Source organism: Rhodobacter sp. SGA-6-6 (assembly GCF_011043545.1).
GTDB lineage: Bacteria > Pseudomonadota > Alphaproteobacteria > Rhodobacterales > Rhodobacteraceae > Pseudogemmobacter.
The window spans coordinates 220,247-275,946 of the sequence record NZ_JAAKGP010000004.1 but is presented as its reverse complement, the minus strand read 5'-3'; the positions used below and the strand labels follow the sequence as shown (position 1 = coordinate 275,946).

The following is a 55,700-nucleotide window of genomic DNA, read 5'->3' as shown; positions in this document are numbered from 1 at the left end:
CGCTGGCGCCAGGGCACCACGCCGTCGGGCGCTGCGGCATAGGCGCGGATCATCTCCAGCAGGTCGGGCAGGTGGCGGTCGGGGTCCAGCGCGCCCTGGACATAGGTCCAGCGGCCGGGGCCGCGGAAGACCACGGCGCAGCCGTTGTCGCAGGCCGAGAGGCATTCCTGCCGGCGGTGGGGGATGCCGGCCGCGGCCAGCGCGGCGGAGAGCCGCGCGCCGTCGCGGGGCGCTGCCGGGTCGGCGCCGGGCAGGCGGCAGGTGGTGCAGACCACCAGTTCCATCACATCGCGCATCGGCCCCTCCGGCCAGACGATCGGGGGCGGACGGGGTCGCGAAGACTCGGGGATGCCGCGCGGGCAACTCCGGTCTGCGGCACACCCCGGCCGCGGCTACGGACAGCCCCCTGGACAGGGGCCGGCGCTGGCAGGTCTCCCGGCTTGCGGATGTCGGGGGCGGAACCCCCGGCGGGCGCCCTGCCTTCCCGGGGTATTCCCCAGTGGCGGTCGGGCGACCTCTCCGGTCACGGTCGCGGGGGCGGCTGCGCTTCACCCCGGCCTTTCGGCGTCGGGCTGTCGCATTCCCTCTTCGCCTGCCATAAGCAGGAACCAGCGATGGCAGGAGCCAAGCCACTTTGCGGCGCGAAAGTCAAGGAGAGGGCAGATGACCGACGACAGCATGACCGCGGAAGAAGCCGCCCATGCCGCCAAGAAGGCCAGGATCAAGGCCGCGCGCGACCGGATGATGGAGGAAAAGACCGGCGAGAAGGGGCTGGTCATCGTCCATACCGGGCCGGGCAAGGGCAAGTCCTCCTCGGCCTTCGGCATGATCCTGCGCTGCGTCGCCCACGGGATGCCCTGCGCGGTGGTGCAGTTCATCAAGGGCGCCATGGCCACGGGCGAGCGCGAGCTGCTGACCGGCCATTTCGGCGATCTGTGCAAGTTCCACACCATGGGCGAGGGCTTCACCTGGGAGACCCAGGACCTGGCCCGCGACAAGGCGGCGGCGCGGGCGGGCTGGGAGAAGGCGAAGGAGCTGATCCGCGATCCCGCGAACCGCATGGTGCTGCTGGACGAGATCAACATCGCGCTGCGCTACGATTATCTCGACGCGGCCGAGGTGGCGGCCTTCCTGCGCGATGAAAAGCCGCCGATGACCCATGTGGTGCTGACCGGGCGCAACGCGAAGCCCGAACTGATCGAACTGGCCGACCTGGTGACCGAGATGCAGGTGGTGAAGCACCCGTTCCGCGCCGGAATCAAGGCGCAGCCGGGGGTGGAGTTCTGAGCCGTCGCAGGCGGGGGCCAGCCCCCGCACCCCCGGAGTATTTTTGCCAAGATGAAAGCCACGCCGGAGCGAAGAGGGGCGCCGCGCCTCGGGCCGCCTGCACAGGGGAGGCGCGGCGCTTTCACTCTGCACCGTGGGGTCAACCTGAAGCGATTCGGTTGTTTCATCTCGCCAAAAATCCCGGGAGTGGGGCGCGTAGCGGCGAGAGGGTAGCGCCCCCTTTCCTGCGCCGGGCACGCCCGCGGTGCCGCCGACGGGCCGGGTCCGGACTCGCCTCCCCGAACATTTCCCTTGCCCGGAGGGGCAGGGCGGGGTAGTCGGATCGCTGTCGGTTTCCGCAAGGAATTGAAAGGGAATCCGTCGCCGGACCTGTCCGGTGAACCGGAACTGCCCCCGCAACTGTAGGCGGTGAGGGTTTTTGCGAACACGCCACTGTGGTGCAAACCATGGGAAGGCCGCAAAGCCCGACGACCCGCCAGTCAGGAGACCTGCCGACGTAACTTCAACGCGGCCCGGGCGGGGTGTCCGGGGAGGTGTCGGATGATCTTTGCCCCAAGGTGCCCCACGGCACCGCAGACCGCCAGCGCGCGCAGCCTTGCGCGGGCCAGCTTCCGGGCCGGCGTCCCCTTCCCGTCTCCGGTCGCATCACACACCGGAGACGATCCATGTTCGCCCGTTCCCTGACGGCCGCCCTGCTGGGTGCGGCCTGTCTCGCGCTGCCCGCCGCGGCCGAGACCGCCTATCCGCTGAGCCTGAAGAACTGCGGCGTCGACCTGACCTTCGACAAGGCGCCCGAAAGCGCCGTGACCGTGGGCCAGGCCGCGACCGAGATCCTCTATTCGCTGGGCCTCGGCGACAAGGTGCTGGGCACCTCGGTCTGGTTCACCGAAGTTCTGCCCGAATTCGCCGAGGTCAACGCGCAGGTCGAACGGCTGGCCGACAACGACCCCAGCTTCGAATCCGTGTTGGCGAAGAAGCCCGGTCTCGTCGCCATCCAGTATGAATGGCACATCGGCCCGCAGGGCATCGTCGCCACCCGCGAGCAGTTCGCCGATGTCGGCATTCCGACCTACATCCTGCCGGCCGACTGCTGGAAGAAGGACAACACCGCCGGCTCGGACGGCACCCGGCTGGCGATGTTCGAGATGGACAGCATCTATGCCGGCGTGACCGAACTGAGCCAGATCTTCGATGTCCCCGAGAAGGGCGAGGAACTGGTCGCCGGCCTGAAGGCGCGCGAGGCCGCCGCCATCGAGAAGGCGCAGGCGCTGGACCTGACCGATGCCTCGGCGGTGTTCTGGTTCTCCTCGGCCGAGATGGACGTGGACCCCTATGTCGCCGGCCGCATGGGACCGCCCGGCTACATGATGGAGAAGCTGGGCCTGCGCAACGTGGTGGAAAGCGACGAGGAATGGCCGACCGTCAGCTGGGAGACCATCGCCCGCGCCAACCCTTCGGTGATCGTGGTGGCCCGGATGGAGCGCCGCCGCTTCGACGCGGATGACGTCGAGAAGAAGCTGGAGTTCCTGAAGACCGATCCGGTGGCCAGCCAGATGGATGCGGTGAAGAACGGCCGCATCGTCATTCTCGACGCCCATTCGATGGACCCCTCGATCCGCAACGTCGCGGCGCTGGAGGTGCTGGCCGAGGCGCTGCCGGCCTTCGGCCTGAAATGAGCATCGCGGCAACCCACGGCCTTCGCGCCCGGTCCCTCGTCGGGCGCGGGGCGGCCGGGGTTGCCGTGCTGCTGGTGGCGGTCCTTGCGGGCGTCGTCATCGGCGAGACGCCGCTGCCGTTTTCGACGGTGGCGGCGGTCTTCGCCAACAACCTGTGGAATGCCGGACATCCGGTCGACCCGATCGAGGCCGGGATCATCTGGAACTACCGCCTGCCGCGCACTTTGGTGGCGGCGGCCTGCGGCGCGGGGCTGGCGCTGTCGGGCGTGGTGCTGCAGGCGCTGATCCGCAACGCGCTGGCTGATCCCTACCTGCTGGGCGTCTCGGCCGGGGCCTCCACCGGCGCGGTGGCGGTGACGATCATGGGCGTCGGCGGCGGGCTGGTCGGCATCTCGGCCGGGGCCTTCGGCGGCGCGACGCTGGCCTTCCTGCTGGTGGTGGCGCTGGCGCGGGCGGCGGGGGGCGGGCCGGCGCAGCTGGTGCTGGCGGGCATCGCCGGGTCGCAGCTGTTCAACGCGCTGACCTCGTTCTTCATCGCCAAGACCGCCAATGCCGAACAGGCGCGCGGGATCATGTTCTGGCTTCTGGGCAACCTGTCCGGCGTGCGCTGGCCCGACGTGTCGCTGGCGGTGCCGGTGGCGCTGGCCGGGTTCATCGTCTGCCTCTGGCACATGCGGTCGATGGATGCCTTCTCCTTCGGCGCCGATTCCGCTGCCGCTTTGGGCATCCCGGTGCGGCGGGTGCAGGCGGTGCTGATCGGCGCCACCACGCTGATGACGGCCAGCATGGTCAGCCTCGTCGGCTCCATCGGCTTCGTCGGGCTGGTGATCCCGCACGCCACCCGCTTCCTGACCGGGCCGCGCCACGGGGCGCTGGTGCCCGCTGTCGCCCTGGCCGGGCCGGTGTTCCTGATCGCCGCCGATGTCGTCTCGCGCGTGTTGATCCCGGGGCAGGTGGTGCCGATCGGCGTCGTCACCGCGCTGGTCGGCGCGCCGGGCTTCGCCCTAATCCTGATCCGCAACCGGAGGCGGCTGTGAGGGTCTCCGCCGATGCCCTCGGCTGGACGGCCGGCCCCCGCGCCATCGTGCAGGGGGTAACGCTGGAGGTCGCCCCGGGCGAGACCCTGGGCGTGGTCGGCCCCAACGGCTCGGGCAAGTCCACGCTGTTGCGGCTGGTCGCCGGGCTGCTGCCGCGGGCGACGGGCGAGGTGCGGCTGGACGGGGTGCCGCTGGCCGCGCTGTCCCGGCGCGAGATCGCCCGCCGCATCGCGCTGGTGGAACAGCAGGCCGACACCGCCGAGGCGCTGAGCGTGCGCGACGCGGTGGAATTGGGGCGCACCCCCTGGCTGTCGGCGTTGGCGCCCTTCGGCGCGGCAGATGCCGCCATCGTCGAGGAGGCGATGGCCGCCATCGGCATTTCGGCCTTCGCCGGCCGTCCCTGGGCCACGCTTTCGGGCGGCGAGCGGCAGCGCACCCATATCGCCCGCGCGCTGGCGCAGCGGCCGCGGCTGCTGCTCTTGGACGAGCCGACCAACCATCTGGACATCCACCATCAGCTGTCGCTGCTGCGGCTGGTCAGCCGGCTGCCGGTGACGGTGATCGTGGCGCTGCACGACCTCAACCAGGCCATGGGCTGCGACCGGCTGGCGGTGATGGAGGGTGGCCGCCTTGCCGCCTGCGGCCCGCCGGCCGAGGTGCTGACCCCCGCCCGCCTTGCCGCGATCTTCCGCGTCGGCGCCACACCGCTGCGCGACCCCGCCGACGACGCCACCCAGTTCCGCTTCCACTGCCTTCAGGAGTGACCGATGAAATCCGCCGCCCTTGTCCTCATGCTGCTTGCCGCTCCCGCCCTTGCCGAGACGCATGAGGTGCAGATGTTCAACCGCAGCGACAACGGCCCGATGATCTACGAACCCTCGTTCCTGAGCATCGCCCCCGGCGATACCGTGCGCTTCGTGCCCACCCAGCCCAGCCACAACGCCGCCGCCATCGACGGCATGATCCCGGAGGGGGCGGAGCCGTTCAAGTCGAAGATCAACGAGGATTTCTTCGTCACCCTGACGGTGCCGGGCAGCTACGGCATCAAGTGTTCCCCCCATTTCGCCATGGGCATGGTGATGCTGATCGAGGTCGGCGATGCGCCTGCGCCGGCGCTGCCCGAGGACCTGCCGGCCCGCGCCCGCGAAAGGTTCGAGGCGATCCTGGCCGCCAACCCGCAATGACCGCCAACCACGATCTGGCCGAGGAAATCCGCGCCTATTGGTCGAAGCGGTCCGAAACCTTCGACCTCGCCTTCGGCCACCACATCGCCCCGGGGCCGGAGGCCGCCGCCTGGGCCGAACCCATGCGGCTCCTCGGCCCGGCGCCGCTCAAGGTGCTGGAACTGGCCTGCGGCACCGGCGAGGTGACGCGGCTGGTCCACGACCTCGGCCACGACGTCACCGCGCTGGACTTCGCCGAGCCGATGCTGGCGGTGGCCCGGGCCAAGCACGAAGGCAAGCCGCGGCTGCGCTTCCTCCACGCCGATGCGCAGCGCACGATGGAGCCGGACGCCAGCTACGACGCCATCCTCTGCCGCCATCTGGTCTGGACCCTGACCGAGCCGGAAGCCGCCTTCGCCGACTGGTTCCGCATCCTGCGCCCGGGCGGGCGGCTGCTGGTCTACGACGGCGACTGGACCAGGCCCGCGCCTTGGGGCCGTTGGGCGGCATGGGTGCTCGCCCGGTGGAAGCGGATCGCCCCGGACGCCTATTACGACGGCGCGCTGAGCGACCGCCACGCCGGGATCATGCGGCGGCTGCCCTTCTCGGAAGGGCTGACCTTCGACCGCCTCGCGCCGCTGCTGGCAGCCGCGGGCTTTACCGGCATCCGCGAACTGCCGCATGGCCCCATCGCCCGGGCGCAGCGGGCGACGCAAGGCTTGCGCAACCGGCTGCGCACCCGGGTCTACCGCCGCTTCATCCTGATCGCCTGGAAACCCGCCCGAAAGGACATGCCATGAGGCTTCGCCCGATCCTCGCCGCCCTGCTGCTTGCGCCGCTTCTGGCGCCCGCCGCCGGGGCGGTGGCCCGCGCGGCGAAGGCCCGCGACGTGCCGGTGCTGTTCTGGTTCACCAGCCCCGAGATGGAGATGGACGCCTCGGTCGCCGGCAGCAACGGCGCGCCCGCCTACATGCTGGCCAGCCTAGGCGCCCGCAACGTGATCGCCTCGGACGACGAATGGCCCTGGGTCGGCTGGGAGACCATCGCCCGGGCCGAGCCGGCGGTGATCGTGCTGGCCGGGATGGACCGCCGCTTCAACGAGGGCGACGATCCGGCCCGGAAGGTGGAGTTCCTGACCACCGACCCGGTCGCCAGCCGGATTCCGGCCGTGGCGGCGGGCCATTACTTCGTCATGCGCGCCGAGGCGATGAACCCCTCGATGCGCACCATCGACGGGATCGAGCAGCTGGCCGACAAGATGGTGGAATTCGGGCTGGCCGAGTAGCGGGGCCGCGCGGCCTCATCCGCCGCGCGGGAGTTCCAGCGCCCGGGCGCAGCTGGCCACGGCCTTTGCCATGTGCTTGGCCACGTTGCGTTCCGACATGCCGTAGCGGCTGGCGATCTCGCGGAAGCTCAGCCCCTGGACGCGGTTCATCAGGAACAGGCGCTGCGTCGTCTCGGGCAGGTCGCGGATCGCCTCGCGCACCGCCCGCCCGGATTGCCGGGCGGCCAGGGTGGCGAAGGCTGGGTCGGGCGCGGGATCGTTGGCGGCGAGGCCGGCGCTGTGGGTGTTGCGCACCCGCTCGCGCCGCAAATGGTCGATGGAGACGTTCTGCGCCGCCCGGGTGACGAAGGCCGCCGGATTGCCGTGCAGTTCGCCCGACCGCTCCCAGAGCCGCAGGAAGATGTCGTGGACCAGGTCGCGGGCGATGCTGCGGTTGCCGATGCGCCGGGCGATCTGCCGTTCGAGGCGGTCGCCTTCGTCATCGTAGAGACGGGCGAGTTCGGTGCGGGTGCATGGGGCCATGGCGCGCGCTGCAAATCCTGATTTTCGGGGGATTCGCGGGTCTGCCGATGCGGCGCGGGACTGGCTGGGAAAAAATTATTCCCGCGAGACAGAAGTGTCCACCGGCCCCGCGGTCGCTGTCGGCCGCTGTTGCATAATGGCGACGCCTCCGGGAAACGGCCCCGCCGGAGCAACGGAATTAAATCCGACAAAAAAATTCATGAATTCGGTTCAGTGAGGGCCGCCCTCGCGCGTGGAGCCTTGTGGAAATGCCGCGAACCCACCTCCGGTCAGGGTGATCCGCGCTTTTGACAAGGGGTGTCCATATGAAAGACATGAAGAATTCCGTCGCGGACATGCTGGCGTGCCTGCCGGTGCGGGCGGTGGCGCTGGGCTCGGTCCTGCCGCTGCTGGCCGCCGGCGCGGTCGCGGCGCAGGAGCTGACCGAGGAAGAGCAGAAGAAGGCGCAGAAGCTGGGCACCATCGTGCTGACCGCGACCGGCCAGGCGCAGGCGCTGCCGGATGCGCCCGCCACCATGACGGTGATCGACGGCGAGGAGATCGCCTCGAAGCCCTATGCCACCATCGCCGACGTGTTGAAGGACGTGCCCGGCGTCATCGTCTCCTCGCCCTCGTCGCGCTCGGGCTCGGAGACGATCTCGATCCGCGGCCTGGGCGAAAGCTATGTGCTGACGCTGGTGGACGGCAAGCCCATCGGCAATTCGCAGGAGGCGACCTACAACGGCTTCGGCTCGGGCCTCGCCATGTCCTACCTGCCGCCGCCCTCGGCCATCGAGCGGATCGAGGTGATCCGCGGCCCGATGTCCTCGCTCTACGGCACCGCCGCCTCGGGCGGGGTGATCAACATCATCACCAAGCCGGTGGCCGATGTCTGGTCGGGGTCGGTGACGCTGGGCTACACCAACTTCGAGGAAAGCGGTGCCGGCAACTCGCACGAGGGGCGGTTCTACCTGAGCGGCCCCATCGTCGAGGGCAAGCTGGGCCTGGCCTTCTTCGGATCGCTGCACGACCGCTCGAAGCCCGGGATGCTGGTGGCGGGCCGCGGCGGCGCGGTTTCCACGCAATCGCAGGACACCGAGCGCAAGACGCTGGGCGCCCGGCTCACCTGGTCGATCGACGCCAACCAGACGCTGGATTTCGAGACGGTGTTCAGCGACAGCGACACGGTGAACCTCAGCTCGGCCCCGGGCAGCACCCCGGGCGGCATCGAGGTGGAGCGGAAGAACTACGCGCTGAATCACAAGCTGACCTGGGGCCAGGACTACGAGACGAACACCTTCCTCACCTACGAGGACGTGTCCTTCGTCAACGGTTCCAACGTCTCGGGCTACGAACTGCTGAACCTGAACTCGAAGACCAGCCTCACCTTCGGCCGCCACGACCTGACGCTGGGCTTCGACTACCGCGACGAGACGACGAAGCATTCGCCCAACCGGGTGAACGTCGATCCGAAGATGACCCGCTGGAACTGGGCGGTCTTCGGCGAGGACAACTTCCACGTCACCGAGGACCTGACCCTGACCTTCGGCCTGCGCTACGACGAGAACGAGCGCTACGGTTCGCATGTCACCCCGCGGCTCTATGCGGTCTGGCACGCCACCGATGCGCTGACGGTGAAGGGCGGCATCAGCGGCGGCTACAAGACGCCGACGCTGAAACAGGCCGACAGCAACATCTTCGAGCCCTCGGGCGGCGACGGCCGGGCGCGCGACCAGGGCAACACCAACCTGAAGCCCGAGGAGAGCACCAACTTCGAGATTGGCATGATCTGGGAAAGCGAGGGCGGCGTGCAGGTCGGCCTGACCGCCTATCACACCCGGTTCAAGGACAAGATCACCACCGAGCAGATCTGCGCCCATGACACTCCAGTCCCGGGCCTGCCCACCGATTGCGGCATGAACACCCCCACCGATCCGATCAAGTGGATCAACCAGTATGTCAACCGCGACGCGGCCGAGCTGAACGGGGTCGAGGCCACGGTGGACTGGACGATGGGCGACGTCGATTTCGCCTTCAACTACACCTATGCCGACACCAAGATCACCAAGGGCGCCAATGTCGGCGGCCGGTTCAACAACAGCCCGCTGCATGTGGCCAACCTCGGCATCGACTGGCAGGCCACCGATGTGCTTTCGGTCTGGGGCAATGCGCAATACCGCAGCGCCACCTTCGATGCCGGCAACAGCCGCATCGGCGAACATGCGATCTTCGACATCGGTCTCGACTACGATTTCACCGAGAGCGTGATGGGGTCGGTCGGCATCTACAACATCGGCGACAAGACCTTCGGCACCACCAATTACAACGACGGCCGCCGTGTCTACATCGGCCTGACCTCGACCTTCTGATCCCTCCGGCCGCCCCACCGGCGGCCGGTCCTCCCTGACAACCGGACCCAGAAATGACCGTTTCCCTTCGCTTCTCCCGCCCCGCGCTGGCGCTGGCCGCGCTGCTGGCCTCGGCCGCCGCGCTTCCCGCCGAGACGCTGTTCGACGCCCCCGCGCCCTTTACCGGCCGGGTCGCCTTCTCCGGCCCCGACCGCAGCCCCGCCTATCCCGGCGGCGAGGTGGTGGCGACCGGCACCGGCTTCGCCCCCGGGCAGGAGGTGGTGCTCCGCCGCGGCGGCAGCCCGCTGTCGCCCGAGCCTCTGGTGGCCGATGCCGAGGGCGGCTTCAGCTTCGGCTTCGCCCTGCCGCAGGATGCGGTGGTCGGCCTGCATCCGGTGGTGGTCGAGGCCGCCGCGCCCGACAGCGCCGCGGTGGTGGACCTGAAGATCTCGCCCGAAGTGCCGCTTTCGGGGGCTGAGGGCTATGAGGTTGCCTCGGTGAAGGTGGCGCCCGGCGTCTATCAGGTCGCCTACAGCGCCAAGGCCGGCGCGGTCTTCACCGCCTCGGCCACCGGGCGGGGCGGCAAGGGCACGTCGACGATCATGAAGCTCGACGCCGCCACGCTGGAGGTGCTGGCCGAGGCCACCCCCTTCGCGGACGAGCCGAACGGCATCTACGGCGCCTTCGGCATCGCGGTGGACGATGAGAACGGCACGGTCTGGGTGACCAACACCCGCAGTTCGGCGGTGGCGGTCTACAAGCAGGACGACCTGTCGCTGGTCAAGCAGTTCGACCCGGGCTCGGTCGAGAAGCCGCGTGACGTGGTGATCGACGCCGCGCGCGGGCGGGCCTATGTCAGCACCCACCGCGCCCGGATCGAGGAATTCGATCTGAAGACTCTGGAAAAGCTGGAGGGCTTCACGCTGCAATCGGCCGAGCGCGGCGGCCAGTTCGCCGCCATGAGCCTGGCGCTGGATGCGGAGAAGGGCCAGCTCTACACCGTCTCGCTGTCCACGCCGGAACTGGCGCGGATCGACCTGGCCTCGCGCGAGGCCACGCTGGTCCCGCTGCCGGGGGCGAAGACCGCCTCGGGCGTCGCCATCGACCCGGCCGGCGGGCGGGTCTTCGTCGCCTCGCAGGGCAGCGACGACGTGTTGGCGATGGACGGCGCGACCGGCGAAGTGGTGTTCGACACCCCGGTCGGGGCGCAGACGCTGAACGTCGCCTTCGATCCGGTGTCGGGCAGGCTCTATGTCGCCAACCGCGCCTCGGACACCATCACCGTGGTCGATGCCGCCGGCGGCGGGATCGTGGCGAACCTGGACGGCGGGTCCTTCCCGAACCACCTGACCGTCACGCCCGAGGGCGTGGTCTTCGCCGTCAACAAGGCCCGCGGCGAGGAGGATGCCGAAGGCGACCGGCTGACCCGCATCGCGCCGAAAGGCTGAGGCGACACCCGCCCGCGGCCGCTGCTCCCCAGGCCGCAGGCGTCCCCCGTCCCGGGCATCCGGGGCGGGGAGATTTCTTCCCGGACCTTCGCAGCGGATCACCCCATGTCAGCCCCCGCCCGCCCCTCCTTCGCCCTTTCCGACCAGGCCCGGTCCCGGCTCGACGTGGCCTCGCGCAGCCTGGCCGCAGTGCCGGGCGGCTATCTGCTGGCCAACCTGTTCGTCCCGGCCTTCGCCCGGATCGTGCCGATGGCGCCGCGCGACGCCGAACAGCTTGCGCTGATGCTGTCCTTCGTGGTCTTCGCGCTGGCCGTGATCCTGGCCTTCGCGACGAAGACGGCGGCAAGGGCCTGGGCCTGGGTCCTCGGTCTTTCCGCCCTCTGCGCGCTGATCCTCTGCTTCGTCCCGGGAGCCATGGCATGAAGAACGGCTTCCGCCAGTCGATGGCCTGGCTGCACACCTGGACCGGGCTGCTGCTCGGCTGGCTGCTGTTCGCGATCTTCCTGACCGGCACCATCGCCTATTTCCGCAGCGAGGTGACCTACTGGATGAAGCCGGAGCTGCACGGATCGGCGGTCTCGGCCGACCCCACCGGCCTTGCGCTGGACCGGCTGGCGGAACTGGCCCCCGATGCCGCCGCCTGGAGCATCACCCTGCCCGACGAACGCAGCCCGGTGCTGTCGCTGTCCTGGAGCAAGCCGGGCGAGACGGCGCGGCGCGGCGGGCCGGCCACGGTGATCGACGCCACCACCGGCGAGGTGCTGCACCCGCGCGAGACGGCGGGCGGCGAATTCCTCTACCGCTTCCATTTCGAGTTGCACGGCCTGCCGCGCGAGCTGGCGCGCTGGATCGTCGGCATCGCCACCATGGCGATGTTCGTGGCGATCCTGTCCGGCGTGATCACCCACAAGAAAATCTTCAAGGAGTTCTTCACCTTCCGCCCCGGCAAGGGCCAGCGGTCCTGGCTGGACATGCACAACATGACCGCGGTGCTGGCGCTGCCCTATCATGTGATGATCACCTTCTCCGGGCTGGTCCTCTTCGTCGCCACGCTGATGCCCTTCGTGATCGACCGCCCCGCTGGCCGCGGCCTGGGCCAGCCGCCGGCGGCCGTGGTTGAGGTGGCGCCGCCCCACGACCTGCCGCAGCTGACCGCGCTTGCCCCGCTGATGGCGCAGGCCGAGGCCGCCTGGGCGATGCCGGTCGGGCGCATCCAGATCGAGAAGCTGGACACGGAGCGGCCGGAGATCCTGTTGGTGCCGTTGCGGCAATCGGTGGTGACGGTGCAAAGCGGCTCCGGCTCCAACGGGGTGGAGCGGATGCGCTTCGACGGGCTGACCGGCGCGCTGATCGAGGCGACGGGGCGGCCCGAGGCCTCGGCGGTGGCGAAGGTCAACATGGCGCTCGGCGCGCTGCACCGGGCGCGCTTCGCCGATACCGGGTTGCGCTGGCTGTTCTTCATCGCCGGGCTGGCGGGCACGGTGATGGTGGGCAGCGGGCTGGTGCTCTGGGTGTCGAAGCGGGCGGCGAAGCACGCGAAATCCGGGGCGCAGCCCTTCGGCTTGCGGCTGGTGGACCGGCTGAACGTCGGCGGGATTGCGGGCCTGACGCTGGCCACGGCGGGGTATTTCTGGGCCAACCGGCTGATCCCGGCAGAGGCGCCGGACCGGGCGGGGCTGGAGATCGCGGCCTTCTTCCTGCTCTGGGCCGCCGCGGCGCTGCACCCCTTCCTGCGCGGGCCGCAGCGGGCCTGGAGCGAACAGCTGGGGCTGGGGGCCGCCCTGCTGCTGGCGCTGCCGCTGCTGAATGCCGCCACCGGGCCGTCGAATCTGCTGCTGGCGCTGTGGCAGGGCAACATGGTGCTGGCCTCGGTGGACCTGGTGGCGCTGCTCTGCGGGATCGGCTGCGGCTATGCCGCCTGGAAGGCCCGCCCCGGCCGCCAGCCCGCGCCGAAGGCACCGCGGCGGGCCGCGGTCAGCCGCGTGCCGGGGGAATGACCATGCTGCCCTGGCTTTCGCTGGCGCTCTGCTACGCCGGTTTCGTCGCGCTGGCCCTCGCCATGCCGCGCCATCACGAGGAACTGCGGGGCCGCAAGCCCGATCCGGCACACCGCCGGCCGTGGCAGGCGGCGGGGGTGGGGCTGCTGGTGCTTTCGGTGTGGCCGGCGGCCCGGTGGTGGCCGAATGCCGCCATTGCGGTCTCGGCCTGGCTGGGCATCGCCACGGTGGCGGCCTTCGCCCTGGCGATGGTGCTGACCTGGGGCAGGCCGGGCAGCCGCGGCCGGCTTGCCGCCCTGCCGGCCGGAGCGGCGCTGCTCTGCGGCCTCCTCCTGGGATAGCCCCCGCGGATCGCGCGGGGGCGATGCCCGGTCACTTCCGCAGCGCTGCGGCCTCCTTTTCCAGCTCCAGCAGCAGCGGGGTCTTCACCCGCCATTCCGCATACCAGCTTTCCACCGCATCGCCGAAGACCTCGGGTCCCACGGTGACCACCGGCGCCCCGGACTCGACCAGTTTCGCCCGGTAGTCGGCGTCGATCGCCGGATAGGCGGCGCGGATCGCCGCGGTCTCGTCCCCGACCAGCCGGGAGATCAGGGCGCGGTCCTCCTCGGACAGCGCCTGCCACTTGCGGGCCGAGAACACCGCCACCATCGGGAAGATCATGTGCCGGCTGTCCAGCACCGCCGCCGAATAGTCGTGGAAGCGGTTGTTGAAGGTGCCTTCCAGATCGATCTGCATCCCGTCGATCTGGCCGTTGGTATAGGCGTCGAACAGTTCCGGCAGCGGCAGCGGCGTGGGCGCAGCGCCGGCGCGGGTCCAGAAGTCCAGCTCCTGCGCCAGCGGCACGGTGCGGATCTTGCGGCCCGCCACGGTGCCGCCCTCGGCCAGCGGCTGCGACAGGATGACGATCCGCATCCCGGCCATGCCGTAGCCCAGGCCCTTCAGCCCCAGGGCGCCCAGCTTCTCCTGCAGGGCGGCTGCGGTCGGCCCCTCCAGCAGCTTCGCCGCGGTTTCGGCGTCGGGCACCAGATAGGGCGCGACCAGGATGCCGAAATCGGCGTCGCGGTTGGCCAGTTCCCCGACCGTCAGGAAGGCCATGTCCAGCGCCCCGGCCTGCAACTGTTGCAGCATCTGCGCCTCGGACCCCAGCTGGCCCGAGGGGAAGACGTTCAACGTCAGCCGCCCGCCGCTTTCCTCGGCCAGCTTCCCGGCCAGGTCGTTGGCACCGATGGTCCAGCGGTGCGGCGGCGGCGTGATCAGGCCGATCCGCAAAGCCTCGGCCTGGGCCGTGCCGGACAGGGCCAGCACCGCCAGACCGGCGCAGGCCGCCGCGCGGCGCAGGGCCGCGGCGAAAGTGTTCCTCATCTCATCCTCCCATGGTTGCGCGCATGCCCTCGATCAGGGTCATGCCCGCCAGAACGGCGATCACCGCGGCGAAGAACGGCATCAGCAGGCGCGACAGCCGTCCCGCGCCCACCCCCGTCATCAGCGAGGCGGTGTAGAGCCCGGCGCCGACCGGAGGGGTCAGCAGACCGAGCGCGAGGTTCAGGCACAGGATCACGCCGAAGACCAGCGGGTCGATGCCGTAGACCCCCTCGGCCACCGGCAGCAGCACCGGCGCGGTCAGGATGATCGCCGGGATCGGCTCCAGCACCGTGCCGAGGGCCAGGAGCAGCAGGTTCAGCAGGATCAGGAACATCAGCGGCGACCCGGCCATGCCTTCGATCGCCTGCGCGACCTGCATGGGCAGGTTGCCGAAGGTCATCACCCAGCCCAGAAGCTGCGCCCCCGCCACCAGATAGAGCACCGCGCCCGAGGTCAGCGCCGTCCGCGCCAGCGCGGCGGGCAGGTCGGCCAGCGTCAGTTCGCGGTAGCAGAACCGCCCGACCAGGATCGCCGCCAAGGAGGCCATCGCCGCGGCCTCGGTCGGCGTGGCGATGCCGCCGAGGATGGTGCCCACGGCGACCAGCGGCACCAGCAGCGCGGGCAGGGCGTCGATCATGGCGGCAAGCCGCGCCTGCCGGTCCTGCCGGGCGACCACCGGCAGGTTGTGCCGCCAGCCCAGCCAGCCGATCACGCCGGCGAAGGCAAGCGTAAGCGCCAGCCCGGGCAGCACCGCGGCCTTGAAGATGTCGGCCACCGGCAGCTGCGCCACCGCGGCGAAGACGATCAGGTTCATCGACGGCGGCAGCACCGGCGCCAAGAGCCCGCCCGCCGCCGTCACCGCGGTGGAGAGGTCGCGGGGATAGCCGGCGCGCTCCATCTCCGGCACCGCCAGCCGCGACATCACCGTCAGCTGCGCCACGGTGGAGCCGAGGATCGAGGCCATCATCAGGTTGGCGGTCAGGTTGACATAGGCCAGCCCCGCCCGCACCGGCAGCATCACCGCCATGGCGAGGCCGAGAAGCCGCCGCCCGATGCCGCCCGCGCCCATCAGCTCTCCCAGCAGGATGAACAGCGGCAGCGCCAGCAGGCTGTAGCTCTCGATCCCGGCAAAAAGCTGCTGCGGCAGGCCCTGCAACAGCACGGTGTCGCCGCTTTCGACGATCAGGATCAGCGCGCAGGCGATCAGGATGAAGCTGATCGGCGCCCCCACCGCCAACAGGGTGCCGAAGGACAGGCCGGCGATCATGGCGCATCCCCCCGCAGGCGGGTCAGGTCCTCGGCGATGGCGGCCAGCGCATGGATCATGGCGGTCAGCAGGGTCACCGGCATCACCAGCCAGAACCAGATCTTGCGCAGGCCCAGCGTCAGAGTCGGGTCAGTGTAGATGAAGTTGAAGCTCTCCTGCGCCAGCGCCACGCCCGATCCGGCGCGGATCAGGCCGGGCAGGTCCAGCCAGCGCCAGACCACCGCCGCCATGGCGATCAGGAACAGCAGCACCAGGAGGTCGGTCCCGAGCGCCAGCCGGGCGGCGGCGCGGGGCGACAGGGTCTCGGGCAGCAGGCCCATGACCATGTGGCCCTTGACGGCGACTGCGGCCGAGCCGCCGATGAAGGCCAGCCAGACCATCAGATGCACCGCCAGCTCGTCGGTCCAGACCAGCGGCCGGCCGAAGCCGCGCGAAGCGGCATTGGCCAGCATCAACGCGAAGATCGCCGCGACCAACGCGGCGCCGACGGCGATTTCCACCCGCGCCAGCCCGCGGCTCAGCCGGGCGAGGCGGCCCTGCCCGGCGGGAAGCCGCAGCACCATGCCGTCCTGCATGGCTGCGGTCTCCGGGGCACCCTCAGCGCGCATCGGCGGTCTCCCCGTCGATCTGGATCATCAGGTCCCCGCGCGAGCCGCGCTCGACCCGGGCGTCGACGCCATAGACCTCGGCCAGCATCGCGGGGGTCAGCACCTCGGAAGGTGCGCCGAAGCTGTGCAGCCGCCGGCCGTGCAGCACGGCGATGCGGTCGGCCCAGCGGGCGGCCAGCGTCAGGTCGTGCAGCACCGCCAGCACCACCCGCCCCTCGGCCGCGATCCGCCGCAACTCGGCCAGCAGCCGGACCTGCCGGGCAAGGTCCAGCGCGCTGGTCGGCTCGTCCAGGAGCAGCAGCCGCGGGTCGCGGACGATGGCCTGCGCCAGCCCCACCATCTGCCGCTGCCCGCCCGATAGCTGGTCCAGCGGCTCCAGCGCCAGCGCGCCGATCCCCAGCCGCTCCAGCACGGCCATGGCGGTGGTCTCCACCCCGGAGGGGGAGGCCCCGCCGCCGGCGCGCAGGGCGGCGATCACGGTTTCCAGCACGATCAGCCCGGCCCCGCCCGGCAGGCTTTGCGGCATGAAGCCGACCAGCCGCGACCGTTGCGCCGCGCCGATGGCGGCCAGATCGGTGCCCCCCAGCCGGATCAGGCCGCAATAGGGCGCCAGCTGGGCGATGGCGCGCAGCAGGGTGGACTTGCCGGCGGCGTTCGGCCCGGCGATCACCGTCACCTCGCCGGGGGAAAGGTCGGGCAGGCTCAGCCCGGACAGCACCTGCCGCGCGCCGTAGGCGACCGTGACGGAGGCGACGGAAAGCCCGCTCATCCCCGCCGCCTTCCGCGCAGGATCAGCCAGAAGAACACCGGCAGCCCGATCAGCGAGGTGACAAGGCCCACCGGCAGCAGCACCCCCGGCACCAGGAGCTTGGAGGCGACCGAGGCCAGCGACATCAGCACCGCCCCCATCAGCAGGCTGGCGGGCAGGAAGAAGCGGTGCTCCTCGCCGACGACCATCCGCGCCATGTGCGGCCCGGCCAGCCCGACGAAGCCGATCACGCCAACCATCGACACCGCCGCCGCCGCCAGCAGGCTGACCCGCACCAGCGCCCAGCGGCGCAGCCGCTCGACATCGACGCCGAAGCTGCGCGCCTGTTCCTCGCCCAGCCGCAGCGCGGTCAGCCGCCAGGAGGCACGGAAGGCGAAGGGCGCCACCGCCGCCAGCACCAGCGCCATCATCAGAAGCCCGCCCCAGCGGACGGCGGCAAGGCTGCCCATGGTCCAGAACACCAGTTGCTGCAACGCATCGGCCGAGGCGATGAATTGCAGCAGCGAGACGAAGGCCCCCGCGGTGAAGTTCAGCGCGATGCCGAACAGGATCACCACCTCGGACCCGCCGCCGCGGAGGCCCGACATCAGCTGCAACAGGCCAAGCGCCCCCAGTGCGAAGGCGAAGGCATTGACCGAGACGCTCCATTCCGGCGGCAGGAAGGGCAGCTTCAGCCCCAGGATGATCGCGGTCGCCGCCCCCAGCGCGGCGGCGGCGGAGACGCCCAGGGTGAAGGGCTCGGCTAGCGGGTTTTCCAGCACGGTCTGCATCTCGGCCCCGGCCAGCGCCAGCGCCGCGCCGACCAGCAGCGCCATCAGCGCCACCGGCAGCCGCACCTCCCAGACGATGACCGCGGTCCCGCGCGCGACCTCGCCGCCCGCCAGCGCCCGCAGCGTCTCGGCCAGCGGCAGGCCCGAGGGGCCGGTGACCAGATCGACCAGCGCCGCCAGCAGCGCCGCCACGGCCAGCGCCGCGACCAGAAGGGCGCGGCGGCGGTTGCGGCTGCGATAGCGCGTCAGGGTGGCTTCGGCGGAGGTCATCGGCTCAGCGCTCTGCCCCGATCCACCAGGTTCCGGGCACCGGGACCGGCAGGAAGCGGCGGTCGATCTCGTCCAGCGTCGCCTGCGGGTCGAGGTCGGCGAAGAGGTCGGGGTGGAAGGTCTTCGCCAGATGCTCGATCAGCGCGATATGGGCCGGGGTGTCGTTGAAGAGATGCCAGACCCCGCCGGCCTGGCCGCTTTCCACCGCCCGCAGCGAGGCGAAGCCGGGGGCGGCGACCAGCGCGTCGAAGCTGGCCTGCGCCTCCTCGGGGCCGATGCCGGTGCCGAGGACCAGCCCGCCGCGCGCGGCCATGTGGCGGCCGCCGGTGGCGATGTAGAAATCGGGGTCGGCGGCGATCAGGAATTCCAGGCTGACGTTGCCCAGCACCGCATCCACCGCCTCGGCGCCGATGTTGGTGCCGCCCGCCGTCTCGATGAAATCGGCGAAGACGCCGCCGCCCACGGTGGAGCAGCAGCCGGTGGGGGCGGCATGGACGTGGAAGAACACCCGCGGCCGCGGGATCGCCGGATCGGCCAGCCGGTCGCGGATGCGCTGCAGCCGGGCGTCGTAGAAGGCGGCGAAGTCCTCGGCCCTGTCCCCGGTCCCGGTCAGCGCGCCGAGGAGGCGCAGGCTGGGGATCGAGTTCTCCAGCGGATGGGAGAAGAAATCGACATAGGCCACCGGAATCCCCGCCGCCTCGATCTGTTCCCGCGCGCGCTCCATCCCGGCGTCGCCGCGGTCCATCAGCGACAGCACCACCAGGTCGGGTTGCAAGGCGATCACGGTCTCGGCCGAGATGTCGCGGTTGCCGGCGCCCACCGGGGCGATGGCGTCGATGGCGGGGAAGCGGGCGCGCCAGGCTTCCAGCGTCGGCGGGTCCAGCGCCTTGTCCTGCCGCCAGCCCGCCACCAGCGCCACCGGATCGTCGGTCAGGAGGCCGAGCACCGCCATGTGCCGCGCCTCGCCCAGGATGATGCGCTGCGCCGGGGCCTCCAGCACCACCTCGCGGCCGGTGATGTCGGTCACCCGGATCTCGGCCTGCGCGGGCAGCGCCGGCAGGGCCAGCGCCAGCGCGAGGAGAAGGGAACGGAGGGGAAAGGACATGGCAGGGGCCTGCAAAGGGGGCAGGGGGCGGCAACCGCCCCCTGCGGCAGCGGATCAGTTGCCGGCGGCGGCGGGCGCGATCTTCCAGATGCGGTCGCCATCGGGATCGTCCTCGCCCCGCGACTTGTTCACCGCCCAGACATTGCCCTTGCCGTCGGCGCGCAGCTGGTTGGGCAGGCTGCCGGAGTCGAGGTTGGCGACGATCTTGCCCGAGGTGTCCACCACGGTGATGGTGCCCGAGCCGCGGTTGGCGACGAAGGCGGTGCGGCTGACCGGCTCGAAGGCCACGTTCAGCGCGCCGGCGCCGGTTTCCACGTCATGCAGCACGGTGCCGTCCTCGGCCTTGACGATCAGCAGGTTGTCGGTCGCCTGCGAGGTGACGAAGATCAGCCCCTCCACCGGGTCGTAGGCCACGCCCGAGGCCGCCCTGGCGCCCGGCAGCGGCACCACCTTGACCTCGCCGGTGGCAAGGTCGACCAGCGCCGCCTCGTCGGTGGCGATGCTGACGGTCACCAGCTTGCCGCCCTTGGGGTCGAGGTCCAGCGACATCGCCGAGAACTCGCCGCCGCGCTTGCCCGACTTGATCACGATCGGCTCAAGCTGCTCCAGCGTCTTGGTGTCGAAGACCTCGATGTTGCCGGTGCCGGTGGCGCTGGCATAGGCGCGGCCGTTGGCCTCGTCCACCACCACGTCGCGGGAATGCTGCACCGCGCCCGGCTCGAACTGCTTGACCAGCGCAAGGTCGGCCTGGGCATAGACCGCGATGGTGTTCTGCCGGGTGTTGGTCACCCAGACGTTGCCGTTCGTATCGTCCACCGCCACGCCATAGGCGGCGAAGACGCCGCCGTCCGAGCCGTCGTCGCGCGCCGGGGCGGCGGGCGGGTTGACCTGCGCCACCACCGCCAGCGTCGCCGGGTCGATCCTGGTCACCGTCGATTCCTTGACCGGCGGGCGGCCCACGGCAGAGGTGACGAAGACGGCGTCATTGGCCGGGCTGTAGATCACCTGGTAGAGGCCGCGCGTCACCTTCTCGCTGGTGATCGCATAGGTCTCGGCCCCCGACAGCGGCACCACCGGCGAGATCTTCAGCTCGGCCACCGTCGCCGCCGCCGGCTTCTCGCCGATCACCACGATGGGTTGCAGGCCGGTCAGCGCCTCGGCGTCGATCTCGACCTCGAAGCTGAACTTGCCCTCGGCGTCCACCACCAGCGGTCCCTCGGGATTCAGCACCGTGGTGCCGCGCATCAGGGTGATTTCCTGCCCGGGCACCAGACCCTCGCCCGAGACGACGGCCTTGCTGCCGGCCACGGCCGGGGTGCCCTGCGCGGCGGCGCTGGCGTCGACGGAGCCGACGAAACCGTCCGAGGTCGCGGTGAACAGCGTGTCCGCCGCCGCCGGAAGGGCAGCCAGCGCCCATGCGATTGCGGTCGCGCCGAGGATCGGGGAAAGACGGGAAGCTGCGTGATGGATCATGGTGATCTCCCAGAATGCGGTTTGTCTCGGGGCTTGGCCGGGCAATCCGGTCTGGCTTCAACCAGCCGAGGTCCTATAATGTTGACAGGATTTGTCAACCAATCAGCCTGCCGAATTTCGGCGGCGGGGAGCGGGACGGAATGACCGGAACCGGACGGGCGGGGTCCGACCATGCGCGCAGGGCGGCGACGCTGGCGATCTTCGACCATGCGCCGGCCAGCCATGAGCTGTCACAGAAAGTTGTGCCCGTCGGCCCCGGCCACCGGCTGTTCCTGGCCGTGCCGCGGGGAAAGCCGCCGGCCGGGGGATGGCCGATTCTCTATCTGCTCGACGGCAACGCCGCCTTCGACTTCCTGACGCCCGGGCATCTGGCGATGGTGCCGGGGCTGGTGCTGGCGGGCGTCGGCTACGACACCGACCGCCAGTTCGCGCGCGAGCGGCGGACGCTGGACTTCACCCCGCCCGATGGGCCCGGCGACGGCATCCGGCCCGATCCGGTGCATCCCGGCCGGATGGCGGGCGGGGCGGCGCAGTTCCTCGACCGGCTGACCGGGCCGCTGCGGGAAGCGGCGGAAGAAGGGATCGCGGTCGATCCGGCGCGGCGGACGCTCTGGGGCCATTCCTTCGGCGGGCTCTTCACGCTTTACACCGCGCTGGCGCGGCCCGGGGCCTTTGCCCGCCATGCCGCGATCAGCCCGTCGATCTGGTGGGACGAGCCGCTGATCCGCCGCGTCGCCGCCGCCGCGGCCCCGGTGCAGGACCCGCCGCCGCTGCTGGTGGCGCTTGGCGACCGCGAGAAACGCTCGGGGACCGGGGGGCCGCCGCCGGACGGGCCGGCGCCGGCGACGATGGACTTCGTCGCCGATCTGGCCCGCCATCCGGGGCTGCGGCCGCAGGTCCATGTCCTGCCCGGGCTGGTCCATATCGAGACGCTGGCCGGGTCTTTCCCGCTGGCGCTGCCCTTCGCCGCGGCCTGAGGCTCAGCCCATCCGCTGCGCCAGTATCGGCGCGATCAGCGCCACCGCGGCGGGCGAGGTCATCTGCGGGTGCAGGAAGGGCACCGAAAGCTCTTCCACCTTTTCGGCATGGGGCGCCCACATCGCCGCCGAAAGCGGCCGGCCGCCGTGGTCCAGCCCGGCGCGGACATGGGTCAGAGGGCCGGGATAGCGGCGGTGGACATGGCCGCGCACCAGCCGGTTGGTGTCGGTCACCACCCGCACCACTCCGTCCAGCAGCGCCTCGGGCAGCGCACCCATGGCGGTGTCGCCCGCGCGCAGGAAGGCCACCACCTTGGCCCGGGTGTCGAGGTCGCGGTGCGCCTCGGGGTCGTGGCCGGCGATGGCCAAGAGCGCCCGCAGCGCCGCCACCGGGTCGGGCTCGGGCTCGGCCCGCCAGGCCTCGGCGGGGTAGCTGTCCAGCAATGCGACCATGCCGGGCGGGCGCCCCGCCGCCGCCAGCTGCACCGCGACGGCCTGCGCGAGGATGCCGCCCACCGACCAGCCGGCCAGATGCACCCGTTCGGGCGCGATCCCGGCCACGCGGGCGGCATAGTCTTGCGCCAGCGCCTCCAGGCTGGCCGGCATCGGCGCGTCGGCGGCAAGGCCCGGATGTTGCAGGCCCCAGACCCGCCGCGCGCCGCCGAGCGCCCGCGCCAGCCCGCGGTAGCCCCAGGCCAGCCCGCCCGCCGGGTGGATCAGCACCAGCGGCGGCGCATCCGGGTCGCCCTCGGCCAGCAGGAGCAGCGGCCCGGCGCCGTTCGAGGGCGCGGCGCCGGCGGCCAGCCGTGCCGCCAGATGCTCCAGCACCGGCGTTTCGAAGATCGCGCCAAGGCCGGGGTCCTGCCCGGTCTCCTGCGCGATGCGCAGCCCCAGCCGCACCGCCGACAGGGAATCGCCGCCCAGGCCGAAGAAATCCGCCTCGGCCGGCGGCGGCGCATCCAGATGCAGCACCTCGGCATAGAGCCGGGCCAGCAGCTTCTCCCCGGCGCCGTCCGCCGGCCGTCCGCTGGCGCGGAACTCCGGCGCGGGCAGGGCCTTGCGGTCCAGCTTGCCGTTGGCCGTCACCGGCAGCGCCGGCAGCGCCACCTCGGCCGCCGGCACCATATAGGCCGGCAGCACCTTCGCCAGCCGGGCCGCCAGCGCACCGGGAACATGATCCCCCGCCGGCACCAGATAGGCCACCAGCCGCTTCTCGCCGGCATGGTCCTCGCGCGCCAGCACCACGCATTCGCGGGCGAGGCCGGTCGCCATGATCGCCGCCTCGATCTCGCCCAGTTCGATCCGCAAGCCCCGGATCTTCACCTGATGGTCCAGGCGGCCGAGGTAGACCACCGCCCCGTCCGGCCGCAGCCGCGCCAGGTCGCCGGTGTCGTAGAGCCTTTCGCCCGGCCGTGACGGATCGGCGACGAAGCGCGCCGCGGTCAGGTCGTCGCGGCCAAGGTAGCCGCGCGCCAGCTGCACGCCGCCGAGGAACAGCCGCCCCGGCAGGCCCGGGGGCACCGGCCGCATCCGGTCGTCCAGCACCTCCAGCCGGGTGTTCCACACCGGCCAGCCGATCGGCAGCGGGCTGGAGCGGTCGTCCGGCCCTGCCTCCCAGAAGCTGACATCCACCGCCGCCTCGGTCGGGCCGTAGAGGTTGTGCAGCCCGCCGCGGAGGCGGGCATGGAAGCGGTTGCGCTGGTCGGGCGTCAGCTCCTCGCCCGAGCAGAAGACATGGGGGATCGGCAGCCCTTTGGACTCGGGCGCGGCGAGGAAGGCCGACAGCATCGAGGGCACGAAATGCAGCACGGTGATGCCGTGGCGGCGGATCAGCCCGGCCAGCGCCGCCGGGTCGCGGTGCGCGCCGGGCGGCGCCATCACCAGCTCGGCGCCGGAGAGGAAGGGCAGGAAGAACTCCCAGACCGAGACGTCGAAGGTGGCGGGGGTCTTCTGCAGGATGCGGTCGCCGGGGCCGATGCGGTAATGGTCGCGCATCCACCACAGCCGGTTGACGATGGCGCGCTGCTCGATCACCACGCCCTTCGGCTCTCCGGTGGAGCCGGAGGTGTAGATGACATAGGCCATGTCGTCCGGGGCGGGTCCTGCGGGGGCCTCGCCGGCTGTGGGCCAGTCCTCGGGCAGGAAGGCGGGGGCATCGGCCGGGAAGCGGCCCCGCAGCTCGGCGGAGGTCAGCAGGACCACCGGCTGCGCCATGGCCAGGATGCGGGCCAGCCGCTCGGGCGGGTGGTCGGGGTCCAGCGGCAGATAGGCCGCGCCGACGCGCATCGCGGCCAGCAGGGCGACGGGCAGCTCCAGCCCGCGCTCCAGCGCAACGGCGACGATCCTGCCCGGCCCCGCCCCGCGTGCCGCCAGCGCCCCGGCCAGTGCGGCAGAGCGGCGGTCCACTTCGGCCCGGGTCAGCGTGGTTCCGCCATAGGTCAGCGCCGGGGCGTCGGGGTGGTCCGCCAGCTTTCCGGCGATCATCTCGACCAGCGTGGTCTCGGGCAGCGGATGCACTGTTGCCCGTGCCTGCGCCGCCTGCGCGGCGAGGTCGGCGGGCGAGGCGGTCGGCACCTCGGCCAGCCGTCCGGCCGCCAGCGCGGCGTCGAGGAAGGCGACCAGCCGGGCGGAATGCGCCGCCACGTCCTCGGCCGTATAGAGCGCAGGATTGGCGTCGGTCTCGAACAGCAGGCCCGCCTGCGGATCGCCGCGGAAGGTGAAGGTCAGGTCGTCCACCGCCCCGGCGCCCAGGATGTTGAGCCGCACCTCCAGCCCCGGGAAGACCGGCGGCCGGTCGAAGGGCTGCACGTTCACCAGCGGCCCGTAGAGCCGCCGGGTCCCCCCGACCAGCCCGAGGTCGCGGCGCAGCTGTTCCGAACGGTAAAGCCCGTGCCGCCGCGCCTCGCGCATCTTCGCCGCGGCCGCGCGCAGCCAGTCGGCCAGCGGGGCCTCCTCGTCGGGGTGCAGGTGCAGCGGCAAGACGTTCATCGCCATGCAGGGCAGCCGGGCGATCCGGCGGCCCATCCGGGCCATGAAGGGCATCCCGATCACCGTCTCGCCGCCCGACCAGCGCGCCAGCCAAGCCCCGGCCAGCCCGGTCAGCACCTCGGGCCAGGCGAGGCCATGCGCTTCGGAAAACGCCGCCAGCCGGGCGGCCAGCGCCTCGGGCAGCCAGAGGCTTTCGCGGTGGAAGGCGGCGGCGCTGATGGCGCGCTCACCGGCCAGCGTGCCGGGGCTTGCCACCTCGGGCAGGCCGGCCAGTTCGGCCTTCCACCAGGCGCCGTCCTCCGCCCGCCGGGGCGAGGCGCGCCAGGCGGCGTCCTCCTCGTCGGCGCGGGACAGCGGCGGGAAGGGCAGCGGTGCCGCGGATTGGCCGGTCAGGTGGCCGTAATGCGCGCCGATGCGGTCGGTCAGCAGCACCATGCCGTAGCCGTCGATGGCGAGGTGGTGGATGCGCTCGTAGACCAGCACCCGCCCGCCGGGCAGCAGGATCAGCGCGAAGCCCGCCACCGGCCCGGCGGCCAGATCGGCCGGGTGGGCGCTGTCCGCCTGCATCCAGCGCAGCGCCTCGGCTTCGGTCTGCGGGTGGCCGCGCAGGTCCAGTTCCGCCACCGGCGGCAATTCGCCCGACAGCCATTGCCGAGGCCCCTCCGCCGTGGCGGCGAAGCGCAGCCGCAGCGCCTCGGTCTCGGCCAGCGTCCGCGCCAGCGCCTCGCGCAGCGCGGGCAGGTCCACCGGGCCGGTGAGGTCCAGATATTGCCCGGTGTTCAGGATCGGGTTCGACGGGTCGAGCGCCTGGAAATACCACAGCCCCTCCTGCGCCTCGGTCAGCGGGCGCAGGGCGACGGCGGCATCGGCGCCCATCAGGCCCGGACCTGCGGCGCGACGATCTCGCGCCACCAGTCGCCCAGGGTGGAATATTCGGCCAGGACCCCGAAATCCACCGCCAGCCCGGCCTGTTCCCAGCCCATCGCCAACTGCATCAGCCGCATCGAATCCAGCCCCAGGTCGGCAAGATTGGCGTCGTCGGCCACCTCTTCCGGCTCCAGGTCGATCAGCCGGGCCACGTCGGCGCGCATCCGGTCGAGCGTCATCATGCGGGTTTTCCTTCGTTCAGATAGCGCGCGCGCAGGTCGGCGCGCAGCTGGTTGCGGCTGACCTTGCCGACGGCGGTGGTGGCGAATCCGGTCACGAAGACCACCTCGTCGGGCACCTTGAACTCGGCCAGCCCGCGGCTGCGGACGAAGGCGCAGCTGCGTTCGCCCAGGAACGGGTCGGGGATCGAGACCACGGCGGCGTCGAAAACCGCGGGATGCGCCAGCAGGTGGTCCTCGATCTCCTCGGCCGAGATCTTCTCGCCCGCCCGGTTGATGTGGTCGCCCGCCCGGCCCTGCACCGAGAGGTGGCCGCCGGGCAGAAGCCGCACGATGTCGCCGGTGCGGTAGAAGCCGTCCTCGGTGAAGCTGCGGGCATTGGCGGCGGGGTCGTCGTGATAGGCGCGGATGGTGTAGGGACCGCGGGTCAGCAGGTGGCCGGGCTCGCCCTCCGCCACCGGATTGCCGGCGTCGTCGAGGATCAGGATTTCGTCGTCCGGGCTGATCGGCCGGCCCTGGGTGGAGACGATGATCCCCTCCGGTTCGTCCAGGCGGGTGTAGTTCACCAGTCCCTCGGCCATGCCGAAGACCTGCTGCAGGGTGCAGCCCAGGGTCGGGCGCACCCGCGCCGCGGCCTCCGGGATGAACTTGGCGCCGCCGACCTGAAGGACCTTCAGGCTGGACAGGTCGTGCCGGGTCTTCGGCGCGGCCTGCATCCACAAGAGCGCCAGCGGCGGCACCACCCCGGTGATGGTGACGCCTTCCCGTGCGATCAGGGCGAAGGCGGTCTCGGGCGAGGGATTGGGGCACAGCACCACCCGCCCGCCGGCATGGAGGGTGCCGAAGACGCCCGGGGAACTCATGGTGAAGTTGTGCGCCACCGGCAGCGCCGCCAGGAACACCGACTCCGGCCCCAGCCCGCAGATTTCGGCGCTGGCGCGGCAGCTGTAGATGTAGTCGTCATGGGTGCGCGGGATCAGCTTCGGCAGGCCGGTGGAGCCGCCGGAGATCTGCAGGAAGGCCACCGACTGCGGATCGGGATCGGGCGGCAGGGCGGGGCCGGGGCGGAGGTCGCCGAAAGCCAGCATCCCCGGTCCGGGCTCGCCCACCACCACCAGATGCCGCAGCTCGGGTGCTTCGGCCTGCACCGCCAACGCCAGCGGGCGGTAGTCGAAGCCCTCGTGCCGGTCGGCCTGCACCAGCGCCTTCGCGCGCGCCTTGCGGGCAAGGTGGATCAGCTCGGACTGCCGGTGCGCGGGCAGGGCGAAGACCGGCAGCAGGCCGGCCAGGAACAGGCCGAAGACGGCGGGGAAGAAGGCGGCGATGTTGGGGAGTTGCAGGATCACCCGGTCGCCCGGTTGCAGGCCGAGCGACAGGAGGCCGCCCGCCGCCGCCTCCGCCCGGTCCAGCAGCTCGGCATAGGTCCAGCGGGTGTCGCCATCGACCACCGCCAGCCGGCTGCCATGGGCGGCAGCGCGGTCGCGCAGCATCCGGCCGAAGGTCTCGCCCTGCCAGTAGCCCTTTTCGCGGTAACGCGCGGCCAGCTCTTCGGGCCAGAGCTGGCGAGGCATGTCGTTGTTCTGCATGACGGAAATTCTCTGGTCGGCCCGGCGGGCGAAAGCGCCGGCCCTGCCCCTAGTATAGTATGGTAATTTAGTCAACTTTTCGCGCGCCGCACCTGCGGGTGGTTGGAACGCCGCTGCACCCCGGCTATCCCGCCCGGAACCGATTGCAGAAAACGGACCGGACGATGACTCGCACCCCCACCCCGCGCCTGCCGCTGTGCGACACGCCGCTGGCCTATGGCCTTGTCACCAGGGCGCTGCACTGGTCGATCGCGGCGCTGATCCTGTGGCAGTTCCTGGGCATGGGGCTGAAGCTGGCGCTCGGCCGCCAGCCCGTCGTCGGCTTCTTCGTCGGCAGCCACCAGCCGGTGGGGACGGTGCTGTTCGGGCTGATCGTGCTGCGGCTTCTCTGGGCGCTGGCCAACCGCAGGAACCGGCCTTCGCATGGCCGCGGCCCCCTCGGCCTTGCCGCGCGGGCCGGGCATCTGCTGCTCTACCTCGTCATGGCGGCGGTGCCGACGCTGGCGCTGCTGCGGGCCTGGGGCGGCGAGCGGCCCTTTGCCCCCTTCGGCATCCCGGTCTTCCCGGGCCGCGAGGCGCCCATGGCCTGGACGCAATCGCTGGCCGAAGCGCTGCATGGCGAGCTGGCCTGGCTGCTGGCCGTGATGATCCTCGGCCATGTCGTCATGGTCGGGGTGCACGAGGGGATGTGGCGCGACGGCACGCTGGCGCGGATGGCCGGGCGGCGGCGGGCCGCGGCTCTGGACCGGGGCGCCGCGAGCGAGTAACCCGGGCGGCAGGTGGGAGGCGCTTGCGATGGAAACCCTTTGCCGCGATCTGGCGCTGGCCCTGGTGGCCCGGCCCAGCGTGACCGGAACCCCGGACGAGGAAAGCTTCGGGCCCTGGCTGGCCGACCTGCTGCGGGCGCAGACCTGCTTCGGCCCCGCGCCCGAGGTCTGGACCTTTCCGGTGGCCCAGGGCGACCGGCGGCAGGTGGCGGCGCTGCTGCTGCGCGGCAAGGGCGCGCGGACGGTGGTGCTGACCGGCCATTACGACACGGTGACGGTCGCGGATTACGGCGATCTCGCGCCGCTGGCCTGCCAGCCCGAGGCCTTGCGCGAGGCGCTGCTGGCCCGGCTGCGCGGGGCGCAGGACCCGGCGTCGCAGCGGGCGCGGGCGGATATGGAGTCGGGCGAATTCCTGCCCGGGCGCGGGCTTCTGGACATGAAGGGCGGGCTGGCGGCGGGGCTGGCCGCGATGGCCAAGATCGCGGAAGCGCCGTTCGACGGCAACCTCCTGTTCCTGGCCGTTCCGGATGAGGAGAACGCCTCGGCCGGGGCGCGGGCGGCGGCGGCGCGACTGGGGGACCTGGCCGCGGCGCATGGGCTGGAGATCGCGGCGGCGATCAACCTGGACGCCATCGCCGACGACGGCGACGGCAGCGCCGGGCGGGTGCTGGCGACCGGGACGGTGGGCAAGGTGCTGCCCACGGCCTTCGTGGTCGGCCGGCCGGTCCACAGCGGCTTTGCCCTGCGCGGGCTGAACGCGGCGGCGCTGGCCGGGGCCATCGCCGCGCGGCTGGAATGGGCGCCCGAGCTGACCGACGACACCGGCGGCGCGGCGGGCACGGCGGCCAGCCTGCTGTCGATGAAGGACGGCAAGGGCGGCTATGACGTGACCACGCCGGGCACCGCCTTCCTGTTCTGGAACGTGCTGCTGCACCGGCGCGACCCTGCCGAGGTGCTGCCGGCGGTGGAGGCCCTGGTGCGCGAGGCGCTGCGCGACTGCCTTGCCGCGCTGGCCGGGCGGGCGGCGCAGTCGGGCCTTGCCGCCGACGCGGCGGGGCTGGAGGCGGAGGTGCCGGTGCTGACCTGGGGCGCGCTGCTGGCCGAGGTCTCGGCCCGCGACCCGGGCGTGGCGGCGCATCTGGAGCAGGTGGCGGCGGCAAGCGCCGGGGCCGATCTGCCGGAACGCTGCCGCCGGATGACCGCCGCGCTGTGGCAGCGTTCGGGCCGGATGGGGCCGGCGGTGGTGCTGGGCTTGGGGTCGATCCCCTATCTGGCGACCGAAGTCGGCGATCCGGCGCTGTTGCGCCTCCTGCGCGACTTCCTGGCCGAGGCGCCGGCGCGGCATGGCGCCGCCCTGACGGAGACGCCCTATTTCGCCGGCATCTCGGACATGAGCTTCTTCGGACAGGCCGACGACCGGGTGCTGGACGCGCTGGCGGCGGAAACCCCGGCCTGGGCGCAGGCGGTGCGGCTGGCGCCGGGGGCGCTGGCGCAGGTGCCGACGGTGAACCTCGGCCCCTGGGGCCGCGACTACCACAACCCGCTGGAACGCGCCCATGCCGGCTATCTGTTCCGCCAGCTGCCCGCGCTGCTGGAGGACTTGACCCGGCGGCTGCTGGCGGCCGGGCCGGCCTAGCGCCGGATCAGCGCCGCGCCCTTGCCGCGGAAGGTCAGGCTGGCCTCCTGCCCCACCGGCACCATGCTGTCGATGCCGTCGTCGGTGACGAAGAGCCGGCCGACCACGGTCTCGAATTCGTATTCGATGTGGTCGCCCAGATAGGCCGCGCTCAGCACCCGGGCGGCAAGGCCGGGACCCTGGCCGACGCTCAGCGCATTGGGACGCAGGGCCATGCGGGCGGGGCCGCGGGGCAGACCGCGGGCGGGCAGGGCGATCTGCAAGCCGCTCAGCGAGACGGTGGCGAGGCCGTCCTTCACCGCGGTGACGGTGCAATCCACCACATTCGCCTCGCCGATGAAGTCGGCGATGAATTCCGAGGCCGGGCTTTCGTAAAGGTCGCGCGGCGGACCGTCCTGGGCGATGCGGCCCTCCTTCATCACCACGATCCGGTCCGAGACCGCCAGCGCCTCGTCCTGGTCGTGGGTGACGTAGACGGCGGTAAAGCCGAGCCGCTGTTGCAATTCGCGGATTTCCGTGCGGACCCGGCGGCGCAGGCGGGCGTCGAGGTTCGACAGCGGCTCGTCCAGCAGCAGCACCTGCGGCTCCAGCACCAGCGCGCGGGCGACGGCGACGCGCTGCTGCTGGCCGCCGGACAGCTCCGAGGGCAGCCGGTCGCCCAGGCCGGACAGGCCCACCAGCTCCAGCCCGCGGCCCGCCGCCGCCTTGGCCTCGGCCGGCTTCATGCCCCCCGATTCCAGCCCGTAGGCGATGTTGCGGATCACCGACATATGCGGGAACAGCGCATAGCTCTGGAACACCATGGTCACGTCGCGGCGGTTGGGCGGCAGGCGGGTCACGTCCTCGCCGCCGATCAGGATGCTGCCGACGGTGGGGGTTTCCAGCCCCGCCAGCATCCGCAGCGTGGTGGTCTTGCCGCAGCCCGAGGGGCCGAGCAGCGTGACCAGCTGCCCCGGCTCTATCGACAGGTCCAGCTGCGGCACGGCGGTGAAGTTGCCATAATCCTTGCGCACGGCCCGGAATTCGACCGCGCCCCTGCGGGCCTGCATCATGCTGCTGCCTCCGATGGGCTGGGTGGGGCGGGCCTGCGGCGCAGGCGGCGCTCGCCCACCAGGACCTGGAACAAGCCGATCACGGCGATCATCACCACGATCAGCACCGAGGAATAGGCGATGGCCACGCCGTATTGCCCGTTCTCGACCAGCCCGACGATATAGGCCGTCGCCATGTTGTATTTGGCCGAGACCAGGAAGACCACGGCCGAGATCGAGGTGATCGCCCGCACGAAGCTGTAGACCAGCGCCGCGGTGATCGCCGGGCGCAAGAGCGGCAGGATCACCCGGCGCAGGGTGCGGCCGGAATCGGCGCCCAGCGTCAGCGAGGCCTCGTCCAGGCTGCCGTCCAGCTGCGACATCGCCGCCACCCCGCCGCGCACGCCGACTGGCATGTTGCGGAAGACGAAGCAGGCGATCAGGATCAGCGCGGTGCCGGTCATCTGGATCGGCGGCAGGTTGAAGGCCATGATGTAGCTGATGCCGATCACCGTGCCGGGGATGGCGAAGCTCATCATCAGCAGGAACTCGAACAGGCCCTTGCCGGGGAAGCGCTGCCGCGCGATCAGCCAGCCGGTCAGAAGGCCAACGGCGGCGGTCAGGGGGGCGGCGATCAGCGCGATCAGCATCGTGGTCCAGAAGCTGTTCCAGGCCACCCCGCTCCACCGCCAGCCATCGGAAAGGTCGATGCCGAAGGCGCGGATGTAGTGGTCCAGCGTCAGCGAATGGTCGAGACCCCAGAGCTTCACGAAGCCGCCGAAGACGATCATCAGGTAGACGACGACGGTGAAGCTGCCCCAAGCGACGACCACGCCCACCACCGGCCAGGACAGCCGCCGCGGCAGCAGCGCATGGGTGCCGCCGTCGCCCTTGCCGCCGACGGTGGCATAGCTGCGCCCCGACAGCCACAGCCGCTGTGCCAGGAAGGCCGACAGGGTGAAGCCGAGGAGGACCGTCGCCAGCACCGCCGCGCGCGAGGGGTCGTTCTGCGCGCCGACGACCGAGAAGAAGATCTCGGTCGACAGCACCCCGCCCGAGCCGCCCAGCACCAGCGGGTTGCCGAAATCCGCCATGCTTTCGATGAAGCCGATCAGGAAGGCATTGGCCAGCCCGGGCGCCATCAGCGGCAGCGAGACATGGCGGAAGGTGCGCCAGCGGTCGGCCCGCAGGGTCTGCGAGGCTTCCTCCATCGAGGGGCTGACGCCTTCGACCACGCCGATCAGGACCAGGAAGGCGATGGGAGTGAAGCTGAGAACCTGCGCCAGCCAGATGCCGGTCAGGCCGTAGAGCCAGCGGCCGAGTTCATAGCCGGTGGCGGCCTCGATCCATTGGGTAAGGGTGCCGCTGCGGCCCAGAAGCATGGTCAGCGCCAGCCCCACCACGAAGGGCGGGGTGATGATCGGCAGCACGGTCAGGAGCCGCAGCCCCTTCTTGAACGGAAACCCGGTGCGGGTGGCGACCAGCGCGAAGGCCAGGCCCAGCAGGGTGGAGGCGGTGGCGGTGCAGATCGCCAGGAAGAAGGTGCGCCAGGCGACGCCGCAATTGCCGCCGCCCAGGCAGGCCAGGCTCCAGATCTTCGGATCGACGATGTTGCGCAGCACCCCTTCGGCGGTGAAGGAGCCGTCGAAGTCCTGAAAGGCGCCGATGAAGATCGACAGGATCGGATAGAAGACGAAGACCCCGACCAGCAGGATCAGCACCGCGATCGATGTCAGCACGAAGGCATCGCCCTTCAGCGCCCCGCGCTCGGCCTTGCCGAAGGAGATCAGGCAGGTGAAGAACAGCCCGGCGACGATGGCCCCGGCGCCGAAGGCGGGCTGGCCGGCGACCTCGCCGAGGGTCCGTTCCAGCAGCGACCAGTTCCAGCCCCGCGTGCCGATGGACAGGCCCTGCGCCGCCATCCAGGCCAGCCCGGCGGCGCCCAGCCAGACCAGGGTCCGTCCCCGCCGGGGGCCGGAGGGGGTGCGCAGCCGCAGCCAGACCGCCGCCGCGATCAGCGCCAGCACCGGCCAGAACTGCCAGCGCCCGGCCGCCGCCTGCGCGAGGCCGGGCCAGAGGTCGGGCTTGCCGAAGACCTCGGCCAGCCAGTCCAGCCCGAAGAAGCCCGAGCGGACGCGATACCAGGGCAGCAACAGCAGGGCGAGCGCGACGGCGGCAAGAACCCGGTCCAGCCGCCGGTTGTCGGCGTTCATCGGGGCCGGCCGGTCCGCATCATTCCGACGCCGCGCCGCCGATCTCGGCATCCCAGCGGGCCAGCAGGTGCTTGCGCCGCTCGGCCGAGCCGTATTCGGCGAAATCGTAGTCGATCAGCTTGACGGCACTGGGGTCGATGGCGTGTTCCGAAGGCTTCGCCGCCTTGTTCGAGGCGATCTGGTAGGACCCGGCCTCGGGCATCAGGCTCTGCACCTCGGCGCCCAGCACCCAGTCGTAGAAGATCTTCGCCTCGTCCGGGTTGGCCGAGCCCTCGATCAGCGACATCGAGCCGATCTCGTAGCCGGTGCCCTCGCAGGGGGCGACGGGCTTGATCGGGAAGCCTTCCACCTGCTGCGTCACCGCGTCGTGCATGAAGACGATGCCGAGCCCGGCCTCGCCCCGCGCCGCCGCCTTCACCGGGGCCGAGCCCGACTTGGTGTATTGCGCCACGTTGGCGTGCAACTGCTTGAGATAGGCGAAGGCTTCGTCCTCGCCCATCAACTGCACCAGCGTGGCCAGCGCGGTATAGGCGGTGCCCGAGGAATTCGGGTCGGCGATCTGGATCTCGCCTTTCAGCGCGGGGTCCAGCAGGTCGGCCCAGCACAGCGGCTCCTTCAGGCCCTTGGCGGCGAAATGCTCGGTGTTGTAGCCCCAGCCGAGGACGCCCGAATAGACGCCGATGGTGCGGTTGCCCGAGACCCTGGCCTGTGACAGCGCCCAGTCGTGCAGTTCGGCCTGCATGGGGGATTCGTAGGGGGTGGTCAGTTCGTCCGCGGCGGCCTGCAGGTGCGGGTCGCCGGTGCCGCCCCACCAGATGTCGGTTTGCGGGTTGCGCGATTCGGCGCGGATCTTGGCATAGGCCTCGCCCGAGGACATCCGCACCATGTTGACGCTGATGTCGGGATGGGTCTTGCCGAATTCCTCGGTCAGCCGCTCGCAGATCACCACGTCGGCGGCGCAGATCAGGTTCAGCTCTGCGGCCTGCGCCGCGGCGGGCAGCGCCAGGGCGGCCCCGGCCAGGATGATGGCGGTTCTTCCGGTCATGTCTGTTCCTCCCTTGGCCGATGGCCCGGTGCATTCTTGCACTCCTGTGCAGATCGTGGGTGACGAGGGCTTCGCCTGTCAAGCCTTATCGCCCGTTGCGGCGGCGGGTCGGAATTGCCCGGCTGCCGCCGCCGCGCGGCAGGCCGGTCTGCCGCCTTGGCGGATTGGGCAGGCGTGCATCCGCCCGGCTGGCTGGACCCCGCGGCTGCGGCAAGTGCGGAAGGCGGCGCGCTGGAATCGCGGCGCCTTCCGGGATTTCCACTGCTTCTGCACTGCAGCATCGGGAGAAGGCGGCAAGCAGGAGCGATGCACGGCTGTGCGCAATCGGTTGACAGCCGCCATCGCTGCGGGAATCGTGGGCGGACGCGCCGGCTCTTGCCGAAGGATGACGCATGACACTCGACTCCCGGGCGATCGACCGCCGCGAAACCTTCTTGCGCGATCTGCTTCCGGGGGCCGCCCGGCTGGCCCTCGACGGCTTCGCCCTTCAGGCCGGCCGGCCCGCCAGCATGAAGGGGCCGCAGGACTACCTGACCGAGACCGACGGCCGGGTCGAGGCCCATATCCGCGCCCGTATCGAGGAGTCCTTCCCCGAGGACGGCTTCCTGGGCGAGGAGACCGGCGGCGCGCCCGGCCGGCAGGCCTGGGTGGTGGACCCGATCGACGGCACCGCCAACTTCGCCCGCTCGATCCCGCATTTCTGCATCTCCATCGCCTTCGTCGGCAATGGCGAGGTGCAACTGGGCGCCATCGTCAACCCGGTGCTGGACGAGACCCATTTCGCCCGGCTCGGCCACGGGGCGCAGATGAACGGCAAGCCAATGCGGGTGGCCGGGACCACCGACATCGCCGCGACCTCGTTCGAGATGGGCTGGTCGCGCCGCGAACCCACCGCCGACTACATCGAGGCGGTCCATGCCCTGTTCCGCGCCGGCAGCAACGTGCGGCGCGGGGCCTGCGGGGCGCTCGGCCTGGCCTATGTCGCCGACGGGCGCAGCGACGGCTATGCCGAGCTGCACATGAACTCCTGGGATTGTCTCGCCGGCCTGCTGATGGTGCGCGAGGCGGGCGGGGTGACCGGCCCCTTCCTGTCGCTGGGCGGGCTGACCGAGGGCGCGCCGGTGCTGGCCGCCGCGCCGGGCGTCGCCGGCATCCTGTCGCGGGCCACCGGCATCCCGCTGCTGTCCGGCCCCGACCGGCTGCCCGCCGCCGATGCCGCGCCTTGATCCGCATCGCCGTCATCGCCGACCCGCATGTGCATGACTGCGGCTGGCGGCCCGAAGGCTCGGGCCTTTCCGCCGCGATCCGCAGCTACGGCGACACCGTGGACTCCACCCGGGTGTTCAACGAAAGCCTCCCCGCCTTCCGCGCCGCGCTGGACCGGGTGGTGGCGGAGGGGGTGCGGATCGTCCTGCTGGTCGGCGACCTGACCGACGACGGCCAGGCCCCCAACATCGCCGCGGCGATGGCGCTGATCGGCGACTACCGCGACCGCCACGGGCTGCGGGTGCTGGCGACGCCGGGCAACCACGACCTCTTCGCGCTGGAGGGCCGGCCGCAGGTCAAGACCTTCCTGCGCGAAGACGGCACGCCGCTTGCCGTGGACAGTGCCGACAGCCCCGATGCCGCCACCTTGGGCACCGCCGAGGCGCTGAGGCGGATGCAGGCGCTTTACCGGCCGCAGGAAGGCGACCTGCATTGGGAAACCCCCTTCGGCGCCGATCCCGCCTGGTCCGCCCGCAGCTATCGGGTCCGCAGCCCCGACGGCCGCACCGCCTGCCGGATGATCGACGCCTCCTATCTGGTGGAGCCGGTGGAGGGGCTCTGGCTGCTGTCGCTCGACACCAACGTCTGCGTGCCGCGCGACGGTGCGCGGGACCTGTCCGACCCCGACAGTTTCCACGATCCCACCGATGGCTGCTGGCCCGCCGTGCTGCGCCACCGCGCCCATCTGCTGCCCTGGATGCGCGATGTCGCCGACCGGGCCAGGGCCGGCGGCAAGCATCTGGTCGCCTTCTCGCATTACCCGGCGCTGGACGTGCTGGCGGGGACGGGGGCCGAGGAACTGCGGATCTTCGGCACCAGCGGCCTCGCCCGCCGCATCCCGCCGCCCGAGGTCGCCGCGGCCTTCCTGGAGACCGGGGTGCCGCTGCATTTCTCGGGTCACCTGCATGTCAACGACACTGCGGTGCATGTGCAGGGGGAACGGGGCTTCTTCAACGTCGCGGTGCCCTCGCCGGTGGGCTTCTGCCCGGTGATGAAGCTGGTCGACCTGCACCCCGGCCGGGTGGAGATCCGCAGCCCGGTTCTGGCCGTGGTGCCCGGGCACGACGCCGCCTTCGCCGCCTATGCCCTCGAAGCCGCCGCCGCTGGCCGGCCCGTGCCGCCGGCAGCGCAGGCACCCGACCACGGCAGCTTCCTCGACCGCCATCTGGTCGAGCTGGTCCACCGCCGCTACATCCCGCGCGAATGGCCCGACGACATGGCCGGTTTCCTGCGGGGCAGGATGGCCGACCTGCTGCGCCTGCTGGAGCTGGACCTGCCCGATGCGCCCGACTTCCGCCTGACCCTGCTGGCCGAGGACTGGTATCGCCTGCGCAAGGGCGGCACGCTGGCCCGGCGCTACATCGCGCCCGAGCGGCTGGCCTTCTACGCCCGGCTGGTCCGGCAATTGGCGGTGCCGGAGGGCGCGGGCCTCGCCGCCCGCTTCACGGTCTTCCTGCGCATCCTGGTGGGCTATCTGGCCCGGCTGCCGAACGAGGACTTCACGTTGGACCTGCAGGAGTTCACGGTAAGCGGGAGATAGGGCGGGGCGGTGTCCGGGGGTGGGAAACCCGCGGCCTGGTCGGGCGGGAGAAGGCGAGGCACTGCCTCGCCCCCGCCCGTGCGTGACATGTCAACCGGAGACCTGCCAGCCCGAGACCGGGTGAGGCCAGCGCCCGACCCGGCGGGCGAGAAGCGCCCGCCGAGGGCGGGGCGGGCGCTGGCCGGGCCTTTGGGGCCCGGCCGGTCTAGGCTGAACCGTTGCGCTGTGGCGAAGGCACGCGCCTTCGCCACGGAGATCGCGGTAATGCCGTTTCCCCCTCTCAGGGCCGCACCGTCTTGCGCCAGATCACCTGCGCCGGGAAGCGGCGCTGCGGGGGCTGTGCCGAGTCCTCCTCGTCCACCAGCGTGGCGATGTGGTCGGCGATGGCGTCGATCGGCTGGCGGAAGGTGGTGAGGTCGTAGCCCAGCCAGCCCGCCGCCGGAATGTCGTCGAAGCCGATGAGGCACAGTTCCTCCGGCACCCGCATCCGGAACTCGATCCGCGCCACGTCGAGGAAGCCGAGCGCCAGCAGGTCGGTGACGCAGAACACCCCGTCCGGCCGGCCGGACCCCGCCAGCAGCTGCCGGGCGCTGTCGGCCCCGGCGGCATAGCCGGTGGGGCCGGCGCGGCTGACCGCCACCTCCATCCCCGCCGCCGCGCCCGCCGCGGCGAAGGCGGTCTCGCGCGCCACGATGCTGGGCGTCCCGGCGGTGGAGCTGACCACCGCCAGCCGCCGGCACCCCGCGCGGCGCAGCATGAAGCAAGCCTCTTCCGCCGCCGCCTCGTTGCCGACCATCACGCAATGCGGCCCGCCGGTCACGTCGTCGCGGTTGATCAGGATCACCCGCTGGCCGTTCTCGATGCAGGTTTCCACCAGCGACAGGGGCGGCGCGCCGGACACGACCACCGTCGCCTCGGCGCGGTAGTTCAGGGTCTGGCGCAGCGCGGCCTCGACATTGGCGGGCTGGCCGGCGGTGTTCAGCACCATCACCACCTTGCCCTTGGCCTGCAGCCGCCGGGTCGCCGCCTCGACCAGGGCCGCCTGGAACGGCGTCTGCATCTGGGCCACGATCAGGCAGACGATCCCCGAGCGGTGATGGATCAGCCCGCGCGCGAGATGGTTGACGTGGTAGCCCAGCCGGTCGGCGGCGGCGAGGACCTTGGCCCGGGTCTCGGCCGAGACGCTGGCGCCGTCGGTGAAGGTCCGCGACACCGCCGAGCGCGAGACGCCCGCCAGCTCCGCCACCTTGCTGGCGCTGACCGAGGGCTTCTTGGCCATGGGTTTCGACTTCGCCACCGCAGCCTTGCCTTTCCTGGAGCGCCCGGTCCTTGCAGCCCTCCGGCAGGAGATGCGCAGCATTCTTGCAGGGATTTCGGGCGGTTGGGATTCACGGCCCGCCCGGAAGCGGCCTGCACCGAAGGGCTGTGCAACATTCCTGCACCCCTGTGCAAGGCCTGTCAATCCGGCGGCGCGGGACCGGCCTTCCCGGGACGGTTCAGCGATAGCGGAAGATGTCGGCGTCGGGGTCCGGCTTGCCTGCGATGGCGGCGGCAACGATCTGCGCGGCGAGGACCGAGAAGGTGATGCCGTTGCCGCCGAAGCCCATCACCGCGAAGCAGCGGTCGTATCCCGGCACCCGGTCGATGATCGGCAGTCCGTCCGCGGTCACCCCGAAGGGCGCGGACCAGGCATAGGCGGGCCGGCCGACCCGGACGCCGGTCAGGTCCTGCAGCTTCCGCGCGATCACCTTCGCCTTCTCCGCCAGCTTTCCGGGGTCCGCATTGCTGTCCGCGGCATCCTCGTCCTCGCCGCCGGCGATGATGCGGCCGGTCTCGTCGGTGCGGAAATAGAGATAGGGGTCGGCGGCCTCCCAGACGATGGTGTCGCGCATCCACGGCGGCAGGCCGGCCAGCGGCCGCGAGGCCAGCGCCCAGGTCGAGGTGACGCGGTGGGATTTCGTCTCCATCTGCGGCAGGTATTCGTAGCCTGTGCAGAAGACGGCGTGCCCGGCCACCAGCGCCTCGCCCCGCCGGGTGGCCAGCGCGACGCCCGAAGGCAGTTCGGCCATGTCTGCGATCTCGACCGGCGAGGCGATCCGCGCCCCCCGCGCCAGCGCGGCGCGCAGCAGCCCCGCCGTCAACTGCGCCGGATTGGCCGAGGCCGAGGCGGGGGACAGGATCGCCGCCGTGCGGTCCAGCCCGAAACGGGCCAGCAGATCGGCCCGCTTCAGGTAATCGGCCTTGATGCCGATCCCCTCGCGCGCCGCGGCCTCGGCCGCCAGCGCCCGTGCGCCCATCTCCTCCCCCGCCAGATAGAGCGCGGGTTTCGGCCGCATTCCGCACGCGATGTCCAGCCGCTTCGCCAGCGCCACCAGATCCCCCACCGCCTGCACCGACCGCAGCCAGGCCCGGTCGGCGCGGTCCGGGCCGATCCGGCGGCGCAGCCGGGTCAGCGGCACGTCGATCTCGTGCTGGATCATCGCGGTCGAGGCCGGGGTGGAGCCGCGCACCGGCGGGCGGCGGTCGAGGATCAGCACCGACCGTCCCGCCCGCGTCAGTGCCTCGGCCACCAGCGCACCCGAGATGCCGGCGCCGACCACGATCACGTCGAAGCGGTCGCGGGGCAGGCGGGGCGTCGCCGGCACGGCGGAATGCGGCGTCTTCAGCCAGAACGGCATTCCGGTGCGCAGGTCTTCCTCGCGGGTCGCGGCGTCCTTGCCGGCCATCGCGGAAGCCGTCGCGGTCAGGCCAGGTCGCGCAGGGTCGCCTCGCGCGCCCAGTAGCGCCGCTTCGCCATCGCGGGCAGGCCGTCATAGGGCCCCACGCCCTCGTCCGGCGCGATCCCGGCGCGGTCGAGGATGACCTGCGATCCCTTGCAATGGCCGATGGCCTTGAGATGGGCGAAGGCATCCATGACGAAGCCGATGGCGGCGGAGTCCCTGGCCAGCTTCTCCGCCTGCTCGGGCATCAGGATCATGCCCACGGCGTCGAACAGCACCGAGGGCGACCCGGCCAGCTGCCCGTCGGCCTGCATCGTGCCGCCCTTCAGTTGCAGCGGCCCGACCTTGGGCGCGATGGTGAAGACGGTGCCGCCCTCGGCCTCGATCGCGGCGATCAGCCCGTCGATGGCGGCCTTGTCGGAGCCTTCGGCGAAGAGCAGGCCGACCTTGCGGCCCTTCAGCGTCTCCTGCCAGTTCTTCTGGATCGACAGCGCGTCCGAGGGCGGCAGGTCCACCGGCGGGCGGAAGGGCGGCGCGGCCTCGGGCAGGTCGATCCCCAGCCCCGTCGCCACCCGCTGCGCAAGCTCTTCCTCGATGTTGCGCAGATGGCTGACCAGCCGGATGCGCACGTGCGGCAGGGTGACCTTCGACAACTCGAACACGAAGGCCGAGGCGATATGCGCCTGTTCGTTCGCGGTCTGCGAGCGCCAGAACAGCCGCGGCTGGCTGTAATGGTCGCCGAAGCTTTCGGCCCGCTGCCGCAGCTTCTCGCCCTGCACCGCCTGCGGGGCGGTGATGAAGCCGGTGACGCTGGCCCGCGGGCCGGGGTCCTCGCCCGCCATGTCCAGCGAGTTCGGCTCGTAGTTCGCCCGGCCCTTCGGGATATGGGTCTGCATCATCCCGTCGCGCATCATGTTGGCGAAGGGGCATTTCGGCGCATTCACCGGGATCTGGTGGAAGTTCGTCGTCCCCAGCCGCGATTTCTGGGTGTCGAGGTAGCTGAACAGCCGCCCCTGCAGCAGCGGATCGTCGGTGAAGTCTACCCCCGGCACGATGTTCGAGGGCAGGAAGGCCGCCTGCTCGGTCTCGGCGAAGAAGTTGTCGGGGTTGCGGTTCAGCGTCAGCCGGCCGATCACCCGCAGCGGCACCACCTCTTCGGGGATGATCTTGGTGGCGTCCAGCACATCGTAGGGCAGGCCGTCGGCCAGCGCCTGGTCGAAGACCTGCACCCCGAGTTCCCATTGCGGGAAGTCGCCCGCCGCGATGGCTTCGTAAAGGTCGCGGCGGTGGTAGTCGTTGTCCGCCCCCTGCAGCTTGGCGCTTTCGTCCCAGACCAGCGATTGCAGTCCCAGCACCGGGCGCCAGTGGAACTTGACGAAGCGTTCCTCTCCGGCCGCGTTCACCAGCTTGAAGGTATGGACGCCGAAGCCCTGCATCATCCGGTAGCTGCGCGGGATGGCGCGGTCCGACATCGCCCAGATCACCGTATGCAGCGTTTCCGGCATCAGCGAGACGAAATCCCAGAAGGTGTCGTGCGCAGTGGCGGCCTGCGGATAGGCGCGGTCGGCCTCCATCTTCACCGAATGGACCAGGTCGGGGAACTTGATCGCGTCCTGGATGAAGAAGACCGGGATGTTGTTGCCGACCAGGTCCCAGTTGCCTTCCTCGGTGTAGAACTTCACCGCGAAGCCGCGCACGTCGCGGGGCGTGTCCACCGATCCGGCCCCGCCCGCGACGGTGGAGAAGCGCACGAAGACCGGGGTCTCCTTGCCCTTCTCGGCGAAGAGCGCGGCGCGGGTCAGGTCGGGGATCGGGTCGGTGCAGGTGAACACCCCATGCGCGGCAGAGCCGCGGGCATGGACGATCCGCTCGGGGATGCGCTCGTGGTCGAAGTGGAAGATCTTCTCGCGCAGCAGGAAGTCTTCCAGCAGCGTCGGGCCGCGGTCGCCGACGCGCAGGGAATTCTGGTTGTCCGAGAAGGGGATGCCGTGGTTGCTGGTCAGCACCTCGCCGCCGCGCTGCTGGGTTTCGCCGGCATTGCCGAGTCCGGTGTCGTGTGGGGTGCGTGCCATCTGTCCTGCCCTCGTTTCAGGTGGGTGCGGCCCGGTCCTGCCGGTCGTCGCCGCGGCTTTAGGGCAAACTCCGCGCAGGCACCGCGGTTCCACGCCCCGGGATCAGCTTTCCGCGGCCTGCCGGGCGCGGGCCAGGTCGGCGGTCAGTTCCCGCAGCACGGCCTGCCGCGCGGCGGGATCGGTCAGGCGCAGGACATGGGCCGGGTGCCAGGACAGCAGCACCGGCCCGCCGTGCAGCCCGGTCTCCATCCCGCCGCGCCGGGGCGCCAGCGGCGCGGCATTCCCCGTCAGCGCGAAGGCGGCCGAGGCGCCGAGCGCCAGCACCATGCGGGGCCGGACGAAGGCAAGCTCCAGCCCCAGCCACCAGCGGCAATGCTGGATCTCCTCGCGCCCCGGGGTCTGGTGCAGGCGGCGCTTGCCGCGGGGGACGAACTTGAAATGCTTCACCGCATTGGTCAGCCAGACCCGCGCCGGATCGACCCCGGCTTCGGCCATCGCCCCGCGCAGCAACTGGCCCGCGGGGCCGACGAAGGGCCGGCCCTCCAGGTCCTCCCTGTCGCCGGGCTGTTCGCCGACGATCATCAGGCCGGCCTCCGGCGCGCCTTCGCCCCAGACGGTCTGCGTCGCGGCCTCGCAGAGGGCGCAGCGGCGGCAGAGCAGCGCGGCCTGTCGCGCCTCGGCCAGCGTCTGCGGCAGGTCGGCCGCCTGCGGCATCGCGGCGCGGTAGCGGGTGGAGACTGCCGCCGCGCCCGGGCGGGGCGGGGTGGCGGCGGCCTGCCGCATCCGCTCCACCCGCGCCTCGGCGTCCTTCAGCATGTCGGGGATCAGCCGGGTCTCCGGCAGGTTCTTCCAGTATTTCTTGGGCATCTCGGCCCGCATCGCCTCCAGCTTGATGCGGCCGGGGTTGAAGATATTGGCGAAATAGGTGGCCCACAGTGTCTCGGAGGCATCCTCGGGCAGGTCGGGGCGCGGGCCGCCGGGGTGGAAGCTCAGCCGGCCGTCCTGGAACCGCGCGGTCAGGCGCGGGGTGGCGATGGTCCAGTCCATGTCGGCGAAGCGGCGGGCGAAGAAGCGGCTGCCGGGCTCCAGCGTGTCGTGCTCCGGCTCGAACCAGGCGGCGAAGCGGCGGCGGCCTGCCCCGGGCAATTCGCGGAAGCGGACGAAGGCGTGCATCTTGTGGATGTCGCGGCCGACCGCCCTGGCCATCAGGTTCAGCCGGCGTCCCAGCGGATCGGCCTGCGACAGCGGGTCGCCCTCCTGCCGGTCTATCCGCCACAGCGCCCGGTAGAGCAGCGCCGTCCGCTCCGGCGCCGAATGCCAGATCACCGAACGGGCCAGTTGCAGGAAGGCCGCCGGCACATGCGCCCGGTGCGGGCCGGGGCTGTCGGGCAGCGGATCGGCGGCGAACAGACCCTCGCCGCCGGTCCAGTCGATCTCCTCCGGCGGAATGCGGTGGCCGATCGCCCGCCGCGCGGCCTCGCGCCAGGCCTCGAACAGGCCGTGCCGGGGCAGGGCGACGGCATGGGTCACAGCAGGCGCAGCTGCTCGGGCGGCGGGGCGAAGCGGGCGCGCAGGCCGGCGCTGTCGGTCAGCGCGCCGGGGGACCAGCCGGGCAGGGCGACGAAGGGCCGGGCCGTCTTCATCGCCGCCCCCATTCGCGCCAGATCCTCGTAGCGCAGGCTGCGGCTGCGGCGGGCCTCGACGATGCGGTCCACCGTGCGGGTGCCGAAGCCCGGCACCCGCAGCAGCATCTCGCGCGGGGCGCGGTTCACCTCCAGCGGGAACAGGCCGCGGTGCTGCAACGCCCAGGCCAGCTTGGGGTCGATCTCCAGGTCCAGATGCCCGGCCTTGGTGCCGGTGGCGATCTCCTCGGCCGAGAAGCCGTAGAAGCGCAGCAGCCAGTCGGCCTGATACAGCCGATGCTCGCGCAAGAGCGGCGGCCGGACCAGCGGCAGCGCGGCCGAGGCGTCGGGGATCGGCGAGAAGGCGGAATAATAGACCCGCTTCAGCCGGTAGCCGGTGTAGAGCCGGGTCGCGCTTTGCAGGATCGCCATGTCGTCGGCGCCGTCCGCGCCGACGATCATCTGCGTCGATTGCCCGGCCGGGGCGAAGCGGGGCGGACGCTTGCCGGCGTGGCTTTCGTCCTGCGCCGCCTCGCCCTCCAGCCGCACCTGTGCCATGGCCGAGCGGATGGTCTCGGGCCGTTTCTCGGGGGCCAGCTGCCGCAGGCTGGCGTCCTGCGGCAGCTCGACATTGATCGACAGCCGGTCGGCCCAAAGCCCGGCCTCGCGGATCAGGTCCGGGCTGGCGTCGGGGATGGTCTTCAGGTGGATATAGCCGTTGAAGCCATGGTCCTGCCGCAGCGTCCGGGCGATGCGCACCATGTCGGCCATGGTCTGGTCGGGCGAGCGGATGATGCCCGAGGACAGGAACAGCCCCTCGATGTAGTTGCGCCGGTAGAACTCCAGCACCAGCGTCACCACCTCCTCGACCGAGAAGCGGGCGCGTTCGACGTTGGAGGAGACGCGGTTGACGCAATAGGCGCAGTCGAAGATGCAGAAGTTGGTCATCAGGATCTTCAGCAGGCTGATGCAGCGCCCGTCCGGCGCATAGGCGTGGCAGATGCCGCTGCCGCCCGAGGACCCCAGCCCGCCCTTGCGCGAATCGCGCCTCTCGCCCCCGCTGGAGGCGCAGGAGGCATCGTATTTCGCCGCATCCGAAAGGATGGCCAGCTTGTCCTGGAGAGTCGCCCTTGCCATGGGGTAGGGATATATGTTCACGAAATGTTCGTCAATTTGGGGTTGGAGGCGCAGGCGGAAATGTGAACGGCGGCCTCAGAGGGGCCGGTCGTCTTCCGCCCCGCTGCGGCGGAAGGCGGTCTCGCCCTCGATCACGAAGCGCAGCATCCGGTCGGCGGCGGCCACGGCGTCGCCGGCGCGGAAGGCGGCCAGCAGGTCGCGCTGGCCCTCGACGATCACCGCAAGGGTGCGGTCCTCGCGCATGGTGATCAGGCGGACGTTCTGCACCTGCACGAAATAGCGCCGGATCGACTGTTCCAGCGCCCGGTTCGGCACCACCGACAGCCAGGCGTTGCGGAAGAGTTCCGAGGCGGTGAACAGCACCGGCCCGTCATGGGCGGCGACGGCGGCGGCGCCGTCCTCCACCGCCCGTTCCATCGTTGCCAACGCGGCGTCGGTCATCGCCTGCGCCGCCAGCGCGGCGGCGCGGGGCTCCAGCAGCCGGCGCAACTCGAAGAAGTCCAGGATTTCGGCGGGCGTCAACCGCGGCAGCACGAAGCCGCGGGTGGTGGGCACCAGATAGCCCTCGGCCGCCAGCCGCATCAGCGCGTCGCGCGCCGGCATCCGCGAGACGCCAAGCTCGGCCGCCACGGTGACATCGACGTAGCGGTCGTCCCAGCCGAAGGCGCCGGAGCGGATGCTCTGGATCAGCCGGTCGTAGATGCGGTCGCGCAGGTTCTGTCGGGACATCTGGATTTGAATACAGTTTCTTGCCAAGATGGAAGCAGCCATTGCGCTGATTTGCAAGGGAAACCCTTGCATGACGGCAAAATCGGTATACTTCAGGTTCAAAATATCTCTTGAAATGTATTCTTTTTCTGGCAGTCTTTACCCTAGAAGCGAGTCCCCCGATTCCCGGGGAAGAGCCCGCCGTCATCCAGCAGGAGGTTGCACCCGATGAACTTCACCCGTCGCACCGCGCTTGGGCTTGCCGCCGCGCTTGCCTTCGCCGCCCCGGCCTTCGCGCAGGACCCGCTGCGCGTGGGCTCCTACCCCGCCAACCCGCCGTGGGAGAACAAGACCGAAGCGGGCACTTTCGAGGGGTTCGAGGTCGATATCGTCAACGAGATCGCCAAGCGGATGGGCACCACCGCCCAGATCGAAGGCATGGACTTCAAGGCGCTGTTCGTCGCCACGGCCTCGGGCCGGGTGGACATCGTGATCTCGTCCCTGACCATCACCGACGAGCGGCTGGAAAGCCAGTCCTTCACCCAGCCCTATTTCGAGGGCGCGCTGGGGATCGGCGTCAAGGAAGGCTCCGACATCGCCTCGGTTGAGGCGCTGAAGGGCAAGACCGTTGGCTCCGTCGCCACCTCCTTCCCCGAGAACTGGCTGAAGGAACGCGCGGAAGAGATCGGGTATGCCGACTACAAGAGCTATGACACCACCGCCAACATGCTGACCGACTTGCAGAACGGCCGGATCGACGCGGCGGTGAACGATGTGGTCGGGCTGCGCTATGCCGCCACCCAGATGAAAGGGCTGACCGTTTCTCACGAGATCGTCACCGGCGAGAAATTCGCCATGATGATGCCGAAGGGATCGGACAAGCTGGAGCAGGTGAACCAGATCATCTCGGACATGAAGGCCGACGGCACCATGGCCGCGATCTACGAGAAATGGCTGGGCGTGCCGCCGGCGGAGGGCAGCTTCGCGGTGACGCCGATGCCGGTCCCGACCTCGGCCGACTGACGCCCGCGACATGCAGCCCGCCCATCTTGCCTCGGTCCGGGTCGATGTGCCCGCCGGCTTCGCCTTCGCCCATCTGTCGGACGGGCGCAGGCTGGGGCGGTGGGCGCTGGGCTCGATGGACCTGACCCCGGGGGAAGAGCCCGGGGTCTGGCACGGCATCTCGCTCTTCGACGGCTCGGCGGCGGAGGTGGAGATCCGGCCCCATGCCGGGCTCGGCCTGATCGATTTCCACCTCGGCCCCGCCGGGGCGCGGGTGCCGCGGGTGTCGATCCGGGTGACGCCGGGGCCTGACTGGGGCCTGCCGGAAACGTGCTGCCTTGTCGCCATGACCACCTGGCGCGCCGGCTGGATGGACGAGGAGCGGTGGGACCGCACCCGCCGCACGCATGAGCTGGAAGTCCTGCTGTTCAAGGCGCAGATCGAGACCGACTGGAGCCGCAGATGACCCCGGCCGAGTGGCGCGCGCGGTTCCGGGCCGGCGAGGTGCGGCAGACCGCCGCGCTTTGCCACGGTTACGCGCAGGCCAACATGGCCTTCATCCCCGAGGTTTGGGCCGACGACTTCGAGTCCTTCCTGCGCGCCAACCCCGCCGCCTGCCCGCTGCTGGCGCGGGGGCGGCCGGGCGACCCGACGCTGCCCGGACTGGGGGAGTTCGACCTGCGCCGCGACCTGCCACTCTACCGGCTGTTCGTGGACGGCGCGGCCACCGAGCGGCTGCCCGACATCGCCGGCCACTGGCGCGACGATCTGGTGCCCTTCGCCATCGGCTGCTCGCTGACCTTCGAGGCCGATCTGGTCGCTGCCGGCGTTGCCCTGCGCTGCCATGCGCCGGGGGTCAGCTGTTCCGCTTTCGACACCACGATTCCGAACGCCGCCGCCGGACCCTTCGGCGGCACGCTGGTGGTGACGATGCGGGCGATGCCAGAAGCGCAGGTGCCGCTGGCCGTGGCCGTGACCGAGGCGCATCCGCAGGCCCATGGTGCCCCGGTCCATACCGGCGACCCTTCTGCCATCGGCGTCGACCTGTCGCGCCCGATCGACGGGCTGGGGCTGACCGACGTGCTTCCCGGCGAGATCCCGGTGTTCTGGGCCTGCGGCGTGACAATGGAGCGCGCCATCGCCGCCGCCCGGCTGCCCTTCGCCATCACCCATGCGCCCGGGCACATGCTGATCACCGACCGCCCCGCAGGAGGCCCCAGATGAACGCCATCGAGATCTTCTTCAATCTCGACGTGCTCCGCCGGGCCTTCCCGATGCTGCTGCAGGGGCTGGGGATGACGCTGGTGCTCGGCTTCTCCACCATCCTGTTCGGCACCCTGCTCGGCCTCGGCATCGCGCTGGTGCGGCTGTTCGCGGTGCGGCCGCTGCAACTGCTGGCGATCCTCTACACCGACCTGATGCGCGCCATGCCGGTGCTGGTGGTGCTGATCCTGATCTATTACGCGCTGCCCTTCGCCGGGATCGTGCTGTCTTCCTTCACCGCCGCGCTGATCGCGCTGTCGCTGGTCCTTGGCGCCTATACCGCCGAGGTGATGCGGGCGGGCATACAGGCCGTGCCGAAGGGTCAGTTCGAGGCGGCCTCGGCCCTTGGCCTGGGGTTCTGGCGCACGATGCAGAAGGTGATCCTGCCGCAGGCCACCCGGCTGGTGATCCCGCCCCATGCCTCCAACTGCGTCAGCATCATCAAGGACACCTCGCTGGCCTCGGTCGTCACCATGACCGACCTCCTGAAACAGGCGACCGACGCGCAGGCGCTGTTCGCCAACCCCACGCCCCTGCTCGGCGCCGCGCTGATCTATGTGGCGATCCTCTGGCCGCTGGTGCGGCTGACCGGCTGGCTGGAGCATCGCTTCCAGCGCGCCTACCAACGGTAAGACCCATGCAAGACGCCTATTTCCTGTATCATTCCATCGGCCAGTATCCCGGCAAGGAGGCCGACCTGGCCCGCGTCATGGCCGAATTCGCTGCCGTCTGGGGCGCCGCGAACGATGCGCAATGGGGCTGGGTGCTGGCCCGGCGCGCCGCCTTCGTCGACCGCTGGCGCGGCATCCTGAATGCGCCCGAGGGCAGCGTGACCACCGCCGAGAACGTGACGCAGGCGGTGCACATGCTGCTGACCGCGCTGCCGCCGGAGCGGCTGCGCGGCAAAAGGGTGCTGGTGGCCGCCGACTGCTTCCCCTCCAACCATTTCCTGCTGACGAAGCTGCAGGAACGGCTGGGCTTCACGCTGGACACCGTGGCGATGCGGCAGGGCAGTCCCTGGGTGGAGGACGAGGATTTCCTTGCCCAATGGGGGAGGGACGTGGCGCTGGCGATCCTGACCTGGGTCTCCTCCACCACCTCGCGGCGGATCGACCTGGCGCCGCTGGTGGCGCATGGCCGGGCCATGGGCAGCATCGTCGGGGTGGACATCACCCAAGGTGCGGGTCTTCTGCCCTTCGACGTGACGGCGCCGGAGGTGGATTTCGCCGTCTCCACCAGCCTGAAATGGATGTGCGGCACCCCCGGCGCCGGCATCCTGCATGTCGCGCCCCGGCTGATCCCCGACTGTGCGCCGGAACTGCGCGGCTGGTTCAGCCAGCCCGACCCGTTCAGCTGGGCGCTGGACCGCTTCTCCTATGCCCCCGACATCCGCCGCTTCGACAACGGCACCCCGGGCTGCGTCGCAGCACTTGCCTCGCTGCCGGCGATGGACTGGCACGCGGCGCAGGACCACGGCGCGCTTCTGGCGCAGAACCGCCGCCAGACCGCGCGGATCATCGCGGCGGCGCGGGAGATGGGGCTGGACCTGGTGACGCCCGAGCCGGAGGACCGGCGCGGCGGCTCGGTCATGCTGCGCCTGCCGGGCGAGGCGGCGGCGGTGGTGGATGCGCTGCGGGCCGAAGGCATCTCGACCGACGGCCGCGGCCGCATCCTGCGCGCCTCGCCGGGGATCGTCACCACCGACAGCGGCGTGGACCTGCTGATCGAGGGGCTGAAGCGCCACGCAAGGGGGTGACGCCTAGCGCCGGTCGATCCGGCGGGCCAGCCGGTCGCCCGCCCATTGCATCCCCGCCACCATGACGATCAGAATCGCCACCACCGCCAGCATCACCGCGGTCTCGAACCGCTGATAGCCGTAGCGGATGGCGATGTCGCCAAGGCCCCCCGCCCCCACCGCCCCGGCCATGGCCGAGGCGCCGATCAGGGTGACCAGCGTCACCGTGAAGCCCGAGACGATGCCGGGCAGCGCCTCGGGGATCAGCACCTCGCGCAGGATGGTCCAGCGGGTGGCGCCCATGGCGCGGGCGGCGTCGATCAGCGGCCGGTCCACCTCGCGCAGGGAAACCTCGGCCACCCGGGCGAAATAGGGCGCGGCGGCGATGGTCAGCGGCACGATGGCCGCGGCGATGCCGATGGCCGAGCCGGTGATCAGCCGCGTCAGCGGGATCACCGCCACCAGCAGGATGATGAAGGGGATCGAGCGCAGCGCGTTCACCACCAGCCCCAGCGAGCGGTTGACGGCAAGGTTCTGGAAGATGCCGCCGCGGTCGGTGGTGACGAGGATCAGGGCCAGCGGCAGGCCGATCGCGAAGGACAGCGCGCCGGAGACGCCGGTCATCACCACTGTCTCCCACAGGCCCTTCAAGAGCAGGTCAAACATCGCCCGGGACATGGCCCAACACCTCGATGGCTGTGGTTTCGGGTTGCAGCCGGGCGACCACTGCGGCCACCCGGTCGGGATCGGCGGTGCCGAGGGCGATGAACAGCCGCCCGTAGGGTTCGCCCTGCACGTCGTTCAGCCCGCCATGGACCAGCCGGGCCGGGCGGCCGGTGATCCCTTCGACGATGGCCAGCAGCGGCTGGCGCGCGGCGGCGCCGTAGACATCCACCCGGATCAGCGCCTGCTCGCCCTGCGGCGCGATCTGCGAGGCGATGTGCTGCGGCAGCACCGGCGACAGGCCGCGCAGCAGGCTGCGGGTGGTGTCCGTCCGCGGCGAGGCCAGGACGCGGGCGACCGGCCCTTCCTCGACGATGCGGCCGGCGTCCAGCACCAGCACCCGATGGGCGATCTGGCGCACCACCTCCATCTCGTGGGTGATCATCAGGATGGTCACGCCCAGCTGGCGGTTCACGTCCTGCAACAGCGCCAGGATCGCCTGCGTCGTCTCGGGGTCCAGCGCCGAGGTCGCCTCGTCCGACAAGAGCAGGATCGGGTCGCCCGCCAGCGCCCGGGCGATGCCGACGCGCTGCTTCTGCCCGCCGGACAGACGGGCGGGGTATGTGTCGGCCTTGTCGGCCAGCCCCACCATGTCCAGAAGCTCCATCACCCGCGCCCGGCGCTGCGCCGGGGGCTGGCCGGCGATCTTCAGCGGCAGGGCGACGTTCTCGGCCACGGTCTTGGCCGAGAGCAGGTTGAAATGCTGGAAGATCATCCCGATCCGGCGGCGGATCGGCTGCAATTCCTGTTCCGACAGGTGGGTGATGTCGGTGCCGTCGATCACCACCCGGCCCGCCTGCGGCCGGTCCAGCCCGTTCAGGCAGCGGATCAGCGTCGATTTCCCCGCGCCGGAGCGGCCGATCAGGCCGACGATCTCGCCGCGGTCCAAGGTCAGCGAGATGCCGTCCAATGCCGGCCGGTCGGAGAAGCGCCGCTCCACCGCCTCCAGCCGCACCACGGGGCCCGTGTTCCCGGTCATGCCGTCCATCCTTCAAAACAGGGACAGGCGCCCGTCATAGGGGCGCCTGCCGGAAGTGCAACGGGTTTGCGGCTCACCAGGCCGGAACGGCGGCCCCTTTATAGGCGGAAAGATAGGCCTCTTTCACCGGCGCGCTCTGGAACGCCTGTTGCAGCAGGGCGACCCAGGCGGCGTCCTTGTCCTCGCTGCGGATGGCGAGGAAGTTCATGTAGGGGTTGTTCTCGCCCGATTCCTCGGCGATGCGGGCGTCCAGCAGGCCGGCCTTGGCCGCCCAGTCGGTGTTGACCACCGCGGCGTCCAGATCGTCGATGGCGCGCCCCACCACGCCCGCGTCCAGCTCGCGCAGGTCGAAGCCGCGGGGGTTCTCGGCCACGTCGATCACGGTCGCTAGGATGCCCGCCTCGGGGTTCAGCTTGATCAGCCCCAGCTGCTCCAGCACCTTCAGCGCGCGGCCGCCGTTCGAGGGATCGTTCGGCACCCCGATCAGCGCGCCGTCGGGCAGCGCCTCCAGGCTGTCATATTTGCGGGAGTAAAGCCCGATCGGGAAGATCGCGGTGTCGAAGGCCGGTTCCAGCGCATAACCGTGGGCGGCGATCTGCGCCTCCAGATAGGGGCCGTGCTGGAAGGCGTTGGCGTCGATCTCCTTGTTGGCCAGCGCCTCGTTCGGCTGGGTGTAGTCGTTGAAGATCACCGTCTCGATGACCAGCCCCAGCGGCTTGGCCTGTTCGGCCACCGCGGCCCAGACGGTTTCGTCCTCGCCGCCCATGATGCCCACCTTCAGCGTGACGTCCTCGGCCCGGGCGGCGGGCGTCAGGGCAAGCGTGGCGGCCAGGGCAAGGGCTGCGCGGCGGGTGATGGAAGCGATGGGCGGCATGAGGATCCTCGTCTGATGTCCGTGCAGCCGGGGGAGGTCCGGGCTGCGCGGCGTTTATCCCCCTTGCGTCCGGCGAAGACAATCCGGGGGCGGGGAACGCCGTGCCGAAGTCCGGGGGCGGCGTGGAACGGCGTTTGTCTTCCGCTGCGGGAAAAGAGAACGCCGGCCCGGGGGCTGGAGTCCGCCCCCGCGACTCGGTGCGGGGCGGTGGAGACAGGACGGCCGGTCCGGCCCCTGTCCGGCCGCCCGGTCCCTGCCGGGCGGCGCCCTGTTCTCCTTCCCGTTTCCCGCTGTCATCCCCGCTTTCGGGGGATGACAGCGGGGAGGCTGGATGCCGTCTACCGCTACCGCTGCAACCGCAGCCTGCTCCGCAGCCGGCCCCAGCCCTTGAACAGCCCGCGCTTCGCGGTGGATTCGAAGATCTCGTCCGGGCCGTTCGGGTCGAGGATTTCGTTTTCGGCCAGCCAGCCGGCGAAGCCCGACAGCTCGGGGATCTCGTAGGGCACCAGGCTGCGCCCGTCGCCGCGCAAAGCCTCGACCGTGGCGGCCAGCGAGCCGGTCTCCGCCAGCTTCGCCGTCACCGCGGCCCGGGGCAGCCCCAGATGCTCGGCCAGCAGGTCGTCGCGCAGGGTGGCGATCTCGTCGCGCAGGTGGTCGTTGCCGGGCTCGTCCGCCGAAAGGATCACGTCGCATTCGGTGTCCAGCCGCATCGAGCGGTTGTTGAAGTTCGACGATCCCACCCGCAGCACCCGGTCGTCCACCACCATCGCCTTGGCATGGACATAGATCGGCGCGCCGCCCGCCGTCACCGGGTGATAGATGTGCAGCCTTCCGTGCCGGTCCACCTGCCGCAGCGCCTTGACCAGCTTGGCCCGGGCGCTGTCCATCGCCAGCGGCTCCAGCCAGCCCTCCGCCCCGCGGGGGGTGACGATGACGATCTCGGGCGGGTCCTCGCCGGCCAGCCGCCGGGCGATGGCATGGGCGATCCGGCGCGAGGCGAAATACTGGCTTTCGGCATAGATCATCCGCCGCGCCCCGGCGATCATGTCCAGCCAGGCCTCCTCGATCTCGTGCACCGGCTCCACCCCGTCCATCTTCGGGATGGTCCGCGCGATGCCGAGGCGCATCGCCGTGAAGGTCGGCGCCAGCCCCTCGGGCCAGCAGTCGTGGCACTCCTCGCAGGGCGGCAGACGCTGCCCGGTCGCCGCCAGCCAGCGCGCCCGTGCCAGATCGCCGAGCGCCCGCGCCGCGTCGCCGTCGAAGGCGCTGGTGGCGTCGTGCCAGGGGTCCGCGGGCTGCCCGCCCGGATAGGTGCGGCGGGGATCGCCGTCCAGATGCTCGCGGGTGTCCCACCGCCGCATCGTCATGTCGATGCCGCCGCAGAAGGCCATGCAATCGTCGATCACCACGATCTTCTGGTGGTGCGAGGCCGCCAGCGGATGTTTCGCGTCCAGCCGCAGGGTGATGCGCGGATGCGCCTTCCAGCGCAGGATGGTCAGCAGGGTGTTGCCGCGGAACAGCGCCTTGAAGGCGCCGGTGTCCCACCGCAGCAGGCGGATCTCCAGCGCCGGCGTCCGGTCGGCCAGCCAGAGGATGAAGTCCCCCAGCCGCTCGGGCCCGCCGTCATGGTTCTCGCCGAAGGTGATGCGGGCGTCGAAATCCCAGCCGATCAGCAGGATCGAGCGGCGCGCCTTCAGCATCGCCCGGCGCACGGCGACGAAATAATCCGCGCCGTCGACGATGAAGGAGAAGCGGTCCGCCGCCTCGACCCGCCAGCAGTTCCGTCCCGGCTGCAACATCCGGTCTTCCGCCATGCCCCACCCCGTCCCCGATGCCTTCCGGCAACGCAGTCCGCCGCTCCGGGTTCCCCGGCGGGAACCCGATCCGGTTGCGCGCGTTTCAGGTCAAGGCGCCGGCTGGCGTCGTGGACAGAAGGGAGAAGGACATGGACGAAACGAGCGTCGGCTGGATCGCAGCCATCATCATCGGCGGGCTTGCCGGCTGGATCGCCTCCAGCTTCATGAAATCCGACACCGGGCTGGTGCTGAACATCGTCCTCGGCATCATCGGCGCGGCGGTGGCGAGCTTCCTTTTCGGCCTTCTGGGCGTCTCCTTCGGCGGCTGGATCGGCTATCTGGTCGCCGGCATCGTCGGCGCCTGCATCCTGATCGGCGGCGCCCGCGCGATCCGGCGCTGATCCTCAAGCTGCTGGACTCGGCGCCCCCCGCCATGCGATGAGGGGCGCCTTTTCCGGTTTCTGGAGGATTCGCCATGCGTCCCGGCCGCAGCCCGTTCCCGACCCTGACCCGCCGCGCCCTCGGCGCGCGGCTGGCGGCGGCCGGTGCGGCGTTCGGGCTGAGGAGTGCTGCCGCGGCGGAAAGGGTGCCGGCCTTGGGCCCCGACCTCCGCGACGCGGCTCTGCGCGGCCTCGCGCTGGCGGGCCATCGCGGCGACCCGGTGGCGGCGGCCGCGGCCGAGGCCGCGCTGGCGCGGCTGGCGGAAACCGATCCCGAGGCCGCCATTCTCGGCCGGCTCTACCAGTTGCTGGACGTGCGTCCTGCGCTGGCATGGCGCGCGGACCTGCCCGCCGCCCCGGCTGTCGATCTTGCGACCCTGCACGCGGCGATCCGTGCCTGCCGGCCGGTGGCCTTCGGCTATACCGACCTGGACGGGAAGAAGACCCATCGCACCGTGCTGCCGCTGGTGCTGGTGCATCCGCCGCAGGGGGTGAAGCTGCTGGCCTGGTGCAAGGAGCGCGGGGATTTCCGCCAGTTCTTCGTGCGCGCCATGCAGGACCTTGCCCCGGGTTCGGGCGATTTTGCCAAGGATCGCCTGACCCTGCTGCAGGGGCTCCTGGACAAGGAAACCGGCAGGGCGTGATCCGCCCTACCGGCCGCGGCCCTGCACGATGCGGTCGATCACCATGGCGCAGGCCAGGATCGCCAGCCCGGCGAGGATGCCCTTGCCGACCGCGGCGTATTGCAGCGCCGACAGCACGTCCTCGCCCAGGCCCCGCGCGCCGATCAGCGAGGCGATGACCACCATCGACAGGCACATCAGCAGGGTCTGGTTGATCCCCGCCATGATCGAGGGCCGCGCCATCGGCAGGTCCACCCGGAACAGCAGGAACCGCCGGGTGGCGCCGAAGGCCGTCGCCGCCTCGCGGATGCTTTCCGGCACCGAAGCGATGCCGAGCGCGGTCAGACGGATCACCGGCGGCATCCCGAAGACCAGCGTGGCGATGATGCCGGGCGGCTTGCCGATGCCGAAGAAGGCGATCACCGGGATCAGGTAGACGAAGGCCGGCATGGTCTGCATCAGGTCCAGCACCGGACGCATCAGGTTCAGCACCCGCCGGTCGCGGCCGGCCCAGATGCCCAGGGGCAGGCCGATCACCACGCAGAGGAAGGCCGCGGTGCCCAGAAGCGCGACCGTCGCCATGCTCTTCTCCCAGAAGCCGAAAAGCGCCAGCCAGACCAGCGCCGCGGCCGAAAACACCGCCACCCGCCGTCCGGCGCATTGCCAGGCGATGGCGACGACCGAAACCATGACGATGGGCCAGGGCGTGGCGACCAGCGCGATCTCCAGCAGGCCCAGAAGCGCCTCGATGGCGGCGGAGATGCCGCGGAACAGGCCGCCCAGCTGGTCGGAGGCGGACTTGAACACCCGGTCCAGCCAGCGGGCGCTTTCGTTGTGGATCTCGGGCGAAGAGGGGAAGGCGGTCAGCCATTCCGGCGCCGTGGCGGTGGCGAAGCGCCAGGCGGCCACCAGATAGCTGCCGGCGACCAGCAGCGCGGCGAAGGCGGCGCGCGGCAGCGGCAGGCCGTGGGCCAGGCTGCGGTCGCCGCGCCAGCGGCGGAAGCGGCGGTTCAACAGCAGGTTGCCGCCGAACCCCACCGCCAGATGCACCGCCAGAAGGCCGAAGCCGCCTGCCAGCCCATAGCCCAGCGTGCGGGCCTGCGCTGCCTCGGCCTCGTCCCGCGCCTTGGCGGCGGCCTGGGCGATGCCCTCGGCGGAGCGTTTCATCCCCTCGCCCAGCGGGTCGCCCACGGCGATGGCGGCCTCGGCCGCGGCCAGCCGGTCGGCGGATTGCGCATCCAGCCGCACCGCGCGGGCGCGGGCATCGGCGCCGGGATCGCCGAGCAGCGCGATGGCCAGCAGCACGACGGAGGCCAGCGCCAGCAGGAAGGCCGGCCAGAACGCGCCCCAGAGCGCGCGGGCGCCCAGCCAGGCCGGGCCGGCCAGCGCCGCCGCCGGGTTGAAATGCGGCCGCGGGCGGGTCTGATCGGCCAGCCGGTCGAACTCGGCGCTGTAATAGGCGCCGCCGCGTCCGGCGAATTC

General features: G+C 71.1%; 50 protein-coding genes and 2 riboswitches (2 of these 52 running past the window's edge). Of the genes, 24 read left to right on the top strand and 26 right to left on the bottom strand.

Annotation, left to right across the window (positions count from 1 at the left end; genetic code table 11):
* Positions 1-296 carry the 5' portion of a DUF1636 domain-containing protein gene (locus tag G5B31_RS10275; RefSeq protein WP_165016925.1) on the bottom strand. It extends 67 nt beyond the left edge of the window, so only the first 296 of its 363 coding nucleotides appear in the window; its start codon is at positions 294-296; its stop codon lies off the left edge, out of view.
* A 111-nt stretch (positions 297-407) separates the two neighbouring features.
* A riboswitch (cobalamin riboswitch) is annotated at positions 408-628 on the bottom strand.
* 35 nt (positions 629-663) lie between these two features.
* Between G5B31_RS10275 and cobO the strand changes: the two genes are divergently transcribed.
* The 7 genes from cobO (at position 664) to G5B31_RS10240 (ending at position 6,448) form a co-directional block, all read left to right on the top strand.
* The gene (cobO, locus tag G5B31_RS10270; protein WP_165016922.1) at positions 664-1,287 is read left to right on the top strand and encodes a cob(I)yrinic acid a,c-diamide adenosyltransferase; all 624 of its coding nucleotides are present in this window, start codon (positions 664-666) and stop codon (positions 1,285-1,287) included.
* Between the two features lie 312 nt (positions 1,288-1,599).
* Positions 1,600-1,798, top strand: a riboswitch (cobalamin riboswitch).
* Positions 1,799-1,952: 154 nt separating this feature from the next.
* Positions 1,953-2,963, top strand: coding sequence for an ABC transporter substrate-binding protein (locus G5B31_RS10265; protein WP_165016919.1), 1,011 nt, complete (start codon positions 1,953-1,955; stop codon positions 2,961-2,963).
* Complete coding sequence (locus G5B31_RS10260) at positions 2,960-4,000, top strand: iron ABC transporter permease (protein ID WP_165016916.1); 1,041 nt, start codon at positions 2,960-2,962, stop codon at positions 3,998-4,000. Before G5B31_RS10265 ends, G5B31_RS10260 begins: the two co-directional genes overlap by 4 nt.
* Positions 3,997-4,764 carry an ABC transporter ATP-binding protein gene (locus tag G5B31_RS10255; RefSeq protein ID WP_165016913.1) on the top strand — a complete coding sequence of 256 codons (768 nt, stop codon included), beginning with the start codon at positions 3,997-3,999 and terminating at the stop codon, positions 4,762-4,764. The genes G5B31_RS10260 and G5B31_RS10255 overlap by 4 nt, the downstream gene beginning before the upstream one ends.
* 3 nt (positions 4,765-4,767) lie before the next feature.
* A complete protein-coding gene (locus G5B31_RS10250) occupies positions 4,768-5,184 on the top strand; it encodes a pseudoazurin (RefSeq protein WP_165016910.1) in 417 nt (138 codons plus the stop codon).
* Entirely contained in the window at positions 5,181-5,963 is a 783-nt protein-coding gene (locus G5B31_RS10245) for a class I SAM-dependent methyltransferase (RefSeq protein ID WP_165016907.1), read from the top strand. The genes G5B31_RS10250 and G5B31_RS10245 overlap by 4 nt, the downstream gene beginning before the upstream one ends.
* Complete coding sequence (locus G5B31_RS10240; RefSeq protein ID WP_165016904.1) at positions 5,960-6,448, top strand: ABC transporter substrate-binding protein; 489 nt, start codon at positions 5,960-5,962, stop codon at positions 6,446-6,448. Before G5B31_RS10245 ends, G5B31_RS10240 begins: the two co-directional genes overlap by 4 nt.
* Before the next feature lie 15 nt (positions 6,449-6,463).
* Here G5B31_RS10240 and G5B31_RS10235 read toward each other — a convergent pair whose 3' ends face one another.
* The gene (locus G5B31_RS10235) at positions 6,464-6,970 is read right to left on the bottom strand and encodes an RNA polymerase sigma factor (protein WP_165016901.1); all 507 of its coding nucleotides are present in this window, start codon (positions 6,968-6,970) and stop codon (positions 6,464-6,466) included.
* Between the two features lie 305 nt (positions 6,971-7,275).
* Here G5B31_RS10235 and G5B31_RS10230 point away from each other — a divergent pair, with 305 nt between their 5' ends.
* From G5B31_RS10230 to G5B31_RS10210, 5 genes are all read left to right on the top strand, one after another.
* Positions 7,276-9,318: a TonB-dependent receptor domain-containing protein gene (locus G5B31_RS10230; protein ID WP_165016898.1), complete on the top strand. Its 2,043-nt coding sequence runs from the start codon at positions 7,276-7,278 to the stop codon at positions 9,316-9,318.
* 53 nt (positions 9,319-9,371) lie between these two features.
* Positions 9,372-10,745: a hypothetical protein gene (locus tag G5B31_RS10225; protein ID WP_165016895.1), complete on the top strand. Its 1,374-nt coding sequence runs from the start codon at positions 9,372-9,374 to the stop codon at positions 10,743-10,745.
* 105 nt (positions 10,746-10,850) lie between these two features.
* Complete coding sequence (locus G5B31_RS10220) at positions 10,851-11,168, top strand: iron transporter (RefSeq protein WP_165016892.1); 318 nt, start codon at positions 10,851-10,853, stop codon at positions 11,166-11,168.
* Positions 11,165-12,742: a PepSY domain-containing protein gene (locus G5B31_RS10215; protein WP_165016889.1), complete on the top strand. Its 1,578-nt coding sequence runs from the start codon at positions 11,165-11,167 to the stop codon at positions 12,740-12,742. The genes G5B31_RS10220 and G5B31_RS10215 overlap by 4 nt, the downstream gene beginning before the upstream one ends.
* 2 nt (positions 12,743-12,744) lie before the next feature.
* On the top strand, positions 12,745-13,083 hold the full coding sequence (locus G5B31_RS10210; protein WP_165016886.1) for a DUF3325 domain-containing protein: 339 nt from the start codon (positions 12,745-12,747) through the stop codon (positions 13,081-13,083).
* A gap of 31 nt (positions 13,084-13,114) precedes the next feature.
* Here G5B31_RS10210 and G5B31_RS10205 read toward each other — a convergent pair whose 3' ends face one another.
* Genes G5B31_RS10205 through G5B31_RS10175 form a run of 7 tightly spaced genes read right to left on the bottom strand, consistent with a single transcriptional unit; the run spans position 13,115 to position 20,369 of the window.
* Positions 13,115-14,107, bottom strand: coding sequence for a TRAP transporter substrate-binding protein (locus G5B31_RS10205; RefSeq protein ID WP_165016883.1), 993 nt, complete (start codon positions 14,105-14,107; stop codon positions 13,115-13,117).
* 1 nt (position 14,108) lies between these two features.
* Positions 14,109-15,374 (bottom strand): TRAP transporter large permease, encoded by a 1,266-nt coding sequence (locus G5B31_RS10200; protein ID WP_165016880.1) that lies wholly within the window; start codon positions 15,372-15,374, stop codon positions 14,109-14,111.
* On the bottom strand, positions 15,371-15,982 hold the full coding sequence (locus G5B31_RS10195; RefSeq protein WP_165016877.1) for a TRAP transporter small permease: 612 nt from the start codon (positions 15,980-15,982) through the stop codon (positions 15,371-15,373). Before G5B31_RS10195 ends, G5B31_RS10200 begins: the two co-directional genes overlap by 4 nt.
* On the bottom strand, positions 15,972-16,751 hold the full coding sequence (locus G5B31_RS10190) for an ABC transporter ATP-binding protein (protein ID WP_165016873.1): 780 nt from the start codon (positions 16,749-16,751) through the stop codon (positions 15,972-15,974). The genes G5B31_RS10195 and G5B31_RS10190 overlap by 11 nt, the downstream gene beginning before the upstream one ends.
* Positions 16,748-17,791: an iron ABC transporter permease gene (locus tag G5B31_RS10185; protein ID WP_165016870.1), complete on the bottom strand. Its 1,044-nt coding sequence runs from the start codon at positions 17,789-17,791 to the stop codon at positions 16,748-16,750. The genes G5B31_RS10190 and G5B31_RS10185 overlap by 4 nt, the downstream gene beginning before the upstream one ends.
* 4 nt (positions 17,792-17,795) lie before the next feature.
* Positions 17,796-18,896, bottom strand: a complete 1,101-nt coding sequence (locus G5B31_RS10180) for an ABC transporter substrate-binding protein (RefSeq protein ID WP_165016867.1) — start codon at positions 18,894-18,896, stop codon at positions 17,796-17,798.
* A gap of 54 nt (positions 18,897-18,950) precedes the next feature.
* Positions 18,951-20,369 (bottom strand): YncE family protein, encoded by a 1,419-nt coding sequence (locus G5B31_RS10175; protein WP_165016864.1) that lies wholly within the window; start codon positions 20,367-20,369, stop codon positions 18,951-18,953.
* A gap of 140 nt (positions 20,370-20,509) precedes the next feature.
* On the opposite strand from G5B31_RS10175, the gene G5B31_RS10170 reads away from it, so the two are divergent.
* Positions 20,510-21,346, top strand: coding sequence for an alpha/beta hydrolase (locus G5B31_RS10170; protein WP_165016861.1), 837 nt, complete (start codon positions 20,510-20,512; stop codon positions 21,344-21,346).
* 3 nt (positions 21,347-21,349) lie between these two features.
* On the opposite strand, the gene G5B31_RS10165 is transcribed toward G5B31_RS10170, so the two are convergent.
* From G5B31_RS10165 to G5B31_RS10155, 3 genes are read right to left on the bottom strand one after another with little or no spacing between them, the layout of a single operon-like run.
* Positions 21,350-25,210 (bottom strand): non-ribosomal peptide synthetase, encoded by a 3,861-nt coding sequence (locus G5B31_RS10165; protein WP_165016858.1) that lies wholly within the window; start codon positions 25,208-25,210, stop codon positions 21,350-21,352.
* A complete protein-coding gene (locus G5B31_RS10160) occupies positions 25,210-25,443 on the bottom strand; it encodes a phosphopantetheine-binding protein (protein ID WP_205911873.1) in 234 nt (77 codons plus the stop codon). The genes G5B31_RS10165 and G5B31_RS10160 overlap by 1 nt, the downstream gene beginning before the upstream one ends.
* Positions 25,440-27,026 (bottom strand): (2,3-dihydroxybenzoyl)adenylate synthase, encoded by a 1,587-nt coding sequence (locus G5B31_RS10155; RefSeq protein WP_205911872.1) that lies wholly within the window; start codon positions 27,024-27,026, stop codon positions 25,440-25,442. Before G5B31_RS10155 ends, G5B31_RS10160 begins: the two co-directional genes overlap by 4 nt.
* A 164-nt stretch (positions 27,027-27,190) precedes the next feature.
* Between G5B31_RS10155 and G5B31_RS10150 the strand changes: the two genes are divergently transcribed.
* Both G5B31_RS10150 and G5B31_RS10145 read left to right on the top strand, forming a co-directional pair.
* Positions 27,191-27,793: a cytochrome b gene (locus tag G5B31_RS10150; RefSeq protein WP_165016855.1), complete on the top strand. Its 603-nt coding sequence runs from the start codon at positions 27,191-27,193 to the stop codon at positions 27,791-27,793.
* Between the two features lie 28 nt (positions 27,794-27,821).
* Positions 27,822-29,429, top strand: coding sequence for a M20/M25/M40 family metallo-hydrolase (locus G5B31_RS10145; RefSeq protein WP_165016852.1), 1,608 nt, complete (start codon positions 27,822-27,824; stop codon positions 29,427-29,429).
* Here G5B31_RS10145 and G5B31_RS10140 read toward each other — a convergent pair.
* The 3 genes from G5B31_RS10140 to G5B31_RS10130 are packed head-to-tail and all read right to left on the bottom strand — an operon-like array spanning position 29,426 to position 33,718.
* Positions 29,426-30,481 (bottom strand): ABC transporter ATP-binding protein, encoded by a 1,056-nt coding sequence (locus tag G5B31_RS10140; protein ID WP_165016849.1) that lies wholly within the window; start codon positions 30,479-30,481, stop codon positions 29,426-29,428. The genes G5B31_RS10145 and G5B31_RS10140 overlap by 4 nt on opposite strands.
* Positions 30,478-32,673 (bottom strand): iron ABC transporter permease, encoded by a 2,196-nt coding sequence (locus tag G5B31_RS10135; protein WP_165016846.1) that lies wholly within the window; start codon positions 32,671-32,673, stop codon positions 30,478-30,480. The genes G5B31_RS10140 and G5B31_RS10135 overlap by 4 nt, the downstream gene beginning before the upstream one ends.
* 19 nt (positions 32,674-32,692) lie before the next feature.
* The gene (locus G5B31_RS10130; protein ID WP_165016843.1) at positions 32,693-33,718 is read right to left on the bottom strand and encodes an ABC transporter substrate-binding protein; all 1,026 of its coding nucleotides are present in this window, start codon (positions 33,716-33,718) and stop codon (positions 32,693-32,695) included.
* Between the two features lie 392 nt (positions 33,719-34,110).
* Here G5B31_RS10130 and G5B31_RS10125 point away from each other — a divergent pair, with 392 nt between their 5' ends.
* Entirely contained in the window at positions 34,111-34,944 is an 834-nt protein-coding gene (locus G5B31_RS10125) for an inositol monophosphatase family protein (RefSeq protein ID WP_165016840.1), read from the top strand.
* On the top strand, positions 34,941-36,524 hold the full coding sequence (locus G5B31_RS10120; RefSeq protein WP_165016837.1) for a metallophosphoesterase: 1,584 nt from the start codon (positions 34,941-34,943) through the stop codon (positions 36,522-36,524). The genes G5B31_RS10125 and G5B31_RS10120 overlap by 4 nt, the downstream gene beginning before the upstream one ends.
* Before the next feature lie 280 nt (positions 36,525-36,804).
* Here G5B31_RS10120 and G5B31_RS10115 read toward each other — a convergent pair whose 3' ends face one another.
* From G5B31_RS10115 to G5B31_RS10090, 6 genes are all read right to left on the bottom strand, one after another.
* The gene (locus tag G5B31_RS10115) at positions 36,805-37,803 is read right to left on the bottom strand and encodes a substrate-binding domain-containing protein (protein WP_165016835.1); all 999 of its coding nucleotides are present in this window, start codon (positions 37,801-37,803) and stop codon (positions 36,805-36,807) included.
* A 217-nt stretch (positions 37,804-38,020) separates the two neighbouring features.
* Positions 38,021-39,250, bottom strand: a complete 1,230-nt coding sequence (locus G5B31_RS10110; protein WP_165016833.1) for an FAD-binding oxidoreductase — start codon at positions 39,248-39,250, stop codon at positions 38,021-38,023.
* A gap of 17 nt (positions 39,251-39,267) precedes the next feature.
* The gene (locus tag G5B31_RS10105; protein WP_165016831.1) at positions 39,268-41,316 is read right to left on the bottom strand and encodes a catalase; all 2,049 of its coding nucleotides are present in this window, start codon (positions 41,314-41,316) and stop codon (positions 39,268-39,270) included.
* A gap of 102 nt (positions 41,317-41,418) precedes the next feature.
* The gene (locus G5B31_RS10100; protein WP_165016829.1) at positions 41,419-42,846 is read right to left on the bottom strand and encodes a UdgX family uracil-DNA binding protein; all 1,428 of its coding nucleotides are present in this window, start codon (positions 42,844-42,846) and stop codon (positions 41,419-41,421) included.
* Complete coding sequence (locus G5B31_RS10095) at positions 42,843-44,075, bottom strand: putative DNA modification/repair radical SAM protein (RefSeq protein ID WP_165017174.1); 1,233 nt, start codon at positions 44,073-44,075, stop codon at positions 42,843-42,845. The genes G5B31_RS10100 and G5B31_RS10095 overlap by 4 nt, the downstream gene beginning before the upstream one ends.
* A gap of 75 nt (positions 44,076-44,150) precedes the next feature.
* Positions 44,151-44,804, bottom strand: a complete 654-nt coding sequence (locus G5B31_RS10090; RefSeq protein ID WP_165016827.1) for a GntR family transcriptional regulator — start codon at positions 44,802-44,804, stop codon at positions 44,151-44,153.
* Positions 44,805-45,011: 207 nt separating this feature from the next.
* On the opposite strand from G5B31_RS10090, the gene G5B31_RS10085 reads away from it, so the two are divergent.
* Genes G5B31_RS10085 through G5B31_RS10065 form a run of 5 tightly spaced genes read left to right on the top strand, consistent with a single transcriptional unit; the run spans position 45,012 to position 48,804 of the window.
* Entirely contained in the window at positions 45,012-45,806 is a 795-nt protein-coding gene (locus G5B31_RS10085; protein WP_165016825.1) for an ABC transporter substrate-binding protein, read from the top strand.
* A 10-nt stretch (positions 45,807-45,816) separates the two neighbouring features.
* A complete protein-coding gene (locus G5B31_RS10080) occupies positions 45,817-46,251 on the top strand; it encodes a hypothetical protein (RefSeq protein WP_165016823.1) in 435 nt (144 codons plus the stop codon).
* Complete coding sequence (locus tag G5B31_RS10075; RefSeq protein ID WP_165016821.1) at positions 46,248-47,009, top strand: D-glutamate cyclase family protein; 762 nt, start codon at positions 46,248-46,250, stop codon at positions 47,007-47,009. The genes G5B31_RS10080 and G5B31_RS10075 overlap by 4 nt, the downstream gene beginning before the upstream one ends.
* A complete protein-coding gene (locus G5B31_RS10070) occupies positions 47,006-47,680 on the top strand; it encodes an amino acid ABC transporter permease (RefSeq protein WP_165016819.1) in 675 nt (224 codons plus the stop codon). The genes G5B31_RS10075 and G5B31_RS10070 overlap by 4 nt, the downstream gene beginning before the upstream one ends.
* A gap of 5 nt (positions 47,681-47,685) precedes the next feature.
* Positions 47,686-48,804: an aminotransferase class V-fold PLP-dependent enzyme gene (locus G5B31_RS10065; RefSeq protein WP_165016816.1), complete on the top strand. Its 1,119-nt coding sequence runs from the start codon at positions 47,686-47,688 to the stop codon at positions 48,802-48,804.
* A 3-nt stretch (positions 48,805-48,807) separates the two neighbouring features.
* Here G5B31_RS10065 and G5B31_RS10060 read toward each other — a convergent pair whose 3' ends face one another.
* The 4 genes from G5B31_RS10060 to G5B31_RS10045 form a co-directional block, all read right to left on the bottom strand.
* Positions 48,808-49,461, bottom strand: a complete 654-nt coding sequence (locus G5B31_RS10060; protein ID WP_165016813.1) for a methionine ABC transporter permease — start codon at positions 49,459-49,461, stop codon at positions 48,808-48,810.
* Positions 49,442-50,485: a methionine ABC transporter ATP-binding protein gene (locus tag G5B31_RS10055; protein ID WP_240904361.1), complete on the bottom strand. Its 1,044-nt coding sequence runs from the start codon at positions 50,483-50,485 to the stop codon at positions 49,442-49,444. The genes G5B31_RS10060 and G5B31_RS10055 overlap by 20 nt, the downstream gene beginning before the upstream one ends.
* Positions 50,486-50,558: 73 nt before the next feature.
* Positions 50,559-51,359, bottom strand: coding sequence for a MetQ/NlpA family ABC transporter substrate-binding protein (locus G5B31_RS10050; RefSeq protein WP_165016807.1), 801 nt, complete (start codon positions 51,357-51,359; stop codon positions 50,559-50,561).
* 344 nt (positions 51,360-51,703) lie between these two features.
* Positions 51,704-53,173: a phospholipase D-like domain-containing protein gene (locus G5B31_RS10045; protein ID WP_205911871.1), complete on the bottom strand. Its 1,470-nt coding sequence runs from the start codon at positions 53,171-53,173 to the stop codon at positions 51,704-51,706.
* A gap of 131 nt (positions 53,174-53,304) precedes the next feature.
* On the opposite strand from G5B31_RS10045, the gene G5B31_RS10040 reads away from it, so the two are divergent.
* Both G5B31_RS10040 and G5B31_RS10035 read left to right on the top strand, forming a co-directional pair.
* A complete protein-coding gene (locus G5B31_RS10040) occupies positions 53,305-53,556 on the top strand; it encodes a GlsB/YeaQ/YmgE family stress response membrane protein (RefSeq protein ID WP_165016805.1) in 252 nt (83 codons plus the stop codon).
* A gap of 74 nt (positions 53,557-53,630) precedes the next feature.
* Positions 53,631-54,239, top strand: coding sequence for a WYL domain-containing protein (locus G5B31_RS10035; protein WP_165016803.1), 609 nt, complete (start codon positions 53,631-53,633; stop codon positions 54,237-54,239).
* Between the two features lie 6 nt (positions 54,240-54,245).
* On the opposite strand, the gene G5B31_RS10030 is transcribed toward G5B31_RS10035, so the two are convergent.
* Positions 54,246-55,700 carry the 3' portion of a proline/glycine betaine ABC transporter permease gene (locus G5B31_RS10030; RefSeq protein ID WP_165016802.1) on the bottom strand. 30 nt of this gene lie beyond the right edge of the window, so only the last 1,455 of its 1,485 coding nucleotides appear in the window; the start codon falls outside the window, past its right edge — the gene reads right to left on this strand; it ends in the stop codon at positions 54,246-54,248.

Bases quoted from the DNA above. Each gene is read 5' to 3' on its own strand.
- G5B31_RS10225 (WP_165016895.1), top strand. From the start codon at position 9,372: ATGACCGTTTCCCTTCGCTTCTCCCGCCCCGCGCTGGCGCTGGCCGCG.
- G5B31_RS10090 (WP_165016827.1), bottom strand. From the start codon at position 44,804: ATGTCCCGACAGAACCTGCGCGACCGCATCTACGACCGGCTGATCCAG.
- G5B31_RS10125 (WP_165016840.1), top strand. From the start codon at position 34,111: ATGACACTCGACTCCCGGGCGATCGACCGCCGCGAAACCTTCTTGCGC.
- G5B31_RS10055 (WP_240904361.1), bottom strand. From the start codon at position 50,485: ATGACCGGGAACACGGGCCCCGTGGTGCGGCTGGAGGCGGTGGAGCGG.
- G5B31_RS10110 (WP_165016833.1), bottom strand. From the start codon at position 39,250: ATGGCCGGCAAGGACGCCGCGACCCGCGAGGAAGACCTGCGCACCGGA.
- G5B31_RS10045 (WP_205911871.1), bottom strand. From the start codon at position 53,173: ATGGCGGAAGACCGGATGTTGCAGCCGGGACGGAACTGCTGGCGGGTC.
- G5B31_RS10230 (WP_165016898.1), top strand. From the start codon at position 7,276: ATGAAAGACATGAAGAATTCCGTCGCGGACATGCTGGCGTGCCTGCCG.
- G5B31_RS10185 (WP_165016870.1), bottom strand. From the start codon at position 17,791: ATGACCTCCGCCGAAGCCACCCTGACGCGCTATCGCAGCCGCAACCGC.
- G5B31_RS10265 (WP_165016919.1), top strand. From the start codon at position 1,953: ATGTTCGCCCGTTCCCTGACGGCCGCCCTGCTGGGTGCGGCCTGTCTC.
- G5B31_RS10140 (WP_165016849.1), bottom strand. From the start codon at position 30,481: ATGATGCAGGCCCGCAGGGGCGCGGTCGAATTCCGGGCCGTGCGCAAG.
- G5B31_RS10050 (WP_165016807.1), bottom strand. From the start codon at position 51,359: ATGCCGCCCATCGCTTCCATCACCCGCCGCGCAGCCCTTGCCCTGGCC.
- G5B31_RS10245 (WP_165016907.1), top strand. From the start codon at position 5,181: ATGACCGCCAACCACGATCTGGCCGAGGAAATCCGCGCCTATTGGTCG.
- G5B31_RS10165 (WP_165016858.1), bottom strand. From the start codon at position 25,210: ATGGGCGCCGATGCCGCCGTCGCCCTGCGCCCGCTGACCGAGGCGCAG.
- G5B31_RS10105 (WP_165016831.1), bottom strand. From the start codon at position 41,316: ATGGCACGCACCCCACACGACACCGGACTCGGCAATGCCGGCGAAACC.
- G5B31_RS10080 (WP_165016823.1), top strand. From the start codon at position 45,817: ATGCAGCCCGCCCATCTTGCCTCGGTCCGGGTCGATGTGCCCGCCGGC.
- G5B31_RS10070 (WP_165016819.1), top strand. From the start codon at position 47,006: ATGAACGCCATCGAGATCTTCTTCAATCTCGACGTGCTCCGCCGGGCC.
- G5B31_RS10180 (WP_165016867.1), bottom strand. From the start codon at position 18,896: ATGTCCTTTCCCCTCCGTTCCCTTCTCCTCGCGCTGGCGCTGGCCCTG.
- G5B31_RS10260 (WP_165016916.1), top strand. From the start codon at position 2,960: ATGAGCATCGCGGCAACCCACGGCCTTCGCGCCCGGTCCCTCGTCGGG.
- G5B31_RS10190 (WP_165016873.1), bottom strand. From the start codon at position 16,751: ATGAGCGGGCTTTCCGTCGCCTCCGTCACGGTCGCCTACGGCGCGCGG.
- G5B31_RS10155 (WP_205911872.1), bottom strand. From the start codon at position 27,026: ATGCAGAACAACGACATGCCTCGCCAGCTCTGGCCCGAAGAGCTGGCC.
- cobO (WP_165016922.1), top strand. From the start codon at position 664: ATGACCGACGACAGCATGACCGCGGAAGAAGCCGCCCATGCCGCCAAG.
- G5B31_RS10150 (WP_165016855.1), top strand. From the start codon at position 27,191: ATGACTCGCACCCCCACCCCGCGCCTGCCGCTGTGCGACACGCCGCTG.
- G5B31_RS10195 (WP_165016877.1), bottom strand. From the start codon at position 15,982: ATGCGCGCTGAGGGTGCCCCGGAGACCGCAGCCATGCAGGACGGCATG.
- G5B31_RS10145 (WP_165016852.1), top strand. From the start codon at position 27,822: ATGGAAACCCTTTGCCGCGATCTGGCGCTGGCCCTGGTGGCCCGGCCC.
- G5B31_RS10220 (WP_165016892.1), top strand. From the start codon at position 10,851: ATGTCAGCCCCCGCCCGCCCCTCCTTCGCCCTTTCCGACCAGGCCCGG.
- G5B31_RS10235 (WP_165016901.1), bottom strand. From the start codon at position 6,970: ATGGCCCCATGCACCCGCACCGAACTCGCCCGTCTCTACGATGACGAA.
- G5B31_RS10130 (WP_165016843.1), bottom strand. From the start codon at position 33,718: ATGACCGGAAGAACCGCCATCATCCTGGCCGGGGCCGCCCTGGCGCTG.
- G5B31_RS10175 (WP_165016864.1), bottom strand. From the start codon at position 20,369: ATGATCCATCACGCAGCTTCCCGTCTTTCCCCGATCCTCGGCGCGACC.
- G5B31_RS10205 (WP_165016883.1), bottom strand. From the start codon at position 14,107: ATGAGGAACACTTTCGCCGCGGCCCTGCGCCGCGCGGCGGCCTGCGCC.
- G5B31_RS10250 (WP_165016910.1), top strand. From the start codon at position 4,768: ATGAAATCCGCCGCCCTTGTCCTCATGCTGCTTGCCGCTCCCGCCCTT.
- G5B31_RS10170 (WP_165016861.1), top strand. From the start codon at position 20,510: ATGACCGGAACCGGACGGGCGGGGTCCGACCATGCGCGCAGGGCGGCG.
- G5B31_RS10215 (WP_165016889.1), top strand. From the start codon at position 11,165: ATGAAGAACGGCTTCCGCCAGTCGATGGCCTGGCTGCACACCTGGACC.
- G5B31_RS10200 (WP_165016880.1), bottom strand. From the start codon at position 15,374: ATGATCGCCGGCCTGTCCTTCGGCACCCTGTTGGCGGTGGGGGCGCCG.
- G5B31_RS10210 (WP_165016886.1), top strand. From the start codon at position 12,745: ATGCTGCCCTGGCTTTCGCTGGCGCTCTGCTACGCCGGTTTCGTCGCG.
- G5B31_RS10115 (WP_165016835.1), bottom strand. From the start codon at position 37,803: ATGGCCAAGAAGCCCTCGGTCAGCGCCAGCAAGGTGGCGGAGCTGGCG.
- G5B31_RS10065 (WP_165016816.1), top strand. From the start codon at position 47,686: ATGCAAGACGCCTATTTCCTGTATCATTCCATCGGCCAGTATCCCGGC.
- G5B31_RS10035 (WP_165016803.1), top strand. From the start codon at position 53,631: ATGCGTCCCGGCCGCAGCCCGTTCCCGACCCTGACCCGCCGCGCCCTC.
- G5B31_RS10240 (WP_165016904.1), top strand. From the start codon at position 5,960: ATGAGGCTTCGCCCGATCCTCGCCGCCCTGCTGCTTGCGCCGCTTCTG.
- G5B31_RS10095 (WP_165017174.1), bottom strand. From the start codon at position 44,075: ATGGCAAGGGCGACTCTCCAGGACAAGCTGGCCATCCTTTCGGATGCG.
- G5B31_RS10060 (WP_165016813.1), bottom strand. From the start codon at position 49,461: ATGTCCCGGGCGATGTTTGACCTGCTCTTGAAGGGCCTGTGGGAGACA.
- G5B31_RS10135 (WP_165016846.1), bottom strand. From the start codon at position 32,673: ATGAACGCCGACAACCGGCGGCTGGACCGGGTTCTTGCCGCCGTCGCG.
- G5B31_RS10075 (WP_165016821.1), top strand. From the start codon at position 46,248: ATGACCCCGGCCGAGTGGCGCGCGCGGTTCCGGGCCGGCGAGGTGCGG.
- G5B31_RS10085 (WP_165016825.1), top strand. From the start codon at position 45,012: ATGAACTTCACCCGTCGCACCGCGCTTGGGCTTGCCGCCGCGCTTGCC.
- G5B31_RS10040 (WP_165016805.1), top strand. From the start codon at position 53,305: ATGGACGAAACGAGCGTCGGCTGGATCGCAGCCATCATCATCGGCGGG.
- G5B31_RS10160 (WP_205911873.1), bottom strand. From the start codon at position 25,443: ATGATGACGCTCGACCGGATGCGCGCCGACGTGGCCCGGCTGATCGAC.